Here is a 56,512-nt window from a genome sequence, read left to right as displayed (position 1 = left end):
TCCGCAGACCGTTTCGTTCCGGTGCGGACGGGACCAGGGCGGTCCGCACGTGCACGCCGTCTTCTCTCAATTCGCTGCGGATGCGCTCCGCCAGTAGGGCAGGCAATGCTAAAAGCAGCGCTAGGACCCCTACAATCATTGGCAGGATAGGATGCGCTGTCCGCCGCGATGGGTGATTTGGCGCTCGGATAATTCGTTTGCTGCGGAAGCTGGCATTTGGATAACCTCTGGCGCCGGGGGTCGTTCTTACGAACCCTCGGATCCCGAACCACAGCATTGTATAAATGTTCCAGATCGGACATACGGTGACGAAGTGAATTCCATATGACAATTTGTGCTTGTCTGCTGCCGACATTATGAATTCTTGTCCGATGTATGGAGATGCCGAACCGAGGCCCGGTCCGGGATCCGGTAAGGAGGAGCGTATGCAGAATCTGGACGAACTGAGGGAGGAGAACGAACTGCTGCGGAACCGCATCTCCAGGCTCACCGCGGCCAGCCTGCGAATCAGCGCGAGCCTCGACCTCGACACGGTGCTGCGCGAGATCGTGGAAAGCGCCCGTGAGCTGACGGGAGCCGACTGCGGCGTCATCACGACCCTCGATGCCTCAGGGCAGGTCGAGGACTTCGTCTCTTCCGGCTTCACTGTGGAAGAACACCAGCAGTTGACGGATTGGCCCGCCGGGCTACGGCTCTTCGAGCATTTGCGGGACCTCCCGGGACCGATCAGACTGCGGAATCTTCCCGGCTATGTCCGGTCGCTCGGCATTTCCCCGCACTTGATGTGGATGAAGACTTTCCAGGTAACGCCGATGCGTCATCGGGGCGTCCACGTCGGCAGCTTCTTTCTCGCCCGGAAGGAAGGCAGCAGGGAGTTCACGAGAGAGGACGAAGAGATTCTCGTGCTGTTCGGGTCGCAGGCGGCAGCGGCCATCGCCAACGCCCGGACCTACCGGGACGAGGAGCGGGCCAGGGCCGATCTGGAGACCCTGGTCGACATCTCGCCGGTGGGCGTCGCGGTCCTCGATGTCAAGTCGGGCAAAGTGTTGTCCGTCAATCGGGAGGCGAAGCGGATTGTCGGAGGCCTGCTCTCGCCGGGCCACGGTGTGGAGGAGCTGCTGGAGATAGTGACGTTGCGGAGCCCGGACGGATGGGAGATCTCGCTGGAGGAAGTTCCCGCGGTGCAGGCGCTGAGCGACGCGGTGCCGATCCGCGCCGAGGAGATCGTCGTCCAAGTGCCAGACGGCCGGAGTGTCACGATGCTGATGAACGCTGTGCCGATTCGTTCCGAGACCGGAACGAATGAGTCGGTGGTCGTCACGATGCAGGATCTGGCTCCGCTGGAGGATTTGGAGCGGTTGCGGGCCGAGTTCCTGAGCCTGGTGAGTCACGAGTTGCGGGCCCCGCTGATCTCCATCAAGGGCTCGACCACCACTGTGCTGAGCACCCTGCCGGAACCGAATCTGGCCGAGATTCTCCAGATTATCCGTCTCATCGACGGGCAGGCCGATCATATGCGTGGTTTGATTAACGATCTGCTGGATGCGGGCCACATCGAGACGGGCACACTGTCGGTCTCCCCTGAGCCTTTGGACGTGGCCAGCTTGGTGGACCAGGCCAGGAACACGTTCCTGAGTGGCGGGGGCAGACACGCCGTCCACATTGACCTGCCGCTGGATCTCCCCCGGGTGATGGCCGACCGGCAGCGCATCATTCAGGTCATGAACAACCTCCTTGCCAACGCTGCCCGGCACTCACCCGTGTCCGCACCGATCCGGATCACTGCGGTTCACGAGGACGTTCACGTGGCGGTCTCCGTGTCGGACGAAGGCCGGGGGGTGCCGCCGGATCTGCTGCCGCACCTTTTCCGCAAGCACGCGCGTGTGGGCGGCGATCGGGGGATCCGCGGGTCCGGCCTGGGTCTGGCCATCTGCAAGGGCCTGGTGGAGGCCCACGGCGGACGCATTCGGGCCGAGAGTGAAGGGGATGGTCTGGGCGCCCGGTTCACCTTCACGATTCCGGTGGCGGCCGACGCCGGGATTGACGCCGCGACGGGTATCGTCCGAAGTTCACCCCCTTTTCCTCGCGAAGATCAGGGGCAAACACGAATCCTTGTGGTGGACGACGACCCTCAGACGCTACGGTACGTACGGGACGCGCTCGCGGCGGCCGGCTATAGACCGCTGGTTACTGGCGATCCTCGAGAGGTGTCCCGCCTGATCCAGGTGAAGCAACCCCGGCTGGTCCTGCTGGACCTCATGCTGCCGGGGACGGACGGTCTCGAGTTGATGGAGCGCGTCCCCGAGATGGCCGATCTGCCAGTCATCTTCATTTCCGGCTACAAAAGAGATGAGACGATCGCAAGAGCCTTGGAGATGGGTGCCGCCGATTACATCGTCAAGCCGTTCTCGAAGACGGAATTGACGGCGAGGGTTCAGGCGGCCCTGCGCCGGCGACACCGACCGCCCAGATCCTTCCGATCGGGGGATCTGGACATCCACTACGAGGACCGCCAAGTGACCATGGCCGGGCGGCCGGTGCCACTGACGGTAACCGAATACGAACTGCTCCGAGTACTTTCGGTCAACGCGGGCCGGATCCTGACGTACGATTCTCTGCTGCGCCAAGTCTGGGACCGGCGGGACTTGGGAGATCATCGGATCGTGCACGCCTTCGTGAAGAGACTCCGCCGCAAGCTGGGCGATGACGCGGCCCGGCCAACCTACATCTCTACCGAGCGCCAAGTCGGCTACCGCATGCTCAAGCCAAGAGATCCGTGAGGCTTCCCGATCTGCGTCGGATCCCCGGCCCCCGAGAAGAACGGCGAAACCTCCACATCCTCCCCTTTTTCGGAGAGCGCCTTGTGGGGGTGGCGGCCCTTCGGCTTGGTTTTCCGGGGCAAAAGGGGAGCACTGATTACATCACCCATTACACCATAAGAAACGGGATGGAGATGGATATCAAGGGACGTCAGGGGAGGAAGAAACGGGGTGAGAACAGGTCTAACCTAAAGACAAACAACCACTTATAAGATATTCCGGGATCTCTTGGGATATCGCTGGATTCAATGGATGTGTTGCCGTCCCCACCCCCCCTGGTCGGCGGTAGGAAAACCGCGGCTCCTCCTACCAACCCTTCCAACTGCCGTCGGCGTGACGGTACTGGCGGTAGGACATGTCGGCGTCATAGCGGAGCTTGGCGATGTCGGTTTCCTTGACCCGGATCCCGAGGCCGGGCCGGTCGCTGAGCCGGACGTGGCCGTCTGTCAGCGTGAGGTCGTGCTCCACGTACCGGTCCATCCGCTCCAATCCCCAGGCTTCCTGGACCAGAAAATTGGAGATGACGGCGTCCGCCTGAAACAGGGCTGCCAAATGGACCGGTCCCGACGCGTTGTGGGGCGCCATCAGGATCTGCGCCTCCTCGGCCAGGCGCGAGACGGCCAGGAACTGGGTGATTCCGAAGGCATGGCTCAGGTCGGGCTGGAGAAAGGCGCAGGCGCGGGCATCGATGACTTCCTTGAACTCCCGGTAGGAGAAGAATTTTTCCCCGGTGGCGATGGGAACCGGACTGCGCGCCGAGATCTCCTTGAGCGCCGCGATGGACCCGACCTTGCAAGGCTCCTCCAGGAAGAGCGGCTTGTAGGGCGCCACGGCTTCGGCGAAGGCGATGGCCAGGGCCGGATTGGGACTGCCGTGGGTGTCCAGCATCAGGTCGATCTCCGGTCCCACCTCCTCCCGGACCGCCGCCACGATTCGGACGCACTCGTCCAAGGCGGCCCGGTCCATGGGCCACGTCCGCATCTCCAGAGGGTTCCCCTTGAGACCTCGAACGCCCGAGGCGACGGCGGCCCGCGCCTTGGCCACGGCTTCCTGGACGGATTCGAAGCTGATGCCGCCATGGTAGACGCGGATGCGGTCCCGCTTCCGGCCGCCCAGGATCTGGTAGACCGGGACCCCCCAGGCTTTTCCGGCGATGTCGTAGAGGGCCATGTTCACCGCCGCCAGGGCCGTACCCAGGACCGGTCCCCCCTTCCAGGGGAGGCGGTCCGAGATGTCGTCGCAGAGAGCGACCACGTTGAGCGGGTCCTGCCCCACCAGGAGTTCCCGCCAGCCCTCCAGCGTCGTCCTGATTACCGGCGAGAGCCATTCGATGCTCCCCTCGCCCCAGCCCGAGAGTTCCGTATCGGTCTCGATCTTCAGGAACAGCCAGGTCTTGAAGGTGCTGGCGATGCTCCGTCGGACTCCCTTCCTGGGGGGAGGACTTCCGGTCGGCACGTTGAACATGTAGGTCTTCAATCCGGTGATTTTCATGGGTCCGGTCCTTCTCCGCCCGGGAGGCCCCTGCGGCCTCGGTGCGGTCGCAAACAGGGAGCCGGCCGACGATCCGAGGCCCGCCGTGGCGATCAGGAAGTCACGACGGTCCAAGCCGTCCGCTCGGCATGGGAACATGATGGTGTCAACGGTCCGAGGCCGATTCCAGCCTCGATTCAATCTCCCGGAGGTATGAGATGCTTTCCCGGGCGATACGCTCGCCGCCGGCCCGGAAATCGAAGACCTCCAAGGAGACCCAGCCTCCATAGTTCCGATCCCGCAGGAATCGCAGGAGGCGTTCGAAGTCCACGTCTCCGGTGCCGGGATGGCGGCCGTCGATCTCGTTGACGTGAACGTGGCGTATTCGGGACCAGTAACGCTCGGCCAGGTGGAGGAAGTCGCCCCCCTCGTCGGCGGCGTTGTGGCAATCGAACATGGTCTGGACATGACTGTGGGCGACCCGGTCCACCACTTCGACCGCCTCCGCCAGAGTGGAGACCACATCCGTCTCCTCGCTCGAAACGGCCTCCATCAGGAGCGTCACCTCCCGCTCGCGCGCCGAGGGAGCCAGCTCGGCCAGACCCTCGGCGAGCCGGCCCAGTGCTTCCCGGGCCGTCATTCCGTCCCGAGTGCTCCGCTGTTGGGGCGAGCCGAGGATCATGAGATGTCCGCCCAGGTCACCGCAGAAGTCGATGAGGCGCGAGAGATAGGACCAACTCTTGTCCCTCAGGGTCCGGTCCCGAGTCGTCAGATGCAGCCCCTTGGGCTTGACCAGGAGCCAGTGGATCCCCGAGCAGACCATTCCCTCTCCTTCGATGGTCTGCCGAATCTGCCGCCGCTGCCGGGGCGGGATCTCATCCACCGAGTCGGCCAGCGTGAACGGAGCCACCTCCAGACCCCGGTATCCGAGTGCGTGGACCGTTCGGCAGGTTTGGGCCAGGTCCTGTTCCCCAAAGATCTCACTGCAGATCGCGTGTCTCAGTCGCAAGATGCCACCCCCGTCGCCATATCGGCCGAATCGCCGACTGTTCATGCTGTAGTATAGGAAGCTGCGTCGAAAGTCTCCACGGGATGCGGCGAACTCCCAAGGCTGGAAAACACCGGAGGATCAGGTGAAACGGCGAGAGTTTCTCCGGAAGTCGTGCCTGGTTTCCGGCGTCTCTCTGGCCGCCGGCATTCGTTCGCCGGCGGGGAGTATCGACCCGCGGCCGGTATCGGTGTTCATTGAGTTGGCTGGGGGCTGCGATGGTCTCAACACGGTGGTCCCGCATGGCCTGGAGGACTACTACCGGCAGCGTCCGAATCTGGCGATTCCTCCCGCGGACGTCCTGAAGCTGGACGACGCCGTCGGATTCCATCCCTCCCTGGACGGGTTCAAAAGGCTGTTCGACGGGGGAAAGGTGGCTCTGGTTCAGGGAGTGGGCTATCCCGATCCGAATCGATCCCATTTTCGGTCCAGAAAGATCTGGCATACGGCGCGGGTGGGAACGGCGGCGGAGGGGGACAGTCCGGACCGCCGATGCCTGCCGGAACTTGGAATGCGGGTGACGGACGGAGCTCTTGGGGCGAATCTGGCGGTCGTCGCCCGGTGCATCGCAGCCGGGACGGGAGTGCGGGTGTTCTACACGTCCATGGGCGGCTTCGACACCCATGCCTTTCAGGTTGTCCCGGGGAATCCGACCCGGGGGATCCATGCCCGGCTCCTCTCCATGCTCTCCGCGGCCGTTACCGGCTTCCTGGACGACCTGACCCGCCGAGGCCGGGACGAGCATGTGGTCGTCGTGATCTTCAGCGAGTTCGGACGGCGTCTGGCGGAGAATGAGACTTTCGGCACCGACCACGGAACCGCCAATCCCGTATTCATCGTGGGAAAGAGGGTCTTCGCGGGGCTTCACGGGCGCCACCCGGGCCTGTCTCCCCATGAGTTGACGCCGTCCGGAGACCTGGTTCACACGGTGGACTTTCGCAACGTCTTCGCCGGGATTCTGCCCGGTTGGGTGGGGATCCGGGCGGGATGCGCCGCCGCTCCGCGGCTCTCGCTGTTGCGATCCGGCTCGGTCGCCGTTTCGGCCTGAAGGCGGGCAATCGACTGATTTGACCCACTCTCTTTCCCGGAGTCCGGGTTTGGCGCCGTGATATTATGCGCCGCATGAGGCGAACCCGGATATTCACCCCAGGACCGACTCCGGTCGCGCCGTCTGCGCAATTGGCCATGGCCAGTCCCCTGGTCCACCATCGCAAGGACGAGTTCCGGGAATTGCTTCTCGAGACCCGAACCCACCTTCAGGCTCTCTTCAAAACCAGGAACGACGTCGTCATCCTCACCGCATCCGGAACCGGAGCCATGGAAGCCGCGGTGAGCAACCTCCTCTCCTCCGAGTCCCGTGCCCTGGCCGTCTCGGCCGGAAAATTCGGTGATCGCTGGGTCCGAATCTGCCGAGCCTTCAACGTTCCGTGCGACGTTCTGGAGAAACCGTACGGTGAAGCGGCCTCGGCCCTGGAGATCCAACGGGCTCTGGAGGCCAACCCGGATATCCGTGCCCTGTTGATCCAGGGCTGCGAGAGTTCCACGGCCACCATCCACGACCTGGAATCCATCGCTCGGACGGTCCGCAGCCGTTGCCCCGGCGTTCTGGTGGTGGTGGACGCGATTACGGCTCTGGGGAGTCAGCCGGTGGAGACGGACGCCTGGGGTCTGGACGTGGTCATCGGCGGCGCCCAGAAGGCGTTTGCCATCCCGCCCGGCCTGTCCTTTTTGTCTCTGAGCCCCAGGGCATTGGAAACCATCCGGGCTTGTCCCGGACCCCGGTTCTATTTCGATCTCCTCAAGGAAGTGAACGGGCAGCGCCGGGGACAGACGGGACTGACCCCCGCCGTGGCCCTGGTGCAGGCCTTGAACCGGACGAGCCGAGAAATGGTCGATCAGGGCCTGGACCGGATTCTGGAGCAGGTCGAGGTCCGGGCGCGTTGCACGCGGAGAGGATTGGAAGCCCTCGGTTTCAGGCAACTCTCCTCCGCGCCGGCCAACGCCTTGACTGCATGCTTTCCGCCTCCCGGGATCGACGCGGCCAGACTGATCCAGCATCTTCAGGAGCGCTTCGGGATCGTCGTGGCGGGCGGGCAGGGCGTGCTGAAGGGGAAGATCATCCGTATCGGACACCTGGGCTATTTCGATCTGGTGGATGTCTTCGCGGTGATTTCGGCCATCGAGATCTGTCTTCTGGAACTGGGCGCTCCCGTCGACCTGGGGGCCGGCATCAAGGCGGCCATGCAGGCGGCCGTGGCGCCGGTGTTCAGGTGAGGATGGAGTCCACAAAGGTCTGACGATCGAAGGGCGCCAGGTCCTCCAGCCCTTCTCCCGTGCCGACGAAACGGATGGGGATCTTCAGTTGACTGGCGATCGCCGCGACGATCCCCCCTTTCGCCGTGCCGTCCAGCTTGGTGACGACGATTCCGGTGACGCCGAGGGCGGTCAAGAACTCCCGAGCCTGGATGAGACCGTTCTGTCCCGTCGTCGCGTCCAGAACCAGGTAGACGTCATGGGGCGCTCCGGGGACCAGCCGGCCTGCGACCCGGGCCATTTTCTTGACCTCTTCCATCAGATTCCGCTTGGTGTGCAGCCGGCCGGCCGTGTCGGCGAGGAGGACGTCCTTGTTGCGGGCCTTCGCCGCCTGCAAGGCGTCGTGCAAGACCGCCGCGGGATCGGTCCCGCCCCGCTGCATGACAAGATCGGCCCCACTGCGGCGGCACCAGACGCTCAACTGTTCCACGGCGGCGGCGCGAAACGTGTCCGACGCCGCGACGATGGTGCTCCTGCCGGCCCGGGCGTAACGGTGGGCCAGTTTGCCGATGGTCGTGGTCTTGCCCACACCGTTGACTCCCACCACCAGGACCACATGCGGTCTGGCGGCCCATTCTTCCTGCCAACCGGGAACCTCGAACAGTTCGAGGAGCTCGGAAGCCAGGAGTCTGCGCGCCTGCCCGGAACTGATGGGCCGTTTTCCCCGGCTGCTCTGACGGATCTTCGCCACCAGGCTTTCGCTGGTCTCGACACCCAGGTCGGCCCCGATGAGAAGATACTCCAGCTCCTCCAGTTGATCCGGGGAGATGGGGCTCTCCCGGGGTCCCAGCAATTCGTCCATCCTGCGGCTCAGTTCCCGGCGGGTCGCCTGAAGCGCACTTTTCAGGCGTTCGAAATAACCGGGCCGCTCTTTCGGCGTTGAGGGGTTCATCGTTCGTTGCCCCCGCCGGCCAGGATGTATTCCTGGAAAGCCACCGTGAGTTGACGCCGGTGACCCTGTTCCAGGCTCGACAGGGTCCGCTCCAGTTGGCGCGTCAGCTCCCGAAAGAAAGTCATCAGATTCGGGACGCGTATTCCCTCCAGAGACAGGGAGGTGGCCGTGGAGGCCAATTCGTCGGGGAACGACCGATGAAAGAGGTTGACTCCGATGCCGATGATGGCCCACTGGATTCGATCCGTCTGGGTCCCCATTTCGATGAGAATGCCGGCGCATTTCCTGCCTTTCAACAGGACGTCGTTGGGCAGCTTGATGCCGAGCGGCGCCCCCGTTCCGCTCCAGGCGCCAATGGCTCGAACCACACCCAGGGCCGCGGCCCGGGTCAGGTCCTCCGCCTGGCGGATCTCGGAGGCGGGAAAGCAGAGATAGGACGCGTAGAGTCCCATGCCTGCGGGGGAATGCCAGGATCGTCCAAAGCGTCCGCGTCCTCCGGTCTGCTCTTCGGCGACGGCCATTCGGGCCTTCCCCGATTCGATGAACGGCTTCAGGTAGTCGCTGGTCGAGTCGACTCTGGCCATGTAGTCCAACTGCCTGAAACGCATCTTCGAACTCAGGGTCCGCCAACATCCAGCATCAGGCTGATGTCGCTGGAGGCGACGGAGTGGGTCAGGGAGCCCATGGAAATGAAGTCGACGCCGGTCTCGGCGTAAGCTTGAAGGTTCCGGCGGGTGATGCCCCCCGAGGCCTCCACCAGACACCGGCCGGCGCAGGCGGCGACGGACCGCCGGACCTGCTCCACCGTCATGTTGTCCAGCAGGACGGCGTCCGCACCCGTGTCCAGAGCCGCGGCCAGTTCTTGCTGGTTGGTGACCTCCACCCGGATCTGCTGCAGATGTCCGGAGCGCTCCCGGCACGCCTCGACGGCCGCCCGGACGCCCCCGGCGGCGGCGATGTGGTTCTCCTTGATGAGGACGCCGTCATCCAAACCCATCCGGTGGTTCTGACCGCCCCCCATTCTGACCGCGTATTTCTCCAGGTTGCGCCAGAGTGGCGTCGTCTTCCGAGTGTCCAGGACGCGGACACGGCTGGAACCGACCCGGTCCACGCAGCCGCGGGTCCGGGTGGCGATCCCGCAGAGCCGCTGGAGGAAATTCAAGGCGACTCTCTCGGCCTGCAGGAGGGTGGAAACGGGCCCCTCCAGGGTTCCCAGGCAGCCCGGCTCGACCCAATCCCCTTCGCCGTACCGGGCTTGGCCGGTGACCGGGCCCAGCAGCCGAAAAACCCGGAGAAAGACCGGCCATCCCGCCAGAATCATTCGCTGCCGAGCCAGAACCCGGGCCGTCCCGACCCCATCGGCACGGGGGTTGGCCTGCAGTATGGCCTCGGTCGTAATGTCTCCTCGTCCCAGGTCCTCTTGGAGGGCTTGGCGAAGCAGGGGATCAAGGCTCAGGAAGTCCATGGAGCATGTCCTGAAGCCGTTTCAGCTTCGTCCCGACCTCCTGGCGGCGCCGGCGCGCGCCGTCCACGATGTGGGCCGGAGCCTTTCGAACGAAGTTTTCGTTGTCCAGTTTGCGGTCGAGCCGGCTCCGGTCTTCCTCCAGCCGTCCGATCTGCCGTTGCAGCCGGTCTTTCTCCGCGGCCAGATCGATGGCCTCGTCCAGCCGCAGGGCGAACTGGGTCGTGTTGGCCACGCCGGTGATGCGCAGTCCCTCCCGGCTCAGCCCGTCCCGGAACTCGATCTCGCTCAATCGGGCCAGATTCTTCAGGTGGTGGCTCTGCGACTCCAGGAAATCGCGGACCGGAAACGAACAGGTGAACTCGGCGGGAAGGCGCCTCCTGGGGTCGATGTTGTTCTCGGCGCGGGCCGTTCGCAGCGCCGTGATCAACTCCTGGAGTTGGGTCATGCGGTCGATGTGGTCCTGGTCGATCCATCCCGGCCGGGGCTCGGGAAACGGGGCCAGCATGATGGTCTCGCCCGCATGCGGAAGCCGCTGCCAAAGCTCCTCCGTCAGGAAGGGCACGAAGGGATGAAGCAGTCGGAGGGAGCGTTCCAGAACATGGGCGGCGACCTGGGCGGCAACGGTGTCGCCGCCGCTGATTCGCCCTTTGATCAGTTCGACGTACCAGTCGCAGAACTCATGCCAGAAGAAATGGTAGAGATCATTGCTGGCGCTGTGAATGAAGAACCGCTCCAGGTTCCTTTCCGTGTCCTGGTTGATCTGCTGGAGCCGGCCCAGAATCCAGCGGTCCTCCAGCCGCAGGGAATCCTGCTCCCAGAGCCTGCCGATCTCCTCCTCATCGGCGGTCAGTCCCTGATCCAGGTTCAAAAGCAGATAGCGGGCGCCGTTCCAGATCTTGTTGCAGAAGGCCCGGTAGCCGGCCATCCGGCGGATGGAGAAGGGGATGTCGGCTCCGGGTGCGGATGAAACCGCCAATGTGAAGCGGACGGCGTCACATCCGTACTCTTCGATGACCTCCAGGGGGTCGATGATGTTTCCCTTGGACTTGGACATCTTCTGTCCATGCTGGTCGCGGACCAGTCCGGTGATGAACACTCTGCGAAACGGCACGTCACCGCGGAAGCGGAGGCCCAGCATCATCATGCGGGCGACCCAGAAGAAGATGATGTCGAATCCCGTGACCAGAGTGCTGGTGGGATAGAAGGTCTCCAGGTCCCGCGTCCGGTCCGGCCATCCCAGAGTGGAGAAGGGCCAGAGGCCGGAACTGAACCAGGTGTCCAGGACATCCGATTCCTGGACCTGGCGGGCACTGCCGCAGCGGGAGCAGGCCTCGGGCTCGGTTCGAGCCACGGTCGAGTGGTCGCAATCCTCGCAGGTCCAGGCGGGGATGCGGTGTCCCCACCACAACTGCCGGCTGATGCACCAGTCGTGGATGTTGGTCATCCAATCGGAATAGATCTTCGTGTAGTTGCCGGGGACGAAGACGGTCGACCCCTCCTCCACTGCCTGGAGAGCGGTCTGGGCCAGCGGCTTTACCCTGACGAACCACTGCGTCGAAACCAGAGGCTCCACCACCGTCGAGCATCTCTGGCACCGTCCCACGTTGTGATCGTGTTTCTCGACCATCTCCAGCAAGCCCAGGCGTTCCAACTCGGCGGCAACCTGCCGCCGGGCCTGGTAGCGGTCCAGTCCGGCGAATGCTCCCGCGTCGGCCGTCATCCGGCCGTCCTCGTCGATCACCTTCACGATGGGCAGTTGGTGGCGCCGGCCCGCCTCGAAATCGTTGGGGTCATGCCCCGGGGTGACCTTCACGGCTCCGGTTCCGAATTCGCGGTCCACGAAGGTGTCCTCGATGATGGGGATTTCCCGGTCCATCAAGGGCAGAACGACGGTTCGGCCGCGAACGTGGTGGTAGCGTCCGTCATCGGGATGAACCGCGACAGCGGTGTCTCCCAACATGGTCTCGGGGCGAGTGGTGGCCACCACCAGACACTCGTCCGAACCCTTGACCGGATAACGGATATGCCACAGGTGGCCCCGCGTGGGAGCGAACTCCACCTCAAGGTCCGAGATGGCGGTCCGGCAGCGGGGGCACCAGTTGACCAGGTACTCCCCCTTGTAGATGAGGCCCTCTTCGTAGAGGCGCACGAAGACCTCTCTCACGGCCCGGGACAGGCCTTCGTCCAAGGTGAACCTCTGGCGGCTCCAGTCGCAGGAGCATCCCAGCTTGCGGATCTGGGAGAGAATGTTGTCTTCCGCGATCTTCTTCCACTCCCAGACCCGTTTTTCGAAGGCGGTCCGGCCCAGGTCCGAACGGGTCTTTCCCTCCTCCGCCAACTGGCGTTCCACCACGTTCTGGGTGGCGATTCCCGCATGGTCCGTGCCCGGCAGCCACAGGGTGTTGAAGCCCTTCATTCGCTTCCATCGGGTCAAGACGTCCTGGAGAGTGCAGTTGAGGGCGTGTCCCATGTGCAGGGAGCCGGTGACGTTGGGAGGAGGGATCACGATGCTGTAGGCCGGCTTTCCGGAATCGGTGCGTCCCTTGAAGTAGCCTCTCTCTTCCCAGAGGGTGTACCACTTCCGTTCGACTCGCTTCGGCTCGTAGGTCTTGGGCAGGTTGATCAATCCGAATGCCCCGGTTGTATCGCTGGATCGGGTTTGGAGAAGCAGGGATTATAGCAGACTCGCAGAGGGGCTCCTCTGCGGCGGGACCGGGATTTCAATCCCGGATGAAGTGCTGATGCCGGGATGTCCGGAGCCTGATCGGGATCCGGTCAACGGAGCGATTCGTCGCCCCCGGACTCCTCCATCTGGCGTTGCTCGGCGCGGCGGCGCGCCACTTCGTAGGGGTCCTCGCGCCCGGTGAAGATCCCCAGGACGCCTCGGACAGGAGAGAGGATGGAGAATCCTTCCTTCTCGTACCGCTTCATGCGTGCCAGGTTCCGCGCGGCCTTGGCCTTGTCCAGTTGAGGAACCGGCCTTTCCAGAAGGATCAGCTTCTCCCTGGCGTTGTCGAAGTAGGGGCTGAATTCGTACTCTCGCGCCACACGGGAGTAGTAGACCGTCGCTTCCTCGACCCGTCCCAGATTCTCCAGTGAATCAGCGAGGTAAAACAGGCTCTCGTCGAGCCGGCTGAACTCGTTGTATTCGTCCACCACCTCCTCGAATCGGTTGGCCGCGGCGGAATACCTCTTCCGGTCGAAATAGAAGGCGCCGACCGTGTGGACACCCTTGGCCAATTCCTCGCGCACCTGCCTGAGAAACTCTTCCGCCGTCGGCGCCAGCTCGCTGTCCGGGAAGTCATCCAGGAACTTCTTCAGTTCGATCTCCGCCTTGCGGGTATAGGTGGGGTCCCGGTCATGAGGCTTCATAAGCCGGTAGTTGATGGCGGCGATCCTCATCTGGGCGTTGTCGGCGCTCTCGTGGGTGGGGTAGAAAATGATGAAGTCCTTGTACTGGGCTTCGGCCTGGAGCAGGTTCTCCTTGCCTCCTTCCTCGTAGTACGAATCGGCGATGGAGAGGAACGAGGTCGGCGTGTATTCGCTCTCGGGATAAGTGCTGATGAGCGTCTGGAAGGAAAGGCGCGACTTGATGAAGTGCTTCTTGCCCAGGAACTTCATCCCGTTTTCGAAAAGGGTCTTGTCGGGCGCCACCGCCCCCTCCTGCAGATCCGCGCCCTTGCGGCCGCCGCAGGAAGCCAGAACGATCAGGGCGCTCGCCAGCAAGGTCAGCCTGATAACAGTTCTCATTGTCACTGTCCCCATTCAGATTACGGTCAAGCCTCCTCGGCGAGAGTCTGCATCTGGCGAAACGTCTCACCCGGAGAGGGCGTTCCGAAGATGGCCGAACCGGCCACCATGATCTCGGCCCCGGCCCGAACCGCATCCTGCGTATTGGCTGGCTTGATGCCGCCGTCGATCTCGATCTTGACCCGGAGATTGTCCCGGGCCGCCATCTCCCTCAATTTTCTCATTTTATCGAAGCTCGTGGCAATGAAGCGCTGCCCCGAGAATCCCGGATTCACCGACATGATCATGACGTGGTGGCACTTGGGGAGGATTTCCTCCAGGACGCCGACCGGTGTGTGAGGATTCAGCGCCACGCCCGGCTTCGCCCCCTTTTCCCGGATCCTGTCCATTAGACGGTCCAAATGCAGAACTGTTTCATATTGGACGCTCAAATAGTCGGCGCCCGCGTCGATGAACGCATCGGCCATGTCTTCCGGGTTCGAGATCATGAGGTGGACGTCCAGGATCAGGTCGGTCTGTTTGCGCACCGCCTCGATCACCGGCAGGCCGAAGCTCAGGTTGGGAACGAAATGTCCATCCATGACGTCCAGGTGCAGAATTCGGCATCCGGCCTGCTCCATTTCCCTGACGGCGCCTCCCAGATCGAGAAAGTCGGCCGAGAGTAGAGATGGGGCGATCCAAGGCATCAGCTGGCGACCTCCAGAATGATCTTATCGTTTTCCTTCAACATGTTTCCCGCCTCGGGATATTGACGGACCACCTTGCCCCGGGATCTCCTGGCCCCCCTGGTGTAATTGACCTTCGGCGACTCGAAGCCGTTCTTCCGAATGAGGGACCGCACCCGGTTCAGATTCAAGTCCCTGAAATCAGGCATGATGTAGCTCTGGACCCGCTTCTTGCCCACCAGGACGTCGACGCGGGCCGTGAGGACTTCCGTGGACCCCGGGTTGGGGACCTGGCGGATGATCTGGTCCGATCCCACGTCGGCGAGGAAGATCTCGCTGGTGTGTCCGATCTCGTAGCCCGACTGTTGCGACATCAGGCGGGCGACCCGCTGTGTGGACCCGATGAGATCCGGGACCGGTTTATGCTGAACTCCCAGGCTCACCATCACCCTGACCCGGCCGTTGGCCTTGAGGCGGACGCCGGGAGTGGGAAGCTGAGCGACGACGGCGCCGTTGGGAATCGACGCGTCGTAGACTTCTCCCTCCACGGCCAATCCCAGGCCCAACGCTTCCAGTTTTTTTCTGGCCTGCTCCATGTCGGTCCGGATGAGGGACGGGACCACGACCTCCGTCGCCCGCGTCGCCACTCGCATGCTGATGATCAGGCTGAAGAGAAAAACGACCATCAGGACGCCGGCCAACAGGCCCAGCTTGACCACGGCCACGAACGGATTGCGCCGTCTGGCCGAACGCTTTTTCTTCCTTCTCCTGGAAACCATGACCGGTATCTATCTGCGGAGCAAACACGCTACCACACCGCCAGGGGTGACTCCAAGCGCTGGGAGCGACGACATTCTTGTCACCGAATGGAGCGGCGACATTCCTGTCGCCGAACGGAGCGGCGACATCCTTGTCGCCGAACGGAGCGGCGACATCCTTGTCGCCGAACTCCAGAGTAACGAGCGTATGAGCGTGTGAGCGGCGGTCTTCAACCCCCGATTCCGCGAGTCACGGGGGGACTGACAGTCCCCCCTCCTGTCCGCACCAGCCACGCGGCGAAGAAGGCCTCGCGCTTCAGGAAGTCCTCCTCCGGCTGCCGCACCAATTTGGCCTCCGGTTCCGAGTTGAGCAGAGTCTCCACCACCTCAAGGTTCTCCTCCGGCTCGGTGGAACAGGTGGCGTAGACCAACTGCCCTCCGGGGCGCAGCATTCGAAAACTGCTCCGCAAGAGGGCGCGCTGAATCCGGGACAATCGTCGGACGTCTTCCTCGGCCAGCCGCCACCGAATGTCCGGATTGGCCCTCAGGGTGGCGGTCCCGGTGCACGGGACGTCCAGCAGGATGAAGTCGAAACGGCTCCGGAACGGGGGATGGACCAGATCGGCCTGAACGGCCCCAAGCTGTGGGATCCGGTAGAGGCCGGCTCTGGCCTTCATCTGACGCAGGCGGGACAAGCTGAGGTCGCAGGAGATCAGGCGGGCGCGGGATCTTTTGCGGGCCTGAAGAATGAAGGACTTTCCCCCGGGAGCTGCGCAGAAATCGCCCAGCGTCCGGCACCCGCTGAGGTCGCCGAGTTGAGCGACCTCCTGGCTGGCCGGACTCATCAGGAAGCAGTGGCCCCGCCGATAGAGGGGATGCCGGACGAATGACCTGGAATTCACCCGGACGCAATGGGGAAGGCGGGGATGAGGTTGAAAAGGGACGCCTTCCCGGTCCAGCCGCCTGCAGAAGCTCGTCCGCGTCGTCCGGAATGGATTGACCCAAAGATACAGCGCCGGCGGGCGGTTGTTTCGCTCCAGAATCGTCCGCGCGTCCTCGGACCCGAATCTTGAGAGGTACCGGCGCACGAGCCATTCGGGGTGGCTGTAGCGGATGGACAGACTCTGGGTGTCGCCGGAATTTGGAGCAGCGGGCCGGTCGCGCAGAAAGCGGCGGAGGACGGCGTTGACCAGAGGCGCGGCGGAGGCCTTGCGGAATTCCCGGCAGAGCCGGACCGACTCATGGACCGCCGCCCGCTCCGGAATCCTCAGATGGTTGAGTTGAAACAGTCCCACACGCAATACTTGGAGCACTTCCGGATCCAGGCGGGCGCGGGAACGCTCCAGCAAACCATCCAGTTGATAGTCCAGGAGGGATTGGTTTCGCAGGACGCCGTAGACCAGCTCCGTCGCCAGCCGCCGATCGCGGTCCGGCAGAACTCCGAAATCGGAGGATTCGAAATGGGTTTTCAGGGAGACCCGGCGGCCGCTGCCACTGCCCAGGAGCACCCGCAGGGCCACCGACCTGGCCGTGGGCTTCACCCTCCAACTCCCAGGCGTTCTCCCGACCTCAGTGTCATCCCGTTGGTGAAGTCCCGGGCCCGCAGGCGCCCGCGGTTGGCCAACTGGAGTTCCAAGAGTTCCAGCGAGGTGCCTTGGCCGCATCCCACCAGAATGGAGCCCTTGCCGGTGGTGCGAATCCGGCCGTCCGGGACCGGGAAGGCGGAGGCGTGTGGATTGCGGCTTCGCCAGATCTTCAGGCGCTCCCCGCGAAAACAGGTGAAGGCGCCGGGCCGGGGATTGAAGGCGCGGATCTGGTCATGGATCCGGCATGCCGGCCGGGTCCAGTCGATCCGCGCGTCGTCTTTCCGGATGAGAGGGGCGAGAATCGCTCGCTCATGGTCCTGGGGGCGCGCCTGGAGCTCGCCCGAGAGGTAGGAGGGCAGGGTCCCGAGCAGGAGTTCGACACCCTGCCGTGAGAGTTGCCGTTCCAGATCCCCCGATGTGACGTCGGGTCCGATGGGGGTCGTGGATTGAGCCAGCACGTCACCGGTATCCATGCCCTCGTCCAACTTCATGATGGTCACCCCGGTCTCCTTCTCTCCGTTCAGGATGGCGTGGACCACGGGGGCGGCGCCGCGGTATCGGGGCAGGAGGGAGGTGTGGACATTGAGGCTGCCGAAACGGGGCCAGGCGAAGAACTCGCGGGGAAGAATCTGTCCGAAGGCGACGACCACCATCACGTCGGGCCGAGCTTGCCGGAGGAATTCCAGCGCCTCGGCGTCTCCACGGATTCTGGCGCACTGGAAAATCGGCAGGCCGAACTGAAGGGCGGCGACCTTGACGGGCGGCGGCGACAGCTTGCGTCCCCGGCCGCTTTTTCGGTCCGGCTGAGTGACGACGCCGGCCAACCGCAGGCCGAGGCGGGTTTGATTCTGAGCCAATGCCTCGAGAAACGTCCGTGCGAAATCGGGCGTGCCCAGAAACAGGACCCGCATCACCAGTCCCCGGAGCGGATCAGCTTCCGGATCTTGCGCTTGATCAGGTCTCGTTTGAAGAATGAAATCCGGTCCAGATAGAGAACGCCGTCCAGGTGGTCCACCTCATGGCATAGGGCCCGTGCCAGAAGATCCTGGGCCTCCACTTCGACCCGACGGCCCCGGGTGTCCTGCCCGGCGATTCGAATCCGTTGCGGCCGGTCCACCATGGCGGTGAATCCGGGGATGCTGAGGCACCCCTCCTCCCCCTTCTGCTCCCCCTCAGTCTCGAGGATCTCCGGATTGACCAGAACGATCTGGTTCCCTTTCTCTTCCCCGGCACTGATATCCACGACCAGGAGCCGGAGGTTGACCCCCACCTGCGGGGCCGCCAAGCCGATTCCGGGGGCCGCGTACATGGTCTCCAGCAAGTCCCGGGCCAGATCCCGCAGCTTCCCGTCGAAGGTCTCGACCGGTTCACTCTCGCGCTGAAGTTCGGGAGCCCCGAACTTGAGGATGGGTCTGATCATTCCGAGTTCCAGGAACGCGGGTCACATGGCCCGCACCCGTTCACGGAAGCTCTCCAGGTTGTTCTTGAGTTCGGACAGGTTGTCTCCGCCGAACTTCTCCTGAATCGCCTGGACCAGCACGATGGCCACCATGGCTTCGCCGATGACTCCGGCTGCGGGAACCACGCAGGTGTCCGACCGCTCGTACTGGGCCTTGAAGGCTTCCTTGGTCTCCAGGTTCACCGACATCAGCGGCCGCTTCAGGGTGGCGATGGGTTTGACCACGGCCCGAACGATGATCTCCTGGCCGTTGGAAGTCCCACCCTCGATGCCGCCGGCCCGGTTGGTCTTCCTGTAGAACTCCCTTTTCTCATCGTCGTAGAAGATCTCGTCGTGGAATTCGCTGCCCATGGGAGCCTTTTCCAAGCCGCTGCCGGTTTCCACGGCCTTGATGGCGTTGATGGACATGAGGGCCTGGGCGAGCCGTCCGTCCAGTTTCCGGTCCCAGTGGACATGGCTGCCCAGGCCCGGAGGAACTCCGGCGGCGCGGACTTCGAAGGTTCCGCCCAAGGTGTCTCCCCGGTCGATGGCGTCGTCCACGGCCGCCTTCATGGCATCGTCCAGATCCGGGTCGCAGCAGCGCAGGTCCGAGGACTCGATCCGGGGGATCAGATCGATGGACACCGAGTCCAGAAGTTCGTCCGAGATCCGAACGTTCCGAATCGAAATGACGTGGCTGTAGACCTGGATGCCCAGTTCACGGAGCAGCAGCTTGCAGAAGGCCCCGACCGCCACCCGGGAGGCGGTTTCGCGCGCGCTGGAACGTTCCAGGACGTTGCGCATGTCCCTGAACTGGTATTTCAAGGCCCCCACGAGATCGGCGTGTCCCGGACGCGGCCGCGTGACCTGCCGCTTGCGGACGCCCTCGGGATTGGGTTCCACGCTCATGACCTCGGTCCAATTGACCCAGTCCCGGTTGTGGATGATGAAGGCGATGGGCGACCCCAGCGTCTCGCCGTTGCGGACACCCGCGAAAATGTCCACCTGGTCGCTCTCTATCTTCATGCGGAGGCCCCGCCCGTATCCACTCATGCGCCGCCGCAGATCGGCGTTGATGAAATCCACGTCGACGGGAACCTGGGCCGGAAAACCCTCTATGTTGGAGATGAGACCCTTGCCGTGAGACTCGCCGGAAGTAAGAAATCGCAACATGATGTGTTATCCGGAACCTGCTGTTACTAAAGACGTTGCTTGGAAGCGGAACACCCTCTCTGGTAGACTCACCGGGCTTTTTCGGCCCGCTTCCGGCTGCCCCTGATGGCAGCGGTTTCCGCACTGCGGAGGCCTCATAGTCTAACATTTATCCGCAAACCGCCGGCGGGAGCGGCCGGGGCCGAGGATGACCATGGATTTCCTCTACAAGATCCTGTACGAGGTTGAGGAGTACGTCACCCTTACGATCCGAAGCGTCACCAACATCTTCCGCCGTCCACGCTACATCCAGGATACGTTCCAGCAGATGGAGACGATTGGGGTCCGGTCGGTCCTGATCGTGGTCCTGGTCGGCTTTTTCACCGGCGGCGTCCTGGCCTTGCAGACTTCGAAATCTCTGAAGGCGTTCGGCGCCGTGAATCTCATGGGGCAACTGATCTCCCTGTCGTTGATCCGGGAAATGGGTCCCGTGTTGACGGCATTGATGTTGGCCGGCCGGGCCGGTTCAGGCATCGCATCGGAATTGGGATCCATGGTGGTGACGGAGCAGATCAGCGCCATGCGGGCCCTCGGAACGGATCCTGTGAAAAAGCTGGTGACTCCACGTGTCATCGCCTGCACCACCATGGTGCCCCTCTTGACCGTGATCGCGGACGTATTCGGGTTGGTCGGCGGGTGGATCGTGTCGTTCTACAATCTCCGCTTGAATACGGCCCTCTATTGGAATGAGGCCTTTAGAGCCATCGACTACAATGTTGTGCTGGAGGGTCTGATGAAACCGGTCGTATTCGGCTTCATCGTCGGCTCCGTGGGTTGCTACTATGGCTTGGGAACCCGGGGTGGAACCAGGGGCGTCGGACGCAATACGACGCAGGCCGTCGTGACGGCCTCCATCCTGGTCATCGTGGCCGATTTTTTCCTGGGCAAGCTCATTCTGGAGTTGTGGCATTGAGTGTGATCCGCTTCGAGAACGTCACCAAGAAATACGAGGACCATACGGTGCTCGAAGATTTCGACATGGAGGTGCGCCGGGGCGAAACCATGGTCCTGCTGGGAGGATCGGGGTCGGGGAAATCGACCATCCTCAAAATGGTGGTGGGCCTGGTCAGCCCCGATTCCGGGTCCGTGTTCGTGGACGGCGAGGAGATCACTCGGCTTCGCGAGGATGACTTGATGCCGATTCGCCGGAAAATCGGCATCGTATTCCAGGAGGGAGCTCTCTTCGACTCCCTGACGGTCTGGGAGAATGTGGCCTATCGGGTCATTGAGTCCGACGGGTATACCATGGATCAGATCGACGACTGGGTGTACCGGCTCCTGGGATTCGTGGGATTGCAGAACGCCATCGACAAGATGCCCACCGAGCTGTCGGGGGGAATGAAGAGGCGCGTGGCCATCGCCCGGGCATTGATGGGCAGCCCGAGGATCATGCTCTACGATGAGCCGACGGCAGGGCTCGATCCCATCACCAGCAGAATCACCTGCGAACTCATCATGAGATTGCGGGACCTGGAGGGCGTAACCGGGATTTTGGTCACCAACGACCTGCAGGCGGTTCGCGCCCTTTCGGGGGAAGTGTCCACGAAGGCGCCGGATGGCACCGTCGACTTCAAGCCGGTGGACCCGGAGACGACATTGCGGAACACTCGATTCGTCATGATCAAGGATGGACGAATCCACTATGAGGGAGGAGACCCCTCCCGGGAGGGGGGCGACGAGTACGTCCGTGAGTTCCTGGCCTGATGCTCCCCTGGACTTCCACCGTGAAGTCCAGGTGTGTTGGGGTTTGAGGAGCCGTGGTGATTAGCATGCGTAGAGGTAGAGACAGAGGCAGACCGACCCGTCTCGCGGAACTCAAAGTCGGGCTTTTCGCCGTCGTCACCATGGCGATTCTGGGTCTGGCCGTCTTCAACATCGGCACCCGGGTCGGCCTCTTGGAGGAGACGTTTCGAGCCAAGACCTACCTCAACGACACTGCGGGGCTGAAACCGTCGGACATCATCCTCATCGGCGGCGTCGAAGCGGGCAACGTCTCGCGGATCAAGATCTCCAAGCCGGGCGAGATGCCCCCGACCGAGACGAACCGGATCACCTTGGCGGAGATCGGCGAACTGGAAAGACTGGCGGAGGAAGAGCGGCGCAAGCAGCCTCCCGACGATGAGCGTCTCAAGCAGCTCCAGTCCGGGATCGACAGAGTCCGGTGGCGGCTCCAGAACGTGGAGGTCTACCTGGACATCAAGCAGGAATACCGGGTCTGGGTCCAGCGCGACAGCAACATCTCGCTGGGGTCCATCGGGCTGCTTGGCGACAAGTACGTGGAGGTGTCGTTGGGGCGGTCCGATGAGCCCGCGCTGGTGGTCGAAGAGGAATTCGAGACCTGGTTCGGCGTGGAGACCGACGAGGTCGTGGTGATCACCGGTTCCACCGAGCCCGGTTTCAGGGAACTGATCATCGGAGCCAACGACGTGCTGGTCAACGTGGAGGCCCTGTCAGGACGGTTGGAAGAAATCATGGGGGGATTGGGAAGAGGAGAGGGTACCGTCGGCCAGTTTCTGACCAATCCCGAATTCTTCAACAACATCAACAAGATCATGGCCTTGTTCCAGCAAACCAGCGAAAGGGTGGCCATACTCACTGAGCGTCTCATCGAAGGGCCGGGAACCGTTCCCAGCCTTATTCGTGAGGATGACATCTACCAGAGCGTCCGGGGCATTTCCGCCCGGATGGATGAAATCGTCAGGCGAGTCGAGCAGGGGGAGGGCACTCTGGGCAAGCTCTCGAAGGACCCCTCGCTCTACGACAGCATCGAACAGACTACGGCGAGTCTCCAATCCATTACCCAGCGCATGGAAGCGGGAGAGGGCACTCTGGGCAAACTGTCAAGGGATGATCAACTCTATGTGGACCTGCGCCGAACCATGGACCAGATGGCGGTGTTCCTGGAGGCCGTTCAGGACGGTGAGGGAACCCTGGGACGGTTGGCGAAGGACGAGGCGCTTTACGAGAATCTGAATCATCTGACTTCGGAAATGGTGAAGTTGATCCATGACTTCCGGCAGGATCCCAAGAAGTTCCTGACCATCCGATTCAAGCTGTTCTGAGTCGGGGAGAGAATCCATGATTTCGCAAACCATCGGCCACGGAGCCCAGGTCATCCTGAGGGGAATCGTGCGGTGTTTGATGGCATTGCACGTCAAGCCCAATCACCTCACCTTTCTGGGGTTCATCACCAGCATCTGGGCGGCGTTCGTTTTTGCGAGTGGCCACTTCGTTACCGCCGGCCTGGTGCTGATCCTCGCCGGCCTGTTCGACATGGTGGACGGGATGGTGGCCCGGACCGCCAACACCGCGACTCCATTCGGGGCCTTCTTCGATTCGGTGATGGACCGCTACTCGGATTTGATCATCTACCTGGGCCTCATCATTTATTACGGCCAACAGGACCGGTTCACCTACGTCGTCCTGGTGAGCGTGGCCATGATGGGGTCGGTGCTGATCAGCTACACCAGGGCCCGGGCCGAATGCCTGATCCCCAGTTGCAAGGTCGGATTCCTGGAACGGCCCGAACGCCTGGTTCTGCTCATCATCGGCTCCTTCTACTTCATGGAACCCGTCCTCTGGGCCATCGCCGTCATCGGAAACTGGACGGTGATTCACCGGATTCTCCACACCCGCTCCCAGATGAGGCCGTCCGAGCCGAAGCCGGGTCAGGGGCGCGCGGGCCGGCAGCCCGCGGGCTCGATGCGGTACGTCCGGGGAACCTGGCGCTACGACGTGGTCTGCGTGATGATCCTGGGCTTTATTTTTCTCACTCCGGGCTCGGTCTTCGACGGCTCCCTCTTTTCCAAGAGGCAGGAGCCTGAAAATCAGCAGGAGATCGTACCCGATCCGAAGAAATCTCAGGTCCAGACCTTCAACCAAAGGGTCCTGCCGTCCTCCAGGCAGGAGATCTCACCCCCTTGAAACGAATGGATTCAGCGCGGATCTCCCTCCTCTTTCTGCTTCTGGGATTCTTCACGGGCCTTCCGTCGGGGGCCATGGAGACGGTTCCGGCAGCGCCCGGCCTGGAGTCGGTTCTGGAGAAGATGGACCGGAGAGGCGGAAATCTCCAATCCATGAGCGCGAGGATCATCCAGAAGAAATGGACCGACATCCTGGAGGAGTTCGACGAGGAAGAGCGGGGCGAATTTCATTTCCTCAGGGAGAATGAGGCGATCCGTCTGCGCAGAGACATCACGGAGCCGGGCGTGAGCACGCTCCTGATCAATGACGGGAAAGGGATCTTCTATCAGCCGCTTCTCAAGCAGGCCAACCGGTACGATCTGGGGGCGAGAAAGGATCGGGCGGAGTTCCTGCTGCTGGGCTTCACCTCCAAGAAGGAGGCTCTCCGCGATGCCTATTCCATACGATGGCTGGGTCCGGAGATGGTCGGCGGCCGGGAGACCTACGCGCTCGAACTGACTCCCCGGTCCGGCAAGGTCTCCGCCTTTTTCTCCCGTATCGTGCTCTGGGTCGACGGCCGGCTCTGGGTCCCCATTCAGCAGAAGCTGGTGGAGCCCACGCGCGACTACCTGCTGATCCGGTTCGAAGACGTCCGTTTGAACCTGGACCTGCCGGCTTCCAGGTTCGAGCTGGAGCTGCCTTCCGACGTCAACGTCATTCAGTTCTGAGAAAAAGGGGGGGCGATTTCGAATCGCCCAGTCTTCGTCGACCGGTTTGTCACAATGGGTTTCGGCGATTGGAAATCGCCGCTCCTTTACTTTGGGGGAGCTTCCGGGTAAGCCGACGGCGGCGGAGTCTACTCGGAATCCGAGCTCACAAGCCGGCCGTCCATCATCCGGATGACGCGGCTGGCGGCCGCGGCGGCATCCGGATTGTGGGTGATCATCAGGATGGTCTGGTTATAACGCTGATTCAGCTCTTTCAGGATGGAGAGCACGTTGTCGGAGTTCTGGGAATCCAGGTTTCCCGTGGGTTCATCCGCCAGGAGCAAGGCGGGTCGATTGATGACGGCGCGGGCAACGGAGATCCGTTGTTGTTCGCCCCCTGAGAGCTCGGAGGGCTTGTGATCCATCTTGCCCTCCAATCCCAACAGTTTAAAGATTTCTCGAGTCCGGGCCTCATTCTGATGGCCGTTGCCATGAATGCGGCACGCCAGCTCGATGTTGTGCCGGGCCGTCAGGGTCGGCAGGAGATTGAACCGCTGAAAGACGAATCCGATCTTCATCTTGCGGATCTCGGTCCTTTCCGCATCGCTGACCAGGCTCATCTCCACTCCGTCGATCCAGATCCGGCCTGAAGAGGGGGTCAGGAGTCCGCCCAGGAGGTGGAGCAGTGTGGATTTGCCGCAACCGCTGGGTCCCATGATGGCCAGGAACTCGCCGGTCCGGACCTTCAGGTTGATGCCGCGGAGAGCGGGGACCTCCATCTTTCCGATGCGAAAGACCATCTGGAGGTCCTCGGCTACCACCAGATTCTTGACTCGATCCATTTCCAGAGTGTGCCTCATTCAGGAGAGTCCCGGTGCGAAAATCAAATGACGGGAGCCCTCTCGGCCACGAGCCTTGACTGGACGATCCAGGGTAACCGCAATCGCCATTGTATACCGGTTCGGAATCGGGCTTCAACGTCTTCGGACGCCGGCAGCCAGGGGATCGGCGGTCTCCGCCGACCGGGAGAATCCCGGCGAATCGGTGTCCTGTTCCGGCCTATCGCAGCTCGATCAATTCCGCTCCCGGCGGAATCGGCAGGTCGAAATGCCGTTCCTCCAATTGGCGCCCGGTCTTCAGGCTCTTCGGGTCCAACCGGAGCCGGAGCGTGTATCGATCCCGGGGCCGTTCCAGCACGATCCTGGTGTTGACGACCGCCTGACCCTCAGCGACGGGCGCAGTGTAACGAATCAAGCTGGCAACCCCCCCGTCGGTGTCGTAGTAATCCTGACGCACCAGTTCCAGCCTGCTGCGCTCGATCCAGAGTCTCCTCTTTAGACGTAGATTTCCGCTTTCCAGTTCATGGATGACGTAGTACTTGGATCTTGCGTCCGTCTCCTCGATCAGGAAGACCCCCGCCGACGGCCCCACCGGCAGCGGCTCAATCAGGATGGCCGGGAAGACGTGCTCCGGTCGCACGTTGTAGATGGGATTGTCGTCGTTGCGCTCGAGATCGGTGCTGCCGGTGACGAACTTGTTCTTCGTAGGAGCCCAGATCTGGAACTTGGCCTGGCTGCTGGCCATGGCGATGATGGTGGTTCGAGTCAACGGATTCTGCACGTTGATGCGGATGGAATCGGGGCTCTGGGCGATGATTTGGGCAGGTGTTTTCCGATAGCGCTCATAGTAGTTTTCGTCCGGCGTTTCCCCTTGCAACTCCAGGCTCATCTTGGCGACCAGGCTTTCCATACCGGCGTAGGATGAGTTCACCAGTTGGACCAGGTCGGGGAGCGTGGAGTGCAGAACCTGTCGGTGGACCGGCGCCTTGTCGACCCGGACCTTCGTCTTGATGACCTTTCTGCAGCCGGCCGGCAACAGCGCCAGCATCAGGATCGCGAGGAGCGCGCGACCTGCCGAACCGGAGGCCGGTGGGATCACGTAGCCTCCCCGGAGAAAGCCTTCTTTCGGTTTCTTCTCCGGATCAGGACGATCCCCGTCAAGACGGCGGCCAGGGACACGAAAAGGACCACTCCCACGGTCTTCATTTCCTCCTGGACGAGCTGCTTGGCCGCCTCGCCGTAGAGGACTGCCAAAATTCCCCACATGAAGTACCGGATGCTCCTGCCCAGAGAGATCAGGACAATGAATCGGGCCAGAGGGATCCGGAAGAGTCCGGCGGAAAGGACGAAGATCTTGAAGGGAGTGGGTGGGGGGAGGATGGCCGGCACCAACAGAGTCCAGATCCCCCAGCGGTTGTACAGCCGCCGCATCTCGGTTCGCCTCTCCTCGGACAACCTCCTCTTGACGAAGTTCCCCCCTCTGCGTCCGACGCTGTACAGGAGCGTGCATCCCATCACCGACCCGGTGATGGTCATGGCCACGTAATAGGACATGAGGTCCCAGGACTGTCCGGTGGACAAGGCAATGATCAGAATGTCGTTTCCTTCGGGAATGGAAAGGAAGGAGGAATCGGCCAGCGCCACCAACAGCAGGGCTGGCCCTCCATACTCCACGATCGTCTCGTAGAGGCCGTTGAGCGTCTCCTGGATCTGCTGCCAGAAGCTCAAGCCGCAGACTGTGAAAAGCGCCATTTCGATAGACATGTTACCAAAGCCGATCCATGAGCCTGTTCGGGTTCCGATTCGGCTCACTCATTCGCCGGAACCTCCGAAGCGATAGAATCTATTAGAATTCAATAGAGGACTTCGTCCTTGGTCGGGCCGGTGCAAGACATGGATACGGAAGGCATCGAACATGAGACGGGCTGCATCGAGGCCGTTTACAAAGAACATGTTCTGGACGGAAGAGTTCGCTTCGTCAGCCTGCCGGGCAGAAAGTGCAGCCCCCGGATCATGGACACGCTTCTAGGTTTTGAGATCCGGGCCGGATCCAAAAAAGTCGTCTGTCCCGACATCACCAGCGCTCGCTACCTGGTGATTTTCACCGAGTTGGGATTGGACCGGGTCTGCATCCCCTACGACCCCACCCGGACCGCCAGGATTCTTCCCGACCTGGAGCACTCCTTCCGCCGGGTCAAGGAACTGCTGTCGGGAAGCTCCGGTTCCCAGACGGCGCAGCGGAGAACGGAACAGACGTTCGCCAAGCTCAGGGACCGTCTCCGGAAGGCGGAGCGGAGTGTGGCCGGGATCGATTCCTGTTGACTTGAAAGCGGATCTGTTTCGTTCCCGCCCCAGCTGGAAAAAACCGGATTACTTCTTGTCGTCCACGTCGACGTATTCGGCGTCGATCACCTGGCCATCATCCTCTTGAGCGCCACCCGCAGGATTCTCCGGCCCGCCGGGTCCGGACGGCTGAGGCTCGGCAGGTCCTGACTGCTGAGTCTGTTGGTACATGGCCTGAGCCACCTGGTGCGAGGCCTGCTGCAGCGTTTCCATGCTCTGCTTGATGGCCTCCACGTCGCCTCCCTCCATGGCTTTGCGGGTCTCGGCGATGGCCGCCTCGACGGCATTGGCGTCCGCTTCCGGAATCTTGTCCCGGTTGTCCTTGACCAGTTTCTCGGTGGAATAAACCAGGTTGTCGGCTTGGTTCCGGACCTCGATCTCCTCCTTCTTCCGCCGGTCTTCCTCGCTGTGGTCCTCGGCCTCCCTCACCATATTCCGGATCTCGTCGTCGCTGAGTCCGCTGGAGCCGGTGATGGTGATTTTCTGCTCCGTTCCGGTCCCCAGATCTTTGGCGCTCACGTTGAGGATGCCGTTGGCGTCGATGTCGAAGGTCACCTCGATCTGGGGGATGCCCCGGGGGGCGGGTGGAATTCCCGTCAGGTGAAACCGTCCCAGAGACTTGTTGTCTCGGGCCATGGGCCGTTCTCCCTGCTGTACATGCACCTCAACCGAAGTCTGGCTGTCGGCGGCAGTGGAGAAGACTTCGCTCTTGCGCGTGGGAATGGTCGTATTTCTGGGAATCAGCACGGTGGCGACGCCGCCCAAAGTCTCGATACCGAGAGAAAGCGGCGTGACGTCCAGGAGCAGGACATCCTTGACCTCTCCTCCCAAAACGCCGGCTTGGACGGCGGCGCCTACGCCGACCACCTCGTCCGGATTGACACCCTTGTGAGGCTCTTTGCCGAAGAACTCGCGGACGATCTCGTGCACTCTCGGGATCCGCGTGGAGCCGCCGACCAGAACCACCTCGTTCACTTCCTGGGGATTCATGGAGGCATCCGCCAGAGCTTGGCGGCAAGGTTTCACCGTCCTTTGCAGCAGATCTTCCACCAACCGCTCGAAGCGGGACCGGGTCAGCTTCAGGTTCAGGTGCTTGGGACCGCTGGCGTCGGCCGTGATGAACGGAAGGTTGATATCGGTCTCCTGGGTCGTGGAGAGTTCGGTCTTGGCCTTTTCCGCCGCCTCCTTCAATCGCTGCAGGGCCATCTTGTCCCGGGAGAGGTCGATTCCCTGATCTTTCTGGAATTCGTCGACCACCCAGTCGATGAGGCGTTGATCGATGTTGTCGCCGCCCAGGTGCGTGTCGCCGTTGGTGGCCTTGACCTCGACGATCCCCTCGCCGACCTCCAGGATCGAGATGTCGAAGGTGCCGCCGCCGAAGTCGAAAACGGCGATGGTCTGGTCCTCCTTCTGGTCCAGGCCATAAGCCAGAGCGGCGGCCGTCGGCTCGTTGACGAGCCTCAGGACCTCCAGTCCGGCGATTTTTCCGGCGTCCTTGGTGGCCTGCCGCTGCGAGTCGTTGAAGTAGGCCGGAACGGTGATGACGGCCTGGGCGACGCTCTCGCCCAGATACTCCTCGGCGGCGGACCGGAGCTTTTGCAGGATCATGGCCGACACTTCGGGTGGGGAGAGATTCTTGCCTCCCAGGACCACCTGGGCGTCACCGTTGCCAGCGGCGTAGACCTGGTAGGGGACCATTCCGATCTCTTCGTTCACTTCGCCGTACTTGCGCCCCATGAAACGCTTGATGGAATAGGCGGTGTTCTCGGGATTGGTGATGGCTTGACGCTTGGCCACCTGGCCCACCAGGCGCTCGCCGCTCTTGGTGATGGCGACGACTGAAGCAGTCGTGCGGCCGCCTTCCTGGTTGGCGATGACGGTCGGCTTGTTTCCTTCCATCACCGCCACCACGGAGTTCGTGGTTCCCAGATCGATACCGATGATTCTCGACATTTCGGTCTTCCTCCTGCGTGTCTATTCGCTAATGACTAGTAAGATTCGAAATCGGGGCTGTCAAGGGCGGATGTCCCGCCCTTGAGTCAGGACTTGGAGCCGCCGGAAGTGCCGCCGCGGTCCTGGATCTCCGCGGACAGCGCATCCAGCCGCCGCCCCAGCCGGCGCTGGGACCGGGCGATATGGAGAAGGTAGGCAAACAGCAGGGTCCAGATGACCATGTAGGCGGCGAAGAGATAGCCGATCATGATCCGTTCTCCATCATTTGGCCAGAACCTCCGCTTCCATTTCCCGAGTCACGCGCTCTTGGAGACGCATGGATGTTCTCAAGCAAAGAAGGACCGAATAGAGGGCCGCGAAAGCGAATACGGAGATCATCAGCGCGTCCTCCATCCTCGACTCCAGATTCGTGCCGCTGGAAGTGATGACCACGGGATGGTGGGTCCTCCACCAGCGGATGGACATCCAGACGATGGGGACGTTGATGAAACCGACGATGCCCAGCACGGCGCAGAATTTGTATTTCTGATCCCCCTCGGGAAGGCTGCTCCGGAGGATGAGGTACGAGACGTACATCAGCCACAACACCAGCGTGGTCGTGACCCGCGGATCGCCCACCGGCCACCAGGTGTACCAGATCGGCTTGGCCCAGATCGACCCGGTGACCAAGGTGATGGTCGTGAACACCACGCCCACCTCGGTGGACGCCACGGCCAACTGGTCCCATTTGACGCGCCGGGTCTTGAGATACGCGATACTGGCCAGGAAGACGACCAGAAAGGCCAGAAAGGCGTTCCAGGCGGACCCCACGTGGAAGTAGAAGATCCGCTGAACGTCCCCCATGACCTGCTCCGTGGGGGCGTACAGGAATGCGGCGTAGAGGGCCAACGCTCCCAGAAGGTAGGCCGGCGCCATGAGCCGTCCGGCCCAAGCCGTGTAACGGCGAATCGTCCGCCGGTCCGCATCAAGATTCTTCGACCACATACTCGAACACCAGATAAGAGGCCGCCAGGAAGATCACGTCAAAGGCGACCAGTATCTTAATCCATTGGAAGAATAAGCGGAACTTTTCCCCCAGCAGAACCTCCGTGCTGCCGTTCACCGCCGCCAGGATCACCGGAATGACGATGGGAAACAGCAGTATGGGAAGCAGGACCTCCCGGGTCCGGATGCTGGAGACCATGGCGCCGAACAATGTTCCCACGGCAGAGAATCCCAGGCTGGAGAGGAGAATCAAAAGCAGCATCCAGAGCGTGGCCGGGGTCGGGGAAAACTTGAAAATGACCATGAAGATGGCCAGGGTCAACAGGTCGACGGCCAACAGGAAGATCCAATTGGCCAGGAACTTGCCGAAAAAGATGAGTCCCCGGTCCATGGGCGAAACGAGAATCCCGAGCAGCGTCCCGTCCTCTCTTTCCGATTGGAACGAGCGATTGAGCTGAATCACGCCGGGAAAGATCAGGGCCACCCAGAGAATGCCCGGAGCCGCCTTCCGCGTGGCCTCGCTCGCCGGGTCGAACGCGAAGCTGAACACCATCAGGATCAGGAAAGAGAAGAAGAGGGTGGTGAAGAAGGCCTGGCGGGATCTGAATTCGATTCGAAGATCCTTCTCGGCCAGCGTCCAGATCAGGCCCAGCCCGTCCAGCACGCTTCGAATGGGACTCAAAGCCCCATCAACCCTTCCTGACCGTGATAAAAGACTCCCGCCGCCGCTCCGGTCATGAGCGTGGCAAGTGTGGCCGCCCAGAGGGCGGGCCAACTGAGGCGGGCCAAGTCGTTTCTTCGAGCCGGGACCAGCACCGACAGCCCCCCGGCGAAGATGGCCACGGAAGGCACGTGAGTGAAACCGCAGAGGGCATAGCTCAGGACCATGAGGCCTCGGGGCGAGAGCTCGCCCGCCGCGACCACACTCGCCAGGTCCTGGTAGGCCACCACCTCGGTCAGGATCCAGCGTTCGCCGATGAGCCGGGCGGCGACGGGCCACTCGTCCGGCGTCAGCCCCAGACAGAGAACCAGGGGATAGGCGACCCAGCTCAAGAGTGTCCGCAGCGTGAGATCCAGTTCCTTCTGGAGCGTCAGGTTCGAGACCCAGCCCGCCGTCGTTCCCAAGATCACGTCCAGCAGCTCGACCAATCCCAGCATTCCGATCAGGAGGGCGCCGACTCCCACCGACAGGCGGACGCCGTCGTTGGCGCCCTGGATGAGGCTTCCCATCCAGTTTGGAGACCCGGCGAAATCCTTCATGGGAGGTACGGTGCGCCGGGTCTGAGGCTCTTCTTCTTCCGGGACGATGATCTTGGACATCAGAACGGCCGCGGGAATGGAGAGCACCGACGCGGAGATCAAATGCCCGGCGATATAGGGAAAGACGGGCTCCAGGAGACCGGCGTAGACGGCCAGAACCGAGCTGGCGATGGTGGAGAGGCCCGACGCCAGGACCATCGTCAATTCGGATCGGGTCATGCGCTCCAGAAAGGGCCGGACCGTCAGCGTCGATTCGACGCCGACGAACAGGTTGCTGCTGGTGGCCAGGGCTTCGGCCCCGCTGATGCCGAATCCCCGGTGAACCCATCGGGCGATGTTTCTCACCACGAAGGGAAGGACTCCGAAGTGATAGAGCAGAGAGACGATCACCGAGAAGAAGACCACGGCCGGGAAGACCTGGAAGGCCAGGATGAAGCCCAGGGATTCCTCCTGTCCCGGACCGGCCGCCAGAGGACCGAAGAGGAATCGTGCGCCGGCGCCGGAGGCGTTGAGCAGAGTGGTCACGGCGCCGTTGAGGGCCACCAGGCAGACCCGGAAAAAGGGCCACCAGAAGACCAGGATTCCCATGACCGCCACGGTGGCGGCGGCGGCCGCCGACGTTCTCCACGAGACGCCGCGCCGATTGGTGGAACTGAGCCAGGCCAGGAAGACCAGCGTGCAGCATCCAAGCGCCGAGTAGAGGTTCCACCAACTCATGACTCAAGATCCCGCCGGCACAAGATGGGCAGCTTCGCCGGCATCACTCCCGTGACCCGGAACGGGATGCCGTTCCCTCCCCCTCCACGGCTCCCAGGTACGCCGCCTCAACCTCGCGCCGTCCCAGACCGTCGGAGGAACGGTCGTACACCAGGGAACCCCGGTGTTGAATCAGGACCCGGTCGCAAAGCTCCAGGCCCTCCGCCAAATTATGAGTCACGAGAAGTACGGTGTGGGTTCCATCCCTGAGACTTCGGAGAATGCTCGTCAGGAGCCGGTTCCCCTGCTGGTCCAGACCCACGTAGGGCTCGTCCAGCAGCAGCAGGGTGGGCTCGTGCAGGAGCGCACGGCCCAATGTCAGCCGCTGCTTCATGCCCCTGGAGTACTCCCGGACCAATTGCTCTCCAGCTCCGGCGAGTCCCATCCTCTCCAGCACCCTGCGGGACCGTTCCCGTGGCCGGGCGACGCCGTAGAGCCGCGAGTAGAACAACAGATTTTCCATCCCGGACATTTCCTGGTAGAGCAGGCTTTGGTGGGATACGTAGCCGACATTGCGCCGTCCCGCTCCGGACCCGTTGAATCGGAGGGAGATGGTTCCGCTCGTCGGCTTGAGCAGGCCGGCGACGAGTTTCAGCAGGGTCGTCTTCCCGGCGCCGTTGGGCCCGAACAGGGCGGCGAATTGGCCCTTTTCGATCTCGAGGGTCAGGTCCGAGACGGCCCGAAAGGCTCCGAACCGCTTGGTGAGGTTGGAGATGCGCAGCGCCATCAGGCCCTGGTCTTCCGGGTCTTTTTCCGCTTCCGCTCAAGCGCCTCGACCTGCTCGAAGACCTCCACGGCTCTCTCCTCGTATTCGGACTTCAATTCCTCGTAGTCCCGGGACGAAAGCTTGCCCATTCGGAAATCCATCTCGATGTCCTTCAGGTCGGAGACGACATCCTCCTTCTCCCGCAGGACCGCCTGGCGGTCGGTCCGGGGCGCTTCCGGGGGAGGTCCCGTTTTGGTCTCCCCCCACAGCAGGGGATAGGCCACGTAAAGGACCATTCCGATGAAAAGAATGGGAGCGATGATCAGCTCCATGAAGACTCCTCGCAAGGGGTAGAAATCCGCCGCTTCGGGATCAGGCGGCTTCCGTCCGAATTCTCTTCCTCCGGCGTCGCACGCGGGCTCGCGCAACCGGCTTCTTGTCCGGGAAAAAGAGGAAGACTCCGGCCAGGACCATGATGCCGATGCCGATCCAGACCCACTGCACCATGGGGTTCAGGAAGACGTGGAACGTCGCCTGGGTCAGGTCTTCGTTGTAGCCGGACAGAACCAAGTAGACATCGTCCATGAGGGTGCGCCGAATCGCCACTTCGCTCTGGGGTTGCTGGCCCTTGTGGTGAAAATGTTTCTGCGGAAAGAAGTTGCCGATGGGCTCCTGGTTCTCGTATCCGCTGATCCGGGCGTAGACCACGTCCTTTTCCGGGTCCGCTCTCTGGACCAGCTCATGGAACTTGAGGGTGTACTGCCCCAGCTTGAATTCCTCGCCCCGGTTCACGGTGACCAGCTCCTCCGAGGAGAAAAACGAGCTGGAAATGATGCCGATGAAGGCCACGACGACCCCCAGGTGGATGATGAAGCCGCCGTAGCGGCGCTTGTTCATGAGGGTCAGGTCCTTCAGGGCGACCAGGAACGATGAGGACCGTATGCCCTGGCGGGCCCGGGCGCCCTTGTAGAACTCGAAGAAGACGCAGAAGGCCACGAAGCCGGAGGCGGAATAGAAGAGCAGAGGGATCATGCTCCGCACGCCCAGGAAAAGGGCCAGTCCTCCAAAGAGCAGCCCGCCGGCCAGCGGGATCAGGAAGTTCCGCTGGAAATTCTTGAGGGAGGCCTTTCTCCAGGCGATCAGCGGGCAGATACCGGTGAGCGCCAGGAGGGTCAGGGCCAGGGGCCAGGTGACCTGGTTGAAGAAGGGCGCCGCCACCGTGATCTTCTCGCCCCCCAGGACCCACTCGGTGACGATGGGAAAGACGGTGCCCCAGAAGATGGCGAAGCAGATGGAGACGAACAGCAGGTTGTTCAGCAGGAAGGTCGCTTCCCGCGAGAGGAAGGACTTCATCTTCTGCTCGCTCCGGAGCTGATCCGATCTACGGACGATCCAGAAGACCCCGAACAGGGTCGACACCAACAGGAACACCGCCAACATCGGTCCCAGGTTGGAGACGGCGAAGGAATGGACCGATGAGATGACGCCGCTCCGGGTGATGAAGGTGCCGAAGATGGAGAGCTCGAAGGCGACCAGGACCAGAATGAAGTTCCACAGCTTCAGCATCCCCTTCTTCTCGGTGATCATGATGGAGTGCAGGAAGGCGGTGGCGAAGAGCCAGGGCATGAAGGAGGAGTTCTCCACCGGGTCCCACGCCCAGTATCCTCCCCATCCCAGCTCCTCGTAGGCCCAGACCCCGCCCAGCGTGAAGCCCATGGTCAGGAAGATCCAGGCCACCAGGGTCCAGCGCCGGGTCACGCGGATCCAGGAGGTGTCCAGCGTGCGGGACATGAGAGCGGCCATGGCGAAGGCGAAGGGGATGGTCAGGCCGATGTAGCCCAGGTAGAGAATCGGCGGATGGATCACCATGTACGAGTTTTGGAGCAGAGGATTGAGACCGTTGCCATCGGAAGGTGCCGCTCCGGCGGGGAAGGTGTCGAAGGGGTTGGTGGCAAAGGACAACAGGAGCATGAAGAAGCCCAGGGTCCCGGCCATCACCGCGGTGGCATAGGGCATCAACTTTCGGTTCTTGTCCCGGTTCTGGATCACCGCAACCAGGCAGAAGAAGGCGAGGACCAGCGCCCACATGAGCAGGCTCCCTGACTGGCCGCCCCAGAACGCGCTGAACTTGTAGACCGTGGGAATGCTGCTGGCGCTGTAGCTCGCGACGTATTGCACGCGGAAATCGTCCGTCATGAGGAGACGGATGAGACAGGCGGAGGCCGCCACCACGACCACGAACGCGGCTACCAGGCTGTTCTCGGCGCTCCGGGCCAGTGCCAGGTTCCTCCTGCGTCCCGCGATGGCCGCCGCGACGGCGCCGTACCCGGACAGAGCTAGACCGCCAAGCAGACAATATCGACCGAGTTCAATCATGTTCCGTCAATACGGACTGTCGGAGGTCTGGTCCTTGCCGGAGGAAGCGGTTTGAGCCCCCTCATATTTGGAGGGGCATTTGGCCATCAGGAACGTGGCTTGGAAATGGTGCCGGCCGGCATGGTAGGTGCCTTCCACCACGACCTCGGCCCCATCCTTGAAGGTGTCGGGGATGACCCCCTGATAGGTGACGGGAAGAGTGTTGGTGGTCTCCTTTTCCATCACCAGGAAGTCGACTTGCGACCGCTCCCGATCGATCCGGATGGAGTCGGATGAGACATGTCCATGGATGCGCAACCCCACGCCGGCGAGGTCCGACTTCTTTTCCATCAACTCCGACAGGGTGTAGTAGTAGACCATGGTGTCGTCGAAGCCGCTGACCATCAGGTAGCTCACGGCGCCCACGATCAAGAGGCCCGCCACGATGAATTTGGGCGCTGGCAATCTGGACACGGACATGGTGCCGGCCATTGTAACAACTTCTCCAAGTGGGGAGAAGCGACTCCCCGAGAGGAATTCGAGGAGCAAGGGTTGCCGGACTCGGATGAACGCCATGCCGGGGGCGCCCATGGAAAGCGATCGGTCTTCACGCTGAGAGAAGCGATGCCATCACCGTCAGGTCCGCCCGGCGTTGGACGGCTCGCCCACCATCCGGAGCCGTATTGGGACTTGGAGTATTTCGGAGCGGACACAGAAAAAAGGAGGCGGGAAAGGGTTCCCGTGTCGCCGAAGGACGAAGACACGACCCCCTGGGAAAATGCCTCGGGGGTCGTATCTCTTTTCTTGAGCCGTCGTGCGGTCTCGAAGGGTGGTTACCCACTCACCAAAAGAACGACGACGAAGGTCAAAAGGGCCAGGAACTCGATGAAGGCGAGTCCCAGGATGAAGAAGAAGCGGATCGTGTCGGAGGCTCCGGGGTTTCTGGAGACGCCTTCGCAGGCGGCGGTCAGGACCCGGCTCTGACCGTAGCCGCAGCCGGCCGCGGCGATGGCCATGGCGACGGCGAGCCAATGAATTTCCAGACTTGTGGAGGCGCCGCCTTCCTCCGACTGTGCCTGCACGGAGACCACCGGCAGCAGGATGGCAACGACCAGAGCAATGGCCAGAAGGCCGAACTTTCGGTTCATAAGATGACTCCTTCCAAGGTTTGAGGTGTGAGCCCGTCGCATGGAGCGCCCGAATCAGTGTTCTTCGTCGTGTGCGTGCTCCACGGAACCAGCGATGTAGACGATGGTCAAGACGGAGAAAATGAAGGCCTGTAGCGTGCCGGCAAAGAGGCCCAGGGCCATCACCGGCATCGAGATCACAAAGGGGAACAGTTGATTCAAGTTGGTGACGATCAGCTCCTCGGCGTAGATGTTGCCCATGAGCCGGACGGAGAGGGAGAAGGGCCGCGCCATGTGGCTGATGATCTCGATCACGAAAAGGACCGGGGCGATGGCCAGTGACGGACCCGCGAAGTGGGCCATGTACTTGACGAAGCCGTGAACCCGGAACCCATGGTAGTTGTAATAGAGGAAGACGAGGATCCCGCAGGCCGCCGTGATGTTGATGTTGCTGGTGGGCGACATGAACCCGGGAAAGAGCCCCAGCAGGTTGCCCGCCAGGATGTAGAGGAACAGCGTCCCGATCAGGGGGAAGAAGCGGCGTGCGTCGGGTCCGATGATCTCCTTCATCAATCCCAGCAGGCCTTCGACCAGAACCTCCAGCATCTGTTGGACCGCGCCCGGATTCTCCACGCTCAGGCGCCTCCTCACCAGAAGCGCGACCGTGGTGAGGATGAGGCAGACGAAGATCACCATGACCAGATGGGCCGGAAGGACGTCGTGGTCCACGTGGAATCCCAGGGCCTCGGCCAGAGGGTTCGCGATGTAGCGGTTGAAGAGAGTCGCCGACAGGAACTCGTGGTGCTGATCCATTTGCGGTCCTGTTTCAGAAGTTCGTCCGTCCCGAGGGTGTCACGCCGGATCAGGCATGAACTGTGCGGGTCAGGATTTGTACAACGCCTCCAACATTGCTGAAAGGATGGGTATGGAAAGCCCCAGGACCGCCCCCGGCACACTCAAAAAGGGAATATGCATCATAGCAAAGAGACCTCCCAGCATCAAGACCATGCGACCCCCGTTCAGGGCCAGAAATCGCAGGGCCGAAGGCTTCCCGTCCGGCGCCAGCAGCCGGGTTGCCAGCCGGTCCAGGACCTTGAGGTTGATGAGGGCGGCCACGGCTCCGGCCAGGATGGATACGGCCGCCCAGAATCCGTAAACCAATCCCCCGATGAGGGAAATGGCGGCCAGGAGGATGGCGGCGTTGCGTGAGATCCGTTCCAAGACTTACCTGCTGAACATCCGAACGACCCGGACCAGGCCGGCGACTCCTCCCAGCAGCAATCCCGCCAGGGAGATCCAGGGATCGGACTCCAGGCGCCGGTCCAGAAAGCGGCCGATCAGGTAGCCGACCAGAAGACACGAGGGGAGCAGAAAAATAATGGAGCTGTATCGAGCCACCTGGGCGTAGACGCCACCCTTTTCCCGCTTGCCGTTTCGCAACTCTTTCCGCGTCACGATCCGTGTCCAGGATGCGGGACGAACCATGCCGTCCCCGTTGCCGTTGAAGGGAGCCGTCCGGAATCTTCAGAAAACCAGTGGGAGACTGGCGATTCGGGCCAAGTTGAAGAAAGGATCCGGGTAGATCCCCATGGCAATGGTAAAGAACCCCGTGACCAGGAGGACGAACCAGACTCCCACGGAGAAGCTCAACGGGACCGGGAGCGACTCCCTCTCGATGAACATGGCCACCACGATCCGCAAGTAGTAGAAGAGGGAGACGACGGCATTGAGTGCGGCCACCACGGCCAGCCAAATCAGCAGTTGTCCGTGAGCCTGCCCGGCCGCCATGGCCGATTCGATCACCGCCGCGAACACGGCGTACTTGGCGATGAATCCGGCCAGAGGAGGGATGCCTGCCAGCGAGAGGAAGAAAATGAGATTCAGTATCGCCAGACCGGGATGCTTGAAGTAGAGGCCGTTGAAATCCTCGATCGACTCCCCGATCACGTCCCGCCGCCGCAGCAGAATGACGATGGCCCAGACGCCGAGGTTCATGAAGGTGTAGGCGAACAGGTAGACCACCGACGCCGAAACCCCCTGCTGGGTGCCCACCACGAGTCCCATCAGAACGAACCCGGCGTGGGAGATGCTGGAATAGGCCAGCAGCCGTTTGACGTTCTGTTGCGTGACCGCCGCCACGTTGCCCCAGGTCATGGTCGCCATGGCAATGACGGCCAGGACCCCCATGTACAGGTCGTGAAAGTCATGGAAGGTCACGTAGAAGATGCGCAGGAATACGGCGAAAGCGGCGCCTTTGACCGCCACCGACATGAAGGCGGTGATGCCGGTGGGCGCACCCTCGTAGGCATCGGGCGCCCACATGTGGAAGGGGACGGCCGCGATCTTGAAGCAGAGGCCGGCCAGCATCAGGAAGAGGGCCAGGATCAACAGGGTGTTGTCCTCACGCTTGGCCGCCTCCTGGGCGATGACGTTCAGGTTGGTGCTGCCGCTGATCCCATAGAGCAGGGACATCCCGTAAAGGATGATGGCGGTGGAGAAGGCTCCCATGAGGAAATACTTCATGGAGGCCTCGTTGGAGCGGCGCTGACGGCGCAGAAAGCCGACCAGGATGTAGGTCGAAACCGACATCAGCTCCAGACCCACGAAGATGGTGACCAGATCGATGGCCCCGGCCATGAACATCATGCCGGACGTGGCGAAGAGGAGGATGGCGTAGTACTCGCTGTGTTGGGCGTCCTCGACGTCGAGATGCCGGTACGAAAGGGCGACTGCCAGAATGGCCGAAACCAGGAAGAGGAGTCCGAAGACCTCGGAGAAGGCATCTTGAGTCACCATCTTGTAGAAGGCTTCGCCGTTCCCGGTGCCCCACAGGCGCCAGAGCTGAAGCGAGGCCGCCAGCAGCCCGACCAGGGCGAACAGCACCGACAGCGATTTTCCGCGGAATCCCAGGACCCGGGTTCCCCGCCCGGGCAGGATGAAGTCGATGCAGAGGAGTCCCAGCCCCCAGACGATGAGATGCAATTGAGGTGCGATGGCCCGGGCGTTCAGTTTGAGGAAACCGAATAGTTCCCCGGCCGCCGGTATTTCGGGCATCTATCGGTCTCCGATCCGGGCCTGCATGGAGCGGGGCTGGAATTCCCCGGGCCTCACCTTCTCCACGATCTGATTGACGGGCTCGTGCAGGTAGGACAGGAACGGGCTCGGATAGAGGCCGATCCAGAAGGCCAGAATGATGAGAGGGACGAACGTCGCCAGCTCCCGGGGGGTCAGGTCGGGAAGCTTGCGGTTCTCTTCCTGCTTGATGGGGCCGAACATCACCCGCTGGTAGAGCCAGAGCATGTAGGCCGCCCCCAGCACGATGCCGGTGGCTCCGAATACGGCCCAGAGCTTGTAGTCGGGATCGGCGAAGACGCCCTGCAGCACCATGAACTCTCCGATGAATCCGTTGAGCGTGGGCATGCCGATGGAGGAGAGGGTCATGATCAGAAAGACGACGGCGTACACCGGCATGACGTGGGACAGGCCGCTGTAGTCGCTGATCATGCGGGTGTGCCGGCGCTCGTAGATGATGCCCACGATCAGGAAGAGGGCCCCGGTGGAGATCCCATGGTTGATCATCTGGAGGATGCCTCCCTCCAGCGCCACCGGCGTCACGATGAAGACCCCCAGCATGCAGAATCCCAGGTGGCTGACGGAGGAGTAGGCCACCAGTTTCTTGATGTCCTTCTGCATCATGGCCACCAGCGCCCCGTAGATGATCCCGATCACGGAAATGGCCATCATCCAGGGGAGGAACTCCATGGTGGCGTCAGGCAGGATGGGCAGGCTGAAGCGGACGAAACCATAGGTGCCCATCTTGAGGAGCACCCCGGCCAGGATGACCGAGCCGGCCGTCGGAGCCTCGACGTGGGCGTCCGGGAGCCAGGTGTGGAAGGGAAACAGCGGAACCTTGATGGCGAACCCGACGAACATGGCCAGGAAGATCCAGTACTGGAGATCGGGCGGGATGCCCAGTTCCTGAAAGGCCAGGACGTCGAAGGACCAGACGCCCTTGACGGCGTACTGGTGAAAGTAGAGGGCCAGGATTCCCAGCAGGAGCAGGACCGATCCCAGCAGCGTGTAGAGGAAAAACTTGATGGCGGCGTATAGCTTCCGGGGGCCGCCCCAGATCCCGATGATGAAGTACATGGGCACCAGCATGACTTCCCAGAAGACGTAGAAGAGGAAGAAGTCCAGGGCCATGAAGACGCCCAGCATCCCCGTCTGCAGGATCAGGAAGTAGCAGTAGTACTCCCGGACCCGGGTGGTGATCGCATTCCACGACGAGAGGATGGAGATGGATCCGAGCAGGGTGGTCAGCAGGATCAGCAGCAGGCTGATGCCGTCGATTCCGAAGTAGTACTGGACGCCGAGCGACTCGATCCACGGGGCCTTGAAGACGAATCGCATCCCGCTCGCGTCGATGTACTCCGGCCGGTTGAAATGGGTGATCAGGGGGATGGAGACCAGGAACCCTGCAAAGGCGACGATGTTGGCGATCCACTTGACCTCGGTCTCATGCTCCTTCCCCTTGGGCCAGAGCATAATGATCAGCACGCCCACGAGTGGGAAGAAGCAGACGATGGTCAGGATGTTGGTCATGAAAAAGCCCATAGGACTATGCTCCGAGGTAGAGATAGCAGCCGATGATGAGCACCAGCCCCAAGACGAAAAAGGCGATGTAGCGTTGAACCAGGCCGGTCTGCAGCCGCCGGAAGACTGAGCTGAAGAACTCCACGATCTCCGCCGTCAGATTCACCAGCCGGTCCACGATGTGGATGTCCGCCTGACCCGAGATCCAGGCGGAGATGCGGGTGGCGGCGGCGCTTCCGTTCACCAGACCGTCCACCACCTTGAGATCGAAGGTGCTGAGCCAGGTTCCCAGGTCCTTGCAGCGATTGACGAAGAGGCCGTCGTAGGCCTCATCCACGTAGAACTTGTTGTAGACGACCCGGTAGAGGCCCTGGAACCGCTCCCTCAACTGCCCCGCCTTCTCGGGCCGGGCGAGGAAGAAGTGATAGGCCAGGAACACTCCGCATCCGGCCACCGCCACCGATACCGCCGCCAGGAGAATCTCCTCCAGGTGGGAATGGTGGGCCCCCGCCTCGGGTTGCCAGGCCGTGGCCAGGACCGGCTCCAGGAAGTGCTCGAATACGTTGGGGCCCAGCCAGGCCAGCCAGGGCGGAAGCCCCACGTAGCCCGCCACGACCGACCCGGCGGCCAGCACCATGAGGGGGACGGTCATCACCCGGGGCGATTCGTGCGGCGCATGGCCCGAATGGTGGTCATAGCGTTCCTCCCCGTAAAAGGTCAGGAACATCATGCGAAACATGTAGAAGGCGGTCATGCCCGCCACCAGGACGCCGACGCCCCAGATGATGGGGCTGCCTCCCGGCAGGCTGTAGGCGCGCCACAGGATCTCGTCCTTGGAGAAGAAGCCGGACAGGAAGGGTGCGCCGGCGATGGCCAGGGTGCCCACCCCCATGGTCCACCAGGTGGTGGGCATGTATTTCTTCAGGCCGCCCATCTTCATCATGTCCTGTTCGTGGTGCATGCCCAGGATGACGCTGCCCGAACCCAGGAAGAGGAGAGCCTTGAAGAAGGCGTGGGTCATCAGGTGGAAGATGCCGGCGGTGACGGCGCCCACGCCCAGGGCGGTCACCATGTAGCCCAGTTGGCTCACCGTGGAGTAGGCCAGAACCCGCTTGATGTCCCGCTGAAACAGGGCGATGCAAGCCGCCAACACGGCGGTTACGATTCCCACCACCGCCACGATCAGCATGACATCGGGCGCCCGGCTGTAGATGGCCGCCGACCGGGCCACCATGTAGACGCCGGCGGTGACCATGGTGGCGGCGTGGATCAGGGCGCTGACGGGAGTCGGACCCTCCATGGCGTCGGGAAGCCAGGTGTAGAGGGGAATCTGGGCGCTCTTTCCGGTGGCGCCGATGAAGAGGAGCAATGCCGCCCAGCTCAACGGGCCCCATGCGGCCTCGGGTTCCGGAACCAGAGTGGCGATCCGGGAGAAGAGATCGGTGAAATCCAGGGTCCCGAACCAGGAGAAGAGCAGAAGCATCCCCAGGATGAAGCCGTAGTCGCCGATCCGGTTGACCACGAAGGCCTTTTTGGCGGCGTCCCCGGCGCTCCTCTTCTCCATGTAGTAGCCGATGAGCAGATAGGAGCAGAGGCCCACTCCTTCCCAGCCCACGAACATGAGGAGGAAATTGTTGGCCAGGACCAGGGTGAGCATCATGAACATGAACAGGTTCATGTAGGCGAAGAAACGATAGAAGCCCTCTTCTTCGTACATGTACCCGATGGAGTAGAGGTGGATCAGGAATCCGATTCCCGTGACCACCAGGATCATGACGGCCGAGAGCGGATCCAACTGGAAACCCCAGTTGATCTGGAACGGGGCGAGCTCGCCGGAGACGGTCCGGACCATCAGTCCCGGAATCCAGTTGAAGAGATTCACCTCGTGGATCCGGTTCTCCGGGTCCAGCTCCAGCAGTCCGGCGAAAGCACCCAGCGAGATCAGGAACGCCAGGAGCACCGCGCCGCAGGCGACCACGGCCACGAAATTCTTCTGCGGCCGGCGCCCGGTCCGGCGGACGCACCAGAGCCCCCACAGGCCGTTGATCAGGAATCCCGCCAGGGGACAAAGGGGAATGAGCCAAATGTAGTTCAGCATGCCATGGACCCCGGCTCAGCCTCTCATGAGGTCGATTTCATCCATGTTGACGGTTTCCCGGTTGCGGAACAGGGCGATCACGATGCCCAGCCCCACTGCCGCCTCGGCGGCGGCGACGGTGATGACGAAGACGACGAAAACCTGGCCCGCCAGATCCTGCAGATGAGCCGAGAAGGCGATCAAGTTCAGATTCACGGCATTGAGCATGAGCTCGATGGACATGAAGATGATGATGACGTTGCGCCGGGTCAGCACTCCGACGGCGCCGATGGTGAAGACGATGGCGCTCAGGAAGAGGTAATGGTTGGGTCCGATCATCCTAGACTCCGCACCGGTTCAGATCTCCTTCTTGGCCAGTACCACGGCGCCCACGATGGCCACCAGAAGCAGGACCGAGGCAATCTCGAAGGGAAGCAGGTAGGTGCTGTAGAGAACCGTCCCTACGGCTTCCGTGTTCATGGTCTCGGTAGTGGTGATGATCCCCGATTCCGCCAGTCCCTCCTCCAGAGAAACCGTTCCCCGGAAAATGAGAAGGCTCAATTCCAGGCAGAGGACCACGGCCAGGACCAGGCCGGTCCTCCATTGCCGGCTCACCTTCGGCTGCCGGTCCAGAGCCTCGATGCTGACCAGCATGATGACGAAGAGAAAGAGCACCATGATGCCGCCCACGTAGACCAGCACCTGAACGGCGCCGACGAACTCCGCCTCCATGAGGAAGAAGAATCCCGCCACCGCCAGCAGCGCCGAAACCAGGTAGACGGCGCTCCGCACCGGGTTCCGCGCGGTCACGGTGAGAATGGAGAAGGTCACCAGGATCAGCGCCAGGGCGTAGAAGAGATAGGTTTCCATGCTCGATCAGTTGTAATTCTTCCCGAAATCGATGCGGTCCCAACACTTCTCCAGGCGCTCACGATCCCACACCATGTCCCTGCGGTCGTATGCGGCCAGCTCGAAGTCCTGGGTCAACTCGACGGCGTTGGTGGGACACACCTCCTGGCAGAGCCCGCAGAACAGGCAGCGGGAAGTGTCGAACGTGTAATGCGTCAGCACCTTCTTGCGGCTCTCCGGATCCCTGGTGGAGCCGACGACGATCAGGTCTTCCGGACAGATCAGGGCGCACAGGTCACAGGCGATGCAGAGAGTCTCACCCGTTTCCGGGTCGTTGTTGAGACGGGGAGCTCCCTTGTAGCGCTCCGCCAGCTTGGGCTTCTCGGTCGGATACTGTTCCGTGTACACCTTGGTGTAGGTGTAGCGAAAGGTCACGGCCAGACCCTTCACGATGTCCCAGAAGAGCATGCGGCGTAGTAATTCAATCATTGTTGATCCGCCTGATTCTTGTTCGATCCGTCAATTTACAAACCCGTTTTGGCATTGTCTACATGAATGCCAGCACCACTCCCGCCGTGACGATCACGTTGGCCAGGGCCAGCGGGAGAAAGAGCTTCCAGCCGTACCGCATCAACTGGTCGAAGCGGTATCGGGGAAGTGTTCCCCGGATCCAGATGAAGACGTAAAGCAGTAAAAACACCTTGATCACGAACCACAACAGCGGTGGGATCACGTCCAGGAACGAGAGCCACTCCACGTTGGGAAACGGCCTCAGCCAACCTCCCAGGAACAGGGTCACCGCCACCGCGCTGACCGTGACCATGGCGGCATATTCGGCGATGAAGAAGAGTGAGAAGCGGAAGCCGCTGTATTCGGTATGGAAACCGCCCACCAGCTCGGTTTCCGCCTCGGGGAGGTCGAAGGGCAGCCGGTTGGTTTCGGCCATGCCGCAGATGAAGAACAGGACGAAGGCCAAGGGCTGGTAAAAGATGTACCAGACCTCGGCTTCCCGCTGATTCTCCACGATCTGGACCAGGCTCAGCGACTGGGTCACCAGCAGCACACCGATCACGGAGAAGCCCAGGGCCACCTCGTAGCTGATCATCTGGGCGCTGGAGCGAAGCGCTCCCAACAGCGGATATTTGCTGTTGGAGGCCCACCCTCCCAGGATGACTCCCAGGATTCCCACGGAGGAAATGGAGAGCACGAACAACAGCGCGATGTTGATGTCGGTGACGAATCCTCCCGAAGCGGCCGAGTGGGTCGCGATGGACTCCACGGCGGCCGCGTCCAGAAAAGGACTCAGCGCCGAGCGCAGCAGGTTCTCCATCATGCCGGGAGGACCGAAGGGAATGACGGCGAACACCACGAAGGCGGGGACCAGGCTGATGGCCGGAGCCAGCGTGAAAATCAGCTTGTCCGACCGGGCCGGGACGATGTCTTCCTTGAGGATGAACTTCAGCCCGTCGGCGATAGGCTGAAGCAACCCGTGCCAACCCACGCGCATGGGTCCCAGCCGCACCTGGATATGGGCGATGACCTTGCGCTCGAGCAGGGTCATGTAGGCGACGGCGCCTGAAAGAACCAGTACGATCACCGCGACCTTGGCGAACGGTATGATTCCGTAGACGATGATCCACTCGGCCATTAGCGGTCGATCTCCCCCAGCACGATGTCCAGCGTTCCGATGATGGCCACCACGTCCGCCACCAGGTGTCCGCGCACCAGCCTCCGCAGCGCCTGGAGACTGATGAACGTGGGTGGACGGATGCGGAGCCGGAAGGGTTGCGGCGATCCGTCGCTGACGATGTAGTATCCCAACTCACCCCTGGGGCTCTCGATGCCCGAGTAGTATTCGCCTACGGGCGGCTTGGGAATCTTGGGAGCCCGGCCTCGGACCGGGCCGTCGGGCAGGTCATCCAGGATCTGGGCGATGATGCGGCGGCTCTGCCGCATCTCTTCGAGCCGGATCAGGTAGCGGTCGTAGGTGTCGCCGTTCTTCCCCACGGGCACGTCGAATTGGAACTGCTCGTATCCGCCATAGGGCCGGAGCTTGCGCAGGTCGTGGTCGACCCCGGAGCCCCTGAGCGGGGGGCCGCTCAGCCCCCAGTCGATGGCCTCTTCGGCCGAAATGACGCCGACCCCCCTGGTGCGCTCCAACCAGATCCGATTCCGGGTGAGGAGCTGCTCGTACTCGTCGACGCGCTTCGGAAACTCGTCGATGAACTTCCGGCAGGCCGCCTCGAACCCGGGAGGCATGTCCAGCCACAACCCTCCCAGCCGGAAGGCGTGGGTGGTCAGTCGCGCGCCGAAGATAGCCTCGAACAGCTTCAGGACCTCTTCCCTCTCGCGAAAGCAGTAGAGGAAGACGGTCATGGCCCCGATGTCGATGGCATGGGTGGCCAGCCAGAGCAAATGGCTCGCGATCCGGTTGAATTCCGTCATCATGATCCGAATGCGCCGGGCGCGCTCCGGGATTTCTATCCCCAGCATCTTCTCCACTCCGAGCACATAGCCGTAGACGTTGGAAACGGCGGCGATGTAGTCCGTCCGGTCGAAGTAGGGAGTGCACTTGATGTAGTTCCGGTTCTCGGCGATCTTCTCCACCCCCCGGTGGAGGTAGCCGATGATGCTCTCGGCGTCGACCACCCGTTCCCCGTCCAGTTTGAGCCGGACTCGCAGCACGCCGTGAGTGGACGGGTGCTGGGGACCCATGTTGATCTCGAGTTCCTTGGTGTCGAGTATGGTCTGCCGTTCCATGGGTTAGTCGGGGGTCTTTCTGATCTTCAGGTGATTGCGGATCCAGCTCTGGTCCTGCAGTTTGATGTCGTAGTCCTTCCGCAGCGGAAATCCGTGCCAGTCCTCGGGCAGGAGAATGCGTTTCAGATCGGGATGGCCGGAGAACAGAATCCCGAACATGTCGTAGACCTCCCGCTCCAGCCAGTCGGCGGTCTTCCAGATGGAGGTCATGGACGGAACCGGATCGCCTTCCGCAAACCGGCTCTTGACGCGGAGCAGCCTCTTCGCGGCGTAGGAATAGAGCTGGTAGACCATCAGGAACCGCTCCTGGTCTCCCAGGTAATCCAGGGCCGAGATGTCGATCATGTAGTCGAAAGGCGATTCGGAATGGTCCCGAAGGGACAGCATGACGTCGTAGAGGACGCCCGGCTTCACCGTATAGATGCTCTGGCCCAGGAACGACTGTCCCGAGAGGATCTCCCCCGGGAACTGCTTTTTCAGGCCTTCCAGCAGGGCATCTTCCTTCAGGTCCTCGTAGCTTGGCCCCTTCTTTCTCGCCTTGCGAGGCCGCCGCTTGCGGAGCGGACGCTTGCGGAGCGGCCGTTTGCGAACCGGTCTCTTCCCCGCGGTCCGGGCGGTCCGGGCCTTGGGCTTGGGCCGGGCGGCGGGGGCCTCTCCGTCGGTACTGTCAGCGGTCGTCTCGCTCTTGGTGCGGGCCCGGATCCTGGGCTTGGGCCGCGCAGGCCGGGGCCTTCGCTTGGGCCGGGCGGCCGGAGCCTCTTCACCGGCGGGCGCAGCCGGGGTCTCTTCCGCTGCCCGGGACCGGATCTTCGGTCTGGGCCGGGCACCCCGGAGCCTTGGTCTGGGGCGGGTCCGGGGCCTTCGCTTGGGCCGGGTAGCCGGGGTCTCTTTCTCGGGAGCAGCCGCGGTTTCCTCCTCGGAAGGGGGAGCCGGGGTTTCCTTCACCGGAGGGGCAGCCGGAGTCTTTTCCTCGACAGGGACGGCAGCCCGGATTTCTTCCTCGGAAGGGGCGGCAGGAGTCTCCCGCTTGGGTCGGGCGGTCCGAATCTTCGGCTTGGGACGGTAACCCGCAATCCTCGACTTGCGGCGGGCCCGCTTGGGCTTATCGCCGCCTGTGTTGCTCTTCCTGGCCTTGGTTTCTTCGTCCATCTTCAAGAAGGATTGGGAAGGGCTACAGGGGAATCTAGCTGGCCCGCGGCTCCGGCTTGTCCGTGATACTCATCAGATCGATCTTGTCCTGGAGACGCATGAGTCCGTACAGAAGCGCCTCGGGCCGCGGCGGACACCCCGGTATGTACACGTCCACCGGTATGACTTTATCCACTCCCTGCAAGGTCGAATAGGTGTCGAACGGGCCTCCGGCGCTGGAGCAGGCTCCCATGGAGATGACCCACTTGGGATCCGGCATCTGCTCGTAGAGCCGCTGGATCACCTCGGCCATCTTCAGGGTCACGGTCCCGGCCACGATGATCAGGTCGGACTGGCGCGGCGAGGGCCGGAAGATGCCGGCACCGAACCGGTCCATGTCGAACCGGGAGGCGCCGGTGGCCATCATCTCGATGGCGCAGCAGGCCAAGCCGAAAGTCATGGGCCAGAGGGAGGACTTCCGCGCCCAGTTGAAAACCGAGTCGGCCGTCGTGGTGATGACGTTCTTCTCTATGCTCCGGTCCATGTTTCGACCTCGGTCAGGTTGATCGGAAACGGTTCGAGAGTCCGTGGCGAAAGTCCCGCTCCGCCCCGGTCGGGCTCAGCGGGATTTGTACCACGGGCTCCTATGCCCATTCCAGTGCGCCCTTCTTCCAGACGTAGAAATAGCCCACGATCAGAATCCCCAGGAAGATGACCATCTCGATGAACCCGAAGAGGGCCAGCTTGTCGTAGATGACCGCCCAGGGAAAGAGGAAGATCGTCTCCACGTCGAAGATGACGAAGAGGATGGCGATGATGTAGAAGCGCACCGAAAATCGGCCTCTGGCGTCGTCGACGGGGTCGACGCCGCATTCGTAGGGCATCAGCTTGTCGGCGGTGGGCAGATGGGGCCGTAGGAGCCTGCCCACCAGCAGTCCCACGACGGGAAGGGTGATGGCCACCAGGATGAAGATCAAAATGGGAATGTAGGATCCGAGCACCACGTTCTCCTTGGGGAAAGTCCCATCCGGGACCCGTTCGCCGTACGGGTGCCTATTCTAGCAGACCGAATCCCGGCGTTCGACGGGAATTGGAGAGGACTTTCCTGTCCCCCCTCCTGCCCGGCGAACGAATTGGCTGCCGGGGCTTTGGCTCGAGCCCGGTGAAACGGCGTAGTCCGGACGGTATCGATGAGCTTGCAACAGCAGGTCAGTATCCGCCTTCGTTGACGGACGAAGATCTTGACGATGGCGGCGACTCGCGCACCCGCGACGTGGACGATGTCTCCTGGGGAGTGACGGGTGGCGGGTAGGGCTTGATCTTGATCCGGTGTTCGTTCTTGCGGGCCTGCGCCAGATCGTACGCGGTCTGCCGGCGCAGCCAGAACTCGGCGTTGGACCATCCGGCTTTCTCCAGTCGAATGGCCATTGCCGGTGAAACGGCGGCTCGGCCGTTCAATACGCGGGAGAGGGTCCGACGCGCCACGCCCAACACCTTCGCCGCCTCCGTGACGCTCAGACCGAGCGGATCAAGACAGTTCCTTTTGATACTGCGGCCGGGATGCGGCGGATTCTTCATGGCCATGGATGGGACCTCCCAGTGGTCGTCGACCAGGTCGACATCGTACGCGTCGCCTGCTTCGAAGCGGAAGATGATTCGCCCGTTCCCTGGATGCCTTGGAGGTTGAACGGAGGCCGGCGATCGGCTATCGGCGCTCCGTTTCGGCGGTTGCGTGCCGCCGCTCCATTCACCCCGTCGGGTTGCGGGCCAAGATTTCCTCGTAGTACGGGATGGTCCGCTGAAGTCCTTCCCTCAGGTCCACGAACGGTTGCCAATCCAGATGCCGTTCCGCCCGGCCGATGTCGGGCTGCCGCCGGACCGGGTCGTCCTCCGGAATCACTCCGAACCGGATCTCGGATTTCGAGCTGGTGAGTTCCAGGATCAGCTTCGCCAACGACAGGATGGAACACTCTTGGGGACTGCCCAGGTTGACCGGTCCGGGGACCCGATCGGCGTCCATGAGTTGCTCAAGCCCCGCAACCATGTCGGAGACGAAACAGAAGGAGCGGGTCTGGGACCCGTCTCCGTAGACGGTCAGGGGCTCTCCCCGAAGCGCCTGGACCATGAAGTTGCTGACGACCCGTCCGTCCACCTCCGACATTCGCGGCCCGTAGGTGTTGAAGATGCGGGCGATCCTCACGTCGACGCCGTTCTGGCGCCGGTAATTGATCATCAGGGATTCGGCCACCCGCTTCCCCTCGTCATAGCAGCTTCGAGGACCGATGGGGTTCACGTTGCCCCAGTAGTCCTCCCGCTGGGGATGGACCAGGGGGTCTCCGTAAACTTCCGAAGTGCTGGCCTGAAGGATCCGGGCCCCGACCCTCTTGGCCAGGCCCAGGAGGTTGAGGGTGCCCATGACGTTGGTCTTCACCGTCTTGACCGGGTTGTACTGGTAGTGCACCGGCGCCGCCGGCGAGGCCAGGTTGTAGATCCGGTCCACCTCCAAAAGGATCGGCTGGGTCACGTCGTGGCGGATGAACTCGAAGTACGGGTGTTCCGTGAGCGGGAGGATGTTGCGCCGGCTGCCCGAGAACAGGTTGTCCAGGCAGAGCACGTCCGCGCCCTGCCGGAGCAGCGATTCGCAGAGGTGGCTGCCGATGAATCCGGCGCCTCCCGCTACCAGTATCCGTTCCCGGATCATCCCGTCTCCCCGCGTTGGTCCGCGAAAGGATTGACGATCGGAACGCCGAAATGCTCGAAATCCCGCACATTTCGGGTCGCTACCGTCAGCCTGTGGACGATCGCCACGGCAGCGATCATGGCATCCTGCATCAAGGTGTCCGATCGCCGGTGCATCAGCTTCGCCCACTCCCGAAAGACAGCGGCGTCCACCGCCAGTATGTGGTACGTGGCGATGACGCCGTTGAGCCATGCCTCCAGTTCCCTTGCTTTGACGGCGTCCTGCTCACGTGTGATTTCAATTCCTGCTTGAATTTCGCCTATCGTGACGGAGGAAAGGTACAACTGTTCGGCGGGCACACGCCTGATCCAGTGCAGCGTTGATTGGTGCGGAATGGGTCGACGCAACTCGGAGACGATGTTGGTGTCGAGAAGAAACACTGTCCTACTCGAAATGTGGAGCCGCACGTTTACGGAGTTCTCGACGCGGCGGCACCAGTGCTTCAGTGCGCGGCCCGGGAGCGAGAAGAAGTTCCTTGAGGTTCGGCTTCGCCATTTTCTCCAGTCGGCGCCACTGCTCGATGGGGACAAGCACCGCCGTCTCAACGCCTCGCTTCGTGACGATTTGCGGTCCTTCGGCGAGGCTCGTCGCCAGCAGTTCGCTGAAACGCGCCTTAGCCTCCTGTACCTGCCAGACGTTGCTCATGGGTTCCTCCGGTTGGGCTGGTACTGACTAGGAATAAGACTAGTTTGTACGGAGCGGAAGGTCAAGTCCCAGAGGACTTGACCCGTTTTTCGGTGTTGCTACGGGACTCGGCGCGTGAAACACGCCGCTCCCCCCGGTTTTCTATAATGCGTGCTCATGGCCGATCCGCAGGGGATCTCCTATGCCGGTGTGAACTACGGGGAGGCGGCGCCCTCTTCCGCCCCCTTCCGGCTCAGTAGTCCGTTCACTCCCAGCCGGGATCAGGACCGGGCCATCGAGGCGTTGGTCGGGGGCATCCGGGAAGGCCGGCGGAGCCAGGTTCTGCTGGGAGTCACCGGGTCGGGGAAGACCTTCACCATGGCCCGCGTCATCGAGCGGGTCAATCGGACCACTCTGGTCCTGAGTCACAACAAGACGCTGGCCGCCCAGCTCTACCAGGAGTTCCGGAACTTCTTCCCCGAGAACGCGGTGGAGTACTTCGTCAGCTACTACGACTATTACCAGCCGGAAGCCTACATCGCCTCCACCGACACCTACATCGAGAAGGAAGCGCTGATCAACGACGAGATCGACCGGCTGCGGCACTCGGCGACCCGATCCCTGTTCGAGCGCCGGGACTGCATCATCGTCTGCAGCGTGAGCTGCATCTACGGACTGGGGTCTCCCGAGGCCTACTATGGGATGCTGCTCATGCTGAGCGAGGGACAGCGGATCTCCCGCCAGGCGCTCCTGCGCAGGTTGGTGGACATCCAGTACGAGCGGACCGACCTGGATCTGGCCCGGGGGACCTTCCGGGCCCGGGGGGACATGGTCGAGGTGGTCCCTTCCTACGGGGACTACGGCATCCGGATCGAGCTGTTCGGCGACGAGGTGGACGGGATCTTCCAGTTCGATCCCTTGACCGGACAGACGCAGAAACGCCATCCCCGGATTCCCATCTATCCCCGTTCCCACTACGTGATGCCCGAGGAGCAGCGGGAACGCGCCATGGAGAGCATCCGGGATGAGCTGGCGGAGCACCACGGCCGGCTCGAGGAAGAAGGACGGCTGATGGAAGCCGAGAGGGTCCGGCAGCGGACCCTTTTCGACCTGGAGATGATGCGGACCGTCGGCTACTGCCGGGGGATCGAGAACTATTCCCGGCACCTCACCGGCCGCCTCCCGGGACAGGCTCCGCCCACGCTCATGGACTACCTGCCGAAGGAATCGCTCATCTTCATCGACGAGAGCCACGTGACCGTCCCCCAGGTCCGGGGCATGTACGAGGGAGACCGGTCCCGAAAGTTGAACCTGGTGAAGTACGGGTTTCGCCTCCCCTCGGCTCTCGACAATCGGCCCTTGAACTTCGCCGAGTTCGAGCTCCGCCGTCCTCCGACCCTCTACGTTTCGGCCACGCCGGCCGATTTCGAGCTGGAGGAGTGCGGAGGGGAGGTGGTGGAGCAGATCATTCGCCCCACCGGCCTCATGGATCCGGAAATCGAAGTGCGCCCGGTCCGCAACCAGATCGACGACCTGCTGGAAGAGATTCGGAGCCGGGCCGACCGCGGGGAGCGGGTCCTGGTCACCACCTTGACCAAGCGGATGGCCGAGGAGTTGACCGAGTACTACACCGAGATCGGCGTCATGGTCCGTTACCTTCATTCGGAAGTGGATACGTTGGACCGGGTCAAGCTGCTGCGGGATCTGCGCCTGGGCCGGTTCGACGTCCTGGTGGGAGTGAACCTGTTGCGCGAGGGCCTGGACCTGCCCGAGGTCTCGCTGGTGGCGGTGCTGGACGCCGACAAGGAAGGGTTTCTGCGCAGCGGCACGTCTCTGATCCAGACTTCGGGGCGGGCGGCTCGAAACGTCAACGGGAAGGTCATCATGTACGCCGACGTCGTCACCCGGTCCATGCGCCATGCCATTGAAGAGACGGGGAGGCGCCGGGATCTGCAGCGCGACTACAACAACGAGAACGGGATCACTCCGGAGAGCATCGTCAAGCCCGTGGACGCGACGCTGTTGGAGATGACCCAACTGGACTACTATGAAATCCCGCTGGTGGCCGAGGAGGTGGACCGGTACGGTTCCCCCCAGGAGATCGAGCAGGAGATACTCAAGCTGAGCGACGAAATGAAGCAGGCGGCCCAGAAGTTCGAGTTCGAGAAAGCGGCCCAATTGCGGGATCGGATCAAGCTGTTGCGGGAGACTCACCTCCAACTGGCGGGCGGCCCGGAGGCCATGGCCCAGGGGCAGGGTGCCGGATGACGCCGAGACGAATCGATCCGGTCCGGGCTCCCCTCGAGGGCGAGGTCCGGGTGCCGGGAGACAAGAGCATTTCCCATCGTTACGCCCTTCTGGGGGGCATGGCCGATGGCACCACCCGGATCCGCAACTTCGCCTCCAGTGAAGACTGCCGGGCCACTCTCTCCTGTATCGAGGCGCTCGGCGCCGGAGTGGTTCGAAACGCCTCCCGAGTGGAGGTCCACAGCCCGGGATGGCGGCGTTTCACCGCGCCGCGCCGGACCCTGGATGTTCAGAACAGCGGGACCACCATCCGGCTGCTCTCGGCACTGCTGGCGGCGGGCCGGTTCTCCTCCCGGGTCCAGGGAGATTCTTCTCTCAATCAGCGCCCCATGCAGCGCATCATGGAACCCCTGATCCGAATGGGCGCCCGGATCGAGGCCCGGGACGGGGGTTTGCCGCCTCTGCTGATCCGGGGCGGCCGGCTGACCGGGATCCGGTACCGGTTGCCCATCGCCAGTGCTCAGGTGAAGTCGTGCGTCCTGCTGGCCGGACTGATGGCCGAGGGCGAAACGGAGGTGGAGGAGACGGGGCCGTCCCGGGACCATACCGAGCGGGCCCTGCCCTTCTTCGGCGCTCCTTTGATTCAGAACGGAGCCCGCCTCCGGGTGCGGGGAGGCGCCCGTCTCCACGGCGTCGACTTCCGGATTCCAGGGGATTTCTCTTCCGCGTTGTTCTTCCTGGTGGCTGGCCTGCTGGTTCCGGGCAGCCGGATCGCCTTGAGGGGAGTCGGCGTCAATCCCACGCGGGCGGGATTCCTCTCGCTGCTGGAAGAGGCTGGCATCCGGGTTGAGAGGTCCGATGCTACTGAAAGCAACGGGGAGCCGGTCTGCGATCTGCAGATTCACGCGGATCCCGAGGTCCGAAGGCAGTTTCCCAACCAAATCTCGGGAGACTGGGTGGCCCGGCTCATCGACGAGATTCCGGCGCTGGCCATCTTGGGGACCAGTCTGGAACGGGGTTTCCAGGTTCGAGACGCCCAGGAACTGCGCCACAAGGAGTCGGACCGAATCCACTCCGTCGTGGTCAATCTGCGTGAACTCGGCGTGGACGTCCGCGAGCTCCCGGACGGGTTCGTCATTCCTCCCGGCAGCCGCATCCGAGGCGGACAGGTGCGGACCTTCGGCGATCATCGCATCGCCATGGCCTTCGCCCTGGCGGGCCTGGTGGCGGAGGACCCGGTGGAAGTGGACGATCCGGATTGCGTGGCCGTGTCCTATCCTGATTTCTTCCAACACTTGGAGGGGATTTGCCGCCGTTGAAGGGACACCTTTATCTGGTGGGATTCATGGGCAGCGGCAAATCGACCGTGGGGCCGGTTCTCGCAGGACAGTTGGGCCGGTCCTTCGTGGATCTGGATGATCTCATCGTGGACGCCGCGAAGATGGACATCCCCCGGATCTTCGATCTTCGGGGTGAAGCTCATTTCCGGGAGTTGGAAACCGGAATGCTGGCGGAGGTCCGGGACCGGGAGCCGGCGGTGGTGGCCCTGGGCGGAGGCGCGTTTTCCCAAGCGCCGAACCGCGACCTCATCTTCAGGTCCGGGATCGCCGTGACCCTCCGGATACCGCTGGAACTCGCCTGGCGGCGCTCCACTCAGATGGACAACCGTCCGCTGGCTCGGGACCGGAATCAGTTCGAAGCCCTGTACCGCAAGCGGCAGCCGGACTACGACTTGGCCGATCTGAAGGTCGGAGTCTCGGGGAGATCCCCGGAGCAGATCTGCCGGTTGATCCGCGATCGCCTCGAAACGGTTCATCGTAACCCCGATGAAGCGCGCAGGTGAGCGGAGACCGGATGCCAAAATTGGACAGGGTTCTGGATTATTCTCTTTGCGCCCCGCTGTTGGCGCGGGCTGGCGTTGGCCTTGATCACCGGAGAGGGACTGTCCACTCATGCCTGTTCTGCTGATCTTCCTTCTGATTGCCGTTTCCCAACCGGTCTCCGCCCAGTCGACGGAGCTCTTCTCCACCGAGGGGTACCGGGATCGAATGAAGTTCTGGACCGACGTTTTCACCCGGTACGGAGAGGGGGAGTACCAGATTCACGACAAGCACGATTTGAGGCTGGTCTACCGGGTGGTCCGAACCGGAGACCGGCAGACGGGGAGGACCGCGACACGCCGGCGCCGGCAGAAGTTGCGGAATGCCAGGGCGGACGTGCGGCGGCTCCTTCTGGATCTGGCCCGGCGAGAGCCGAGTGGATGGAGCGGCAAGCACCGCGAGATCGCGGAAGTCGTTCGAAGCGCCGGCTACTCTCTCTCCTCCAAGACCTTGAAGCGTCTTTCCGGAAACGTCCGCCATCAACGGGGAATCCGGGAACGTTTCCGTGCGGGTGTGATTCGCTCCGGCCGGTATCTGAAGCGGATGAAGGAGATCTTTCGCAGCGAGGGGATGCCGGAAGAGCTGGCCTATCTTCCCCACGTGGAGTCCAGCTTCAACGACCGGGCCTATTCCCATGCCGGAGCGGCGGGCGTCTGGCAGTTCATGCGGTCGACGGGCCGCCTGTACATGAAGATCAATCGCTCGGTGGACGAGCGGCTCCATCCGATTCGGGCCACCGAAGCGGCCGCCCGCCTGCTCAGGGCCAACTATCGGAGACTGGGGAACTGGCCTTTGGCGGTGACCGCCTACAACCAGGGGGCCAATGGCATGGCGAGGGCCAAGCGGCGCCATGGCCCGGACCTGCGAGTCATCATCAAACGCTATCGTTCCCGGACCTACGGCTTCGCCGGACAGAATTTCTATGCCGAGTTCCTGGCCGCCATCGAGATCGGCCGAAACCCGGAAAAGTACTTCGGCCCCATTCAAATGGACGAACCGAGGACCTTTGCTTCGGTCCGGCTCCAGGCGAACCGGCGGGTCGGTGATCTGGTGACGCACTCCGGGGTCAAGATGAATACGCTTCGGCGGCTCAACCCCCATATTCGGAGCAGGGTGTGGAGGAGGACGGGAGTGCTACCGGCGGGAGTGAGCCTCTATTTCCCGCCCGGCAAGCGCGAGCAGGTAACGGCCGCTCTCAGGTCGGCTCCGCGGGTGCAACTCGCGCAGCGGAGGGAGGTCGGACCAGGTGAGTATCGCGTCCGGCA

The 56,512-nt window shown here is 62.5% G+C and carries 59 protein-coding genes (2 of these 59 running past the window's edge); 14 read left to right on the top strand and 45 right to left on the bottom strand.

Annotation, left to right across the window (positions count from 1 at the left end):
* Nucleotides 1-70 carry the start of a hypothetical protein gene (locus tag OXT71_11865; protein ID MDE2927085.1) on the bottom strand. Its footprint begins 200 nt before the window's first position, so the window shows 70 of its 270 coding nt (coding positions 1-70); it begins with the start codon at nt 68-70; the stop codon falls past the left edge of the window.
* 355 nt (nt 71-425) lie between these two features.
* Between OXT71_11865 and OXT71_11860 the strand changes: the two genes are divergently transcribed.
* Entirely contained in the window at nt 426-2,780 is a 2,355-nt protein-coding gene (locus OXT71_11860) for a response regulator (GenBank protein MDE2927084.1), read from the top strand.
* 345 nt (nt 2,781-3,125) lie between these two features.
* Here OXT71_11860 and OXT71_11855 read toward each other — a convergent pair whose 3' ends face one another.
* On the bottom strand, nt 3,126-4,310 hold the full coding sequence (locus OXT71_11855; protein MDE2927083.1) for a mandelate racemase/muconate lactonizing enzyme family protein: 1,185 nt from the start codon (nt 4,308-4,310) through the stop codon (nt 3,126-3,128).
* Between the two features lie 145 nt (nt 4,311-4,455).
* Nucleotides 4,456-5,298, bottom strand: a complete 843-nt coding sequence (locus OXT71_11850; protein ID MDE2927082.1) for a sugar phosphate isomerase/epimerase — start codon at nt 5,296-5,298, stop codon at nt 4,456-4,458.
* 124 nt (nt 5,299-5,422) lie between these two features.
* Here OXT71_11850 and OXT71_11845 point away from each other — a divergent pair, with 124 nt between their 5' ends.
* Nucleotides 5,423-6,385 carry a DUF1501 domain-containing protein gene (locus OXT71_11845; protein ID MDE2927081.1) on the top strand — a complete coding sequence of 321 codons (963 nt, stop codon included), beginning with the start codon at nt 5,423-5,425 and terminating at the stop codon, nt 6,383-6,385.
* 74 nt (nt 6,386-6,459) lie between these two features.
* Nucleotides 6,460-7,611: an alanine--glyoxylate aminotransferase family protein gene (locus tag OXT71_11840; GenBank protein ID MDE2927080.1), complete on the top strand. Its 1,152-nt coding sequence runs from the start codon at nt 6,460-6,462 to the stop codon at nt 7,609-7,611.
* On the opposite strand, the gene ftsY is transcribed toward OXT71_11840, so the two are convergent.
* From ftsY to OXT71_11805, 7 genes are all read right to left on the bottom strand, one after another.
* On the bottom strand, nt 7,604-8,542 hold the full coding sequence (ftsY, locus tag OXT71_11835) for a signal recognition particle-docking protein FtsY (protein ID MDE2927079.1): 939 nt from the start codon (nt 8,540-8,542) through the stop codon (nt 7,604-7,606). The two genes, OXT71_11840 and ftsY, sit on opposite strands and share 8 nt — an antisense overlap.
* Complete coding sequence (locus OXT71_11830) at nt 8,539-9,150, bottom strand: biotin--[acetyl-CoA-carboxylase] ligase (protein MDE2927078.1); 612 nt, start codon at nt 9,148-9,150, stop codon at nt 8,539-8,541. The genes ftsY and OXT71_11830 overlap by 4 nt, the downstream gene beginning before the upstream one ends.
* 8 nt (nt 9,151-9,158) lie before the next feature.
* On the bottom strand, nt 9,159-10,007 hold the full coding sequence (gene nadC, locus OXT71_11825) for a carboxylating nicotinate-nucleotide diphosphorylase (protein ID MDE2927077.1): 849 nt from the start codon (nt 10,005-10,007) through the stop codon (nt 9,159-9,161).
* Complete coding sequence (locus OXT71_11820; GenBank protein ID MDE2927076.1) at nt 9,988-12,633, bottom strand: valine--tRNA ligase; 2,646 nt, start codon at nt 12,631-12,633, stop codon at nt 9,988-9,990. Before OXT71_11820 ends, nadC begins: the two co-directional genes overlap by 20 nt.
* Before the next feature lie 149 nt (nt 12,634-12,782).
* Entirely contained in the window at nt 12,783-13,757 is a 975-nt protein-coding gene (bamD, locus tag OXT71_11815; GenBank protein MDE2927075.1) for an outer membrane protein assembly factor BamD, read from the bottom strand.
* A 26-nt stretch (nt 13,758-13,783) separates the two neighbouring features.
* Nucleotides 13,784-14,443: a ribulose-phosphate 3-epimerase gene (gene rpe / locus OXT71_11810; protein ID MDE2927074.1), complete on the bottom strand. Its 660-nt coding sequence runs from the start codon at nt 14,441-14,443 to the stop codon at nt 13,784-13,786.
* Nucleotides 14,443-15,201, bottom strand: a complete 759-nt coding sequence (locus tag OXT71_11805) for a PASTA domain-containing protein (protein ID MDE2927073.1) — start codon at nt 15,199-15,201, stop codon at nt 14,443-14,445. Before OXT71_11805 ends, rpe begins: the two co-directional genes overlap by 1 nt.
* Here OXT71_11805 and OXT71_11800 point away from each other — a divergent pair.
* On the top strand, nt 15,200-15,400 hold the full coding sequence (locus tag OXT71_11800) for a hypothetical protein (GenBank protein ID MDE2927072.1): 201 nt from the start codon (nt 15,200-15,202) through the stop codon (nt 15,398-15,400). The genes OXT71_11805 and OXT71_11800 overlap by 2 nt on opposite strands.
* A gap of 10 nt (nt 15,401-15,410) precedes the next feature.
* Here OXT71_11800 and OXT71_11795 read toward each other — a convergent pair whose 3' ends face one another.
* The 4 genes from OXT71_11795 to aroC are packed head-to-tail and all read right to left on the bottom strand — an operon-like array spanning nt 15,411 to nt 19,374.
* Nucleotides 15,411-16,721: a 16S rRNA (cytosine(967)-C(5))-methyltransferase RsmB gene (locus OXT71_11795; protein MDE2927071.1), complete on the bottom strand. Its 1,311-nt coding sequence runs from the start codon at nt 16,719-16,721 to the stop codon at nt 15,411-15,413.
* Complete coding sequence (gene fmt / locus OXT71_11790; GenBank protein ID MDE2927070.1) at nt 16,718-17,677, bottom strand: methionyl-tRNA formyltransferase; 960 nt, start codon at nt 17,675-17,677, stop codon at nt 16,718-16,720. Before fmt ends, OXT71_11795 begins: the two co-directional genes overlap by 4 nt.
* On the bottom strand, nt 17,677-18,186 hold the full coding sequence (def, locus tag OXT71_11785; protein MDE2927069.1) for a peptide deformylase: 510 nt from the start codon (nt 18,184-18,186) through the stop codon (nt 17,677-17,679). The genes fmt and def overlap by 1 nt, the downstream gene beginning before the upstream one ends.
* Before the next feature lie 21 nt (nt 18,187-18,207).
* Nucleotides 18,208-19,374 carry a chorismate synthase gene (gene aroC, locus OXT71_11780; GenBank protein MDE2927068.1) on the bottom strand — a complete coding sequence of 389 codons (1,167 nt, stop codon included), beginning with the start codon at nt 19,372-19,374 and terminating at the stop codon, nt 18,208-18,210.
* Between the two features lie 190 nt (nt 19,375-19,564).
* Between aroC and OXT71_11775 the strand changes: the two genes are divergently transcribed.
* The 5 genes from OXT71_11775 (at nt 19,565) to OXT71_11755 (ending at nt 24,047) form a co-directional block, all read left to right on the top strand.
* Nucleotides 19,565-20,329: an ABC transporter permease gene (locus OXT71_11775; GenBank protein ID MDE2927067.1), complete on the top strand. Its 765-nt coding sequence runs from the start codon at nt 19,565-19,567 to the stop codon at nt 20,327-20,329.
* 2 nt (nt 20,330-20,331) lie between these two features.
* A complete protein-coding gene (locus tag OXT71_11770) occupies nt 20,332-21,120 on the top strand; it encodes an ATP-binding cassette domain-containing protein (GenBank protein MDE2927066.1) in 789 nt (262 codons plus the stop codon).
* Between the two features lie 65 nt (nt 21,121-21,185).
* Entirely contained in the window at nt 21,186-22,478 is a 1,293-nt protein-coding gene (locus tag OXT71_11765) for a hypothetical protein (protein ID MDE2927065.1), read from the top strand.
* 16 nt (nt 22,479-22,494) lie between these two features.
* Nucleotides 22,495-23,340, top strand: a complete 846-nt coding sequence (locus OXT71_11760) for a CDP-alcohol phosphatidyltransferase family protein (protein MDE2927064.1) — start codon at nt 22,495-22,497, stop codon at nt 23,338-23,340.
* Nucleotides 23,341-23,345: 5 nt separating this feature from the next.
* Complete coding sequence (locus OXT71_11755; protein ID MDE2927063.1) at nt 23,346-24,047, top strand: outer membrane lipoprotein carrier protein LolA; 702 nt, start codon at nt 23,346-23,348, stop codon at nt 24,045-24,047.
* Between the two features lie 128 nt (nt 24,048-24,175).
* On the opposite strand, the gene OXT71_11750 is transcribed toward OXT71_11755, so the two are convergent.
* The 3 genes from OXT71_11750 to OXT71_11740 form a co-directional block, all read right to left on the bottom strand.
* Nucleotides 24,176-24,886 carry an ABC transporter ATP-binding protein gene (locus tag OXT71_11750; protein MDE2927062.1) on the bottom strand — a complete coding sequence of 237 codons (711 nt, stop codon included), beginning with the start codon at nt 24,884-24,886 and terminating at the stop codon, nt 24,176-24,178.
* 199 nt (nt 24,887-25,085) lie between these two features.
* Nucleotides 25,086-25,964, bottom strand: a complete 879-nt coding sequence (locus OXT71_11745; GenBank protein ID MDE2927061.1) for a hypothetical protein — start codon at nt 25,962-25,964, stop codon at nt 25,086-25,088.
* Entirely contained in the window at nt 25,961-26,617 is a 657-nt protein-coding gene (locus tag OXT71_11740) for a VTT domain-containing protein (protein ID MDE2927060.1), read from the bottom strand. Before OXT71_11740 ends, OXT71_11745 begins: the two co-directional genes overlap by 4 nt.
* A gap of 141 nt (nt 26,618-26,758) precedes the next feature.
* On the opposite strand from OXT71_11740, the gene OXT71_11735 reads away from it, so the two are divergent.
* Entirely contained in the window at nt 26,759-27,187 is a 429-nt protein-coding gene (locus tag OXT71_11735) for a hypothetical protein (GenBank protein MDE2927059.1), read from the top strand.
* A gap of 48 nt (nt 27,188-27,235) precedes the next feature.
* Here OXT71_11735 and dnaK read toward each other — a convergent pair whose 3' ends face one another.
* The 28 genes from dnaK to OXT71_11595 all read right to left on the bottom strand — a co-directional run bounded on the left by dnaK (nt 27,236) and on the right by OXT71_11595 (nt 51,141).
* Entirely contained in the window at nt 27,236-29,161 is a 1,926-nt protein-coding gene (dnaK, locus tag OXT71_11730; GenBank protein MDE2927058.1) for a molecular chaperone DnaK, read from the bottom strand.
* Between the two features lie 86 nt (nt 29,162-29,247).
* Nucleotides 29,248-29,409, bottom strand: a complete 162-nt coding sequence (locus OXT71_11725; GenBank protein MDE2927057.1) for a CcmD family protein — start codon at nt 29,407-29,409, stop codon at nt 29,248-29,250.
* A gap of 13 nt (nt 29,410-29,422) precedes the next feature.
* On the bottom strand, nt 29,423-30,145 hold the full coding sequence (gene ccsA, locus OXT71_11720; GenBank protein MDE2927056.1) for a cytochrome c biogenesis protein CcsA: 723 nt from the start codon (nt 30,143-30,145) through the stop codon (nt 29,423-29,425).
* Entirely contained in the window at nt 30,126-30,827 is a 702-nt protein-coding gene (locus OXT71_11715; GenBank protein ID MDE2927055.1) for a heme exporter protein CcmB, read from the bottom strand. The genes ccsA and OXT71_11715 overlap by 20 nt, the downstream gene beginning before the upstream one ends.
* Nucleotides 30,824-32,122, bottom strand: coding sequence for a hypothetical protein (locus OXT71_11710; protein ID MDE2927054.1), 1,299 nt, complete (start codon nt 32,120-32,122; stop codon nt 30,824-30,826). Before OXT71_11710 ends, OXT71_11715 begins: the two co-directional genes overlap by 4 nt.
* A gap of 43 nt (nt 32,123-32,165) precedes the next feature.
* On the bottom strand, nt 32,166-32,888 hold the full coding sequence (locus OXT71_11705) for an ABC transporter ATP-binding protein (GenBank protein MDE2927053.1): 723 nt from the start codon (nt 32,886-32,888) through the stop codon (nt 32,166-32,168).
* A complete protein-coding gene (locus OXT71_11700; protein MDE2927052.1) occupies nt 32,888-33,199 on the bottom strand; it encodes a hypothetical protein in 312 nt (103 codons plus the stop codon). Before OXT71_11700 ends, OXT71_11705 begins: the two co-directional genes overlap by 1 nt.
* A 40-nt stretch (nt 33,200-33,239) precedes the next feature.
* Nucleotides 33,240-35,243, bottom strand: a complete 2,004-nt coding sequence (locus OXT71_11695; GenBank protein MDE2927051.1) for a heme lyase CcmF/NrfE family subunit — start codon at nt 35,241-35,243, stop codon at nt 33,240-33,242.
* A 6-nt stretch (nt 35,244-35,249) separates the two neighbouring features.
* The gene (locus OXT71_11690; GenBank protein MDE2927050.1) at nt 35,250-35,714 is read right to left on the bottom strand and encodes a cytochrome c maturation protein CcmE; all 465 of its coding nucleotides are present in this window, start codon (nt 35,712-35,714) and stop codon (nt 35,250-35,252) included.
* 341 nt (nt 35,715-36,055) lie between these two features.
* Nucleotides 36,056-36,370 (bottom strand): ATP synthase F0 subunit C, encoded by a 315-nt coding sequence (locus tag OXT71_11685; protein MDE2927049.1) that lies wholly within the window; start codon nt 36,368-36,370, stop codon nt 36,056-36,058.
* 54 nt (nt 36,371-36,424) lie between these two features.
* Entirely contained in the window at nt 36,425-37,162 is a 738-nt protein-coding gene (atpB, locus tag OXT71_11680; protein ID MDE2927048.1) for a F0F1 ATP synthase subunit A, read from the bottom strand.
* A gap of 69 nt (nt 37,163-37,231) precedes the next feature.
* The gene (locus OXT71_11675) at nt 37,232-37,570 is read right to left on the bottom strand and encodes an ATP synthase subunit I (GenBank protein ID MDE2927047.1); all 339 of its coding nucleotides are present in this window, start codon (nt 37,568-37,570) and stop codon (nt 37,232-37,234) included.
* A gap of 3 nt (nt 37,571-37,573) precedes the next feature.
* Nucleotides 37,574-37,834, bottom strand: a complete 261-nt coding sequence (locus tag OXT71_11670) for an AtpZ/AtpI family protein (GenBank protein MDE2927046.1) — start codon at nt 37,832-37,834, stop codon at nt 37,574-37,576.
* Between the two features lie 39 nt (nt 37,835-37,873).
* Complete coding sequence (locus OXT71_11665) at nt 37,874-39,403, bottom strand: NADH-quinone oxidoreductase subunit N (protein ID MDE2927045.1); 1,530 nt, start codon at nt 39,401-39,403, stop codon at nt 37,874-37,876.
* Entirely contained in the window at nt 39,404-40,963 is a 1,560-nt protein-coding gene (locus OXT71_11660) for an NADH-quinone oxidoreductase subunit M (GenBank protein MDE2927044.1), read from the bottom strand.
* 4 nt (nt 40,964-40,967) lie between these two features.
* Nucleotides 40,968-43,040 carry an NADH-quinone oxidoreductase subunit L gene (gene nuoL / locus OXT71_11655; GenBank protein ID MDE2927043.1) on the bottom strand — a complete coding sequence of 691 codons (2,073 nt, stop codon included), beginning with the start codon at nt 43,038-43,040 and terminating at the stop codon, nt 40,968-40,970.
* A gap of 15 nt (nt 43,041-43,055) precedes the next feature.
* Entirely contained in the window at nt 43,056-43,358 is a 303-nt protein-coding gene (gene nuoK, locus OXT71_11650; protein MDE2927042.1) for an NADH-quinone oxidoreductase subunit NuoK, read from the bottom strand.
* 18 nt (nt 43,359-43,376) lie between these two features.
* Nucleotides 43,377-43,889, bottom strand: a complete 513-nt coding sequence (locus OXT71_11645; protein MDE2927041.1) for an NADH-quinone oxidoreductase subunit J — start codon at nt 43,887-43,889, stop codon at nt 43,377-43,379.
* A gap of 6 nt (nt 43,890-43,895) precedes the next feature.
* Nucleotides 43,896-44,357, bottom strand: a complete 462-nt coding sequence (locus tag OXT71_11640; GenBank protein MDE2927040.1) for an NADH-quinone oxidoreductase subunit I — start codon at nt 44,355-44,357, stop codon at nt 43,896-43,898.
* Nucleotides 44,358-44,415: 58 nt separating this feature from the next.
* Nucleotides 44,416-45,516, bottom strand: coding sequence for an NADH-quinone oxidoreductase subunit NuoH (gene nuoH / locus OXT71_11635; protein ID MDE2927039.1), 1,101 nt, complete (start codon nt 45,514-45,516; stop codon nt 44,416-44,418).
* The gene (locus OXT71_11630; protein MDE2927038.1) at nt 45,516-46,613 is read right to left on the bottom strand and encodes an NADH-quinone oxidoreductase subunit D; all 1,098 of its coding nucleotides are present in this window, start codon (nt 46,611-46,613) and stop codon (nt 45,516-45,518) included. Before OXT71_11630 ends, nuoH begins: the two co-directional genes overlap by 1 nt.
* Before the next feature lie 18 nt (nt 46,614-46,631).
* Nucleotides 46,632-47,777 (bottom strand): NADH-quinone oxidoreductase subunit C, encoded by a 1,146-nt coding sequence (locus OXT71_11625; protein MDE2927037.1) that lies wholly within the window; start codon nt 47,775-47,777, stop codon nt 46,632-46,634.
* Nucleotides 47,778-47,811: 34 nt separating this feature from the next.
* Nucleotides 47,812-48,300, bottom strand: coding sequence for an NADH-quinone oxidoreductase subunit B (locus tag OXT71_11620; GenBank protein ID MDE2927036.1), 489 nt, complete (start codon nt 48,298-48,300; stop codon nt 47,812-47,814).
* Between the two features lie 100 nt (nt 48,301-48,400).
* Complete coding sequence (gene ndhC / locus OXT71_11615; protein ID MDE2927035.1) at nt 48,401-48,757, bottom strand: NADH-quinone oxidoreductase subunit A; 357 nt, start codon at nt 48,755-48,757, stop codon at nt 48,401-48,403.
* A 208-nt stretch (nt 48,758-48,965) separates the two neighbouring features.
* On the bottom strand, nt 48,966-49,340 hold the full coding sequence (locus OXT71_11610; GenBank protein ID MDE2927034.1) for a HigA family addiction module antitoxin: 375 nt from the start codon (nt 49,338-49,340) through the stop codon (nt 48,966-48,968).
* Between the two features lie 163 nt (nt 49,341-49,503).
* Nucleotides 49,504-50,457, bottom strand: coding sequence for an SDR family oxidoreductase (locus OXT71_11605; protein ID MDE2927033.1), 954 nt, complete (start codon nt 50,455-50,457; stop codon nt 49,504-49,506).
* Complete coding sequence (locus tag OXT71_11600; protein MDE2927032.1) at nt 50,454-50,876, bottom strand: type II toxin-antitoxin system VapC family toxin; 423 nt, start codon at nt 50,874-50,876, stop codon at nt 50,454-50,456. The genes OXT71_11605 and OXT71_11600 overlap by 4 nt, the downstream gene beginning before the upstream one ends.
* A gap of 4 nt (nt 50,877-50,880) precedes the next feature.
* Nucleotides 50,881-51,141, bottom strand: a complete 261-nt coding sequence (locus tag OXT71_11595; GenBank protein MDE2927031.1) for a type II toxin-antitoxin system Phd/YefM family antitoxin — start codon at nt 51,139-51,141, stop codon at nt 50,881-50,883.
* A gap of 156 nt (nt 51,142-51,297) precedes the next feature.
* Between OXT71_11595 and uvrB the strand changes: the two genes are divergently transcribed.
* The 4 genes from uvrB to OXT71_11575 form a co-directional block, all read left to right on the top strand.
* Nucleotides 51,298-53,388: an excinuclease ABC subunit UvrB gene (uvrB, locus tag OXT71_11590; GenBank protein ID MDE2927030.1), complete on the top strand. Its 2,091-nt coding sequence runs from the start codon at nt 51,298-51,300 to the stop codon at nt 53,386-53,388.
* Entirely contained in the window at nt 53,385-54,686 is a 1,302-nt protein-coding gene (aroA, locus tag OXT71_11585; protein ID MDE2927029.1) for a 3-phosphoshikimate 1-carboxyvinyltransferase, read from the top strand. The genes uvrB and aroA overlap by 4 nt, the downstream gene beginning before the upstream one ends.
* Nucleotides 54,683-55,210: a shikimate kinase gene (locus OXT71_11580; GenBank protein ID MDE2927028.1), complete on the top strand. Its 528-nt coding sequence runs from the start codon at nt 54,683-54,685 to the stop codon at nt 55,208-55,210. Before aroA ends, OXT71_11580 begins: the two co-directional genes overlap by 4 nt.
* A 109-nt stretch (nt 55,211-55,319) precedes the next feature.
* Nucleotides 55,320-56,512, top strand: the 5' portion of a protein-coding gene (locus OXT71_11575; protein MDE2927027.1) for a LysM peptidoglycan-binding domain-containing protein. The gene runs 352 nt beyond the window's last position; only the first 1,193 of its 1,545 coding nucleotides appear in the window; its start codon is at nt 55,320-55,322; its stop codon lies off the right edge, out of view.

This window comes from Acidobacteriota bacterium, assembly GCA_028874215.1.
Taxonomy (GTDB): domain Bacteria; phylum Acidobacteriota; class UBA6911; order RPQK01; family JAJDTT01; genus JAJDTT01.
The sequence above is the reverse complement of the archived record's forward strand: the minus strand, read 5'-3'. Positions and strand labels throughout refer to the sequence as shown.

Bases quoted from the DNA above. Each gene is read 5' to 3' on its own strand.
- OXT71_11860 (MDE2927084.1), top strand. From the start codon at position 426: ATGCAGAATCTGGACGAACTGAGGGAGGAGAACGAACTGCTGCGGAAC.
- OXT71_11855 (MDE2927083.1), bottom strand. From the start codon at position 4,310: ATGAAAATCACCGGATTGAAGACCTACATGTTCAACGTGCCGACCGGA.
- OXT71_11840 (MDE2927080.1), top strand. From the start codon at position 6,460: ATGAGGCGAACCCGGATATTCACCCCAGGACCGACTCCGGTCGCGCCG.
- ftsY (MDE2927079.1), bottom strand. From the start codon at position 8,542: ATGAACCCCTCAACGCCGAAAGAGCGGCCCGGTTATTTCGAACGCCTG.
- OXT71_11830 (MDE2927078.1), bottom strand. From the start codon at position 9,150: ATGCGTTTCAGGCAGTTGGACTACATGGCCAGAGTCGACTCGACCAGC.
- nadC (MDE2927077.1), bottom strand. From the start codon at position 10,007: ATGGACTTCCTGAGCCTTGATCCCCTGCTTCGCCAAGCCCTCCAAGAG.
- bamD (MDE2927075.1), bottom strand. From the start codon at position 13,757: ATGAGAACTGTTATCAGGCTGACCTTGCTGGCGAGCGCCCTGATCGTT.
- rpe (MDE2927074.1), bottom strand. From the start codon at position 14,443: ATGCCTTGGATCGCCCCATCTCTACTCTCGGCCGACTTTCTCGATCTG.
- OXT71_11800 (MDE2927072.1), top strand. From the start codon at position 15,200: ATGACCGGTATCTATCTGCGGAGCAAACACGCTACCACACCGCCAGGG.
- OXT71_11805 (MDE2927073.1), bottom strand. From the start codon at position 15,201: ATGGTTTCCAGGAGAAGGAAGAAAAAGCGTTCGGCCAGACGGCGCAAT.
- fmt (MDE2927070.1), bottom strand. From the start codon at position 17,677: ATGCGGGTCCTGTTTCTGGGCACGCCCGATTTCGCACGGACGTTTCTC.
- def (MDE2927069.1), bottom strand. From the start codon at position 18,186: ATGATCAGACCCATCCTCAAGTTCGGGGCTCCCGAACTTCAGCGCGAG.
- OXT71_11775 (MDE2927067.1), top strand. From the start codon at position 19,565: ATGACCATGGATTTCCTCTACAAGATCCTGTACGAGGTTGAGGAGTAC.
- OXT71_11765 (MDE2927065.1), top strand. From the start codon at position 21,186: ATGCGTAGAGGTAGAGACAGAGGCAGACCGACCCGTCTCGCGGAACTC.
- OXT71_11760 (MDE2927064.1), top strand. From the start codon at position 22,495: ATGATTTCGCAAACCATCGGCCACGGAGCCCAGGTCATCCTGAGGGGA.
- OXT71_11755 (MDE2927063.1), top strand. From the start codon at position 23,346: ATGGATTCAGCGCGGATCTCCCTCCTCTTTCTGCTTCTGGGATTCTTC.
- OXT71_11750 (MDE2927062.1), bottom strand. From the start codon at position 24,886: ATGAGGCACACTCTGGAAATGGATCGAGTCAAGAATCTGGTGGTAGCC.
- OXT71_11740 (MDE2927060.1), bottom strand. From the start codon at position 26,617: ATGGCGCTTTTCACAGTCTGCGGCTTGAGCTTCTGGCAGCAGATCCAG.
- OXT71_11735 (MDE2927059.1), top strand. From the start codon at position 26,759: ATGGATACGGAAGGCATCGAACATGAGACGGGCTGCATCGAGGCCGTT.
- dnaK (MDE2927058.1), bottom strand. From the start codon at position 29,161: ATGTCGAGAATCATCGGTATCGATCTGGGAACCACGAACTCCGTGGTG.
- OXT71_11725 (MDE2927057.1), bottom strand. From the start codon at position 29,409: ATGATCGGCTATCTCTTCGCCGCCTACATGGTCATCTGGACCCTGCTG.
- ccsA (MDE2927056.1), bottom strand. From the start codon at position 30,145: ATGTGGTCGAAGAATCTTGATGCGGACCGGCGGACGATTCGCCGTTAC.
- OXT71_11710 (MDE2927054.1), bottom strand. From the start codon at position 32,122: ATGAGTTGGTGGAACCTCTACTCGGCGCTTGGATGCTGCACGCTGGTC.
- OXT71_11705 (MDE2927053.1), bottom strand. From the start codon at position 32,888: ATGGCGCTGCGCATCTCCAACCTCACCAAGCGGTTCGGAGCCTTTCGG.
- OXT71_11700 (MDE2927052.1), bottom strand. From the start codon at position 33,199: ATGGAGCTGATCATCGCTCCCATTCTTTTCATCGGAATGGTCCTTTAC.
- OXT71_11695 (MDE2927051.1), bottom strand. From the start codon at position 35,243: ATGATTGAACTCGGTCGATATTGTCTGCTTGGCGGTCTAGCTCTGTCC.
- OXT71_11690 (MDE2927050.1), bottom strand. From the start codon at position 35,714: ATGGCCGGCACCATGTCCGTGTCCAGATTGCCAGCGCCCAAATTCATC.
- OXT71_11685 (MDE2927049.1), bottom strand. From the start codon at position 36,370: ATGAACCGAAAGTTCGGCCTTCTGGCCATTGCTCTGGTCGTTGCCATC.
- atpB (MDE2927048.1), bottom strand. From the start codon at position 37,162: ATGGATCAGCACCACGAGTTCCTGTCGGCGACTCTCTTCAACCGCTAC.
- OXT71_11670 (MDE2927046.1), bottom strand. From the start codon at position 37,834: ATGGTTCGTCCCGCATCCTGGACACGGATCGTGACGCGGAAAGAGTTG.
- OXT71_11665 (MDE2927045.1), bottom strand. From the start codon at position 39,403: ATGCCCGAAATACCGGCGGCCGGGGAACTATTCGGTTTCCTCAAACTG.
- OXT71_11660 (MDE2927044.1), bottom strand. From the start codon at position 40,963: ATGGGCTTTTTCATGACCAACATCCTGACCATCGTCTGCTTCTTCCCA.
- nuoL (MDE2927043.1), bottom strand. From the start codon at position 43,040: ATGCTGAACTACATTTGGCTCATTCCCCTTTGTCCCCTGGCGGGATTC.
- nuoK (MDE2927042.1), bottom strand. From the start codon at position 43,358: ATGATCGGACCCAACCATTACCTCTTCCTGAGCGCCATCGTCTTCACC.
- OXT71_11645 (MDE2927041.1), bottom strand. From the start codon at position 43,889: ATGGAAACCTATCTCTTCTACGCCCTGGCGCTGATCCTGGTGACCTTC.
- OXT71_11640 (MDE2927040.1), bottom strand. From the start codon at position 44,357: ATGATTGAATTACTACGCCGCATGCTCTTCTGGGACATCGTGAAGGGT.
- nuoH (MDE2927039.1), bottom strand. From the start codon at position 45,516: ATGGCCGAGTGGATCATCGTCTACGGAATCATACCGTTCGCCAAGGTC.
- OXT71_11625 (MDE2927037.1), bottom strand. From the start codon at position 47,777: ATGGACGAAGAAACCAAGGCCAGGAAGAGCAACACAGGCGGCGATAAG.
- OXT71_11620 (MDE2927036.1), bottom strand. From the start codon at position 48,300: ATGGACCGGAGCATAGAGAAGAACGTCATCACCACGACGGCCGACTCG.
- OXT71_11610 (MDE2927034.1), bottom strand. From the start codon at position 49,340: ATGGCCATGAAGAATCCGCCGCATCCCGGCCGCAGTATCAAAAGGAAC.
- OXT71_11605 (MDE2927033.1), bottom strand. From the start codon at position 50,457: ATGATCCGGGAACGGATACTGGTAGCGGGAGGCGCCGGATTCATCGGC.
- OXT71_11595 (MDE2927031.1), bottom strand. From the start codon at position 51,141: ATGAGCAACGTCTGGCAGGTACAGGAGGCTAAGGCGCGTTTCAGCGAA.
- uvrB (MDE2927030.1), top strand. From the start codon at position 51,298: ATGGCCGATCCGCAGGGGATCTCCTATGCCGGTGTGAACTACGGGGAG.
- aroA (MDE2927029.1), top strand. From the start codon at position 53,385: ATGACGCCGAGACGAATCGATCCGGTCCGGGCTCCCCTCGAGGGCGAG.